Source organism: Actinomycetota bacterium (genome assembly GCA_018830725.1).
GTDB lineage: Bacteria > Actinomycetota > Humimicrobiia > JAHJRV01 > JAHJRV01 > JAHJRV01.
In genome coordinates this window covers 1-44,789 of record JAHJRV010000066.1, presented here as the reverse complement: position 1 = coordinate 44,789, position 44,789 = coordinate 1, and the positions used below count along the sequence as shown (strand labels likewise).

General features: G+C 30.4%; 43 protein-coding genes, 2 pseudogenes and 2 riboswitches. Of the genes and pseudogenes, 20 read left to right on the top strand and 25 right to left on the bottom strand.

Going from position 1 to position 44,789, the window contains the following annotated elements; translation table 11 throughout:
• Nucleotides 1-389: 389 nt before the first annotated feature.
• Nucleotides 390-1,238, top strand: coding sequence for a mechanosensitive ion channel family protein (locus KKC53_03365; protein MBU2598203.1), 849 nt, complete (start codon nucleotides 390-392; stop codon nucleotides 1,236-1,238).
• An 18-nt stretch (nucleotides 1,239-1,256) separates the two neighbouring features.
• Here the strand turns inward: KKC53_03365 and glgC are convergent, their stop codons facing one another.
• The 5 genes from glgC to panB form a co-directional block, all read right to left on the bottom strand.
• Entirely contained in the window at nucleotides 1,257-2,465 is a 1,209-nt protein-coding gene (gene glgC, locus KKC53_03360) for a glucose-1-phosphate adenylyltransferase (GenBank protein MBU2598202.1), read from the bottom strand.
• A 16-nt stretch (nucleotides 2,466-2,481) separates the two neighbouring features.
• Nucleotides 2,482-4,197, bottom strand: a complete 1,716-nt coding sequence (gene polX, locus KKC53_03355) for a DNA polymerase/3'-5' exonuclease PolX (protein ID MBU2598201.1) — start codon at nucleotides 4,195-4,197, stop codon at nucleotides 2,482-2,484.
• Between the two features lie 40 nt (nucleotides 4,198-4,237).
• Nucleotides 4,238-6,394 carry a tetratricopeptide repeat protein gene (locus tag KKC53_03350; protein MBU2598200.1) on the bottom strand — a complete coding sequence of 719 codons (2,157 nt, stop codon included), beginning with the start codon at nucleotides 6,392-6,394 and terminating at the stop codon, nucleotides 4,238-4,240.
• Nucleotides 6,395-6,613: 219 nt separating this feature from the next.
• Nucleotides 6,614-7,546 (bottom strand): hypothetical protein, encoded by a 933-nt coding sequence (locus KKC53_03345; GenBank protein MBU2598199.1) that lies wholly within the window; start codon nucleotides 7,544-7,546, stop codon nucleotides 6,614-6,616.
• A 43-nt stretch (nucleotides 7,547-7,589) separates the two neighbouring features.
• Nucleotides 7,590-8,453 carry a 3-methyl-2-oxobutanoate hydroxymethyltransferase gene (panB, locus tag KKC53_03340; GenBank protein ID MBU2598198.1) on the bottom strand — a complete coding sequence of 288 codons (864 nt, stop codon included), beginning with the start codon at nucleotides 8,451-8,453 and terminating at the stop codon, nucleotides 7,590-7,592.
• A 430-nt stretch (nucleotides 8,454-8,883) separates the two neighbouring features.
• Between panB and amrS the strand changes: the two genes are divergently transcribed.
• Both amrS and KKC53_03330 read left to right on the top strand, forming a co-directional pair.
• The gene (gene amrS, locus KKC53_03335; GenBank protein MBU2598197.1) at nucleotides 8,884-9,897 is read left to right on the top strand and encodes an AmmeMemoRadiSam system radical SAM enzyme; all 1,014 of its coding nucleotides are present in this window, start codon (nucleotides 8,884-8,886) and stop codon (nucleotides 9,895-9,897) included.
• The gene (locus KKC53_03330; GenBank protein ID MBU2598196.1) at nucleotides 9,894-11,231 is read left to right on the top strand and encodes an MFS transporter; all 1,338 of its coding nucleotides are present in this window, start codon (nucleotides 9,894-9,896) and stop codon (nucleotides 11,229-11,231) included. The genes amrS and KKC53_03330 overlap by 4 nt, the downstream gene beginning before the upstream one ends.
• Before the next feature lie 6 nt (nucleotides 11,232-11,237).
• Here the strand turns inward: KKC53_03330 and nth are convergent, their stop codons facing one another.
• From nth to KKC53_03315, 3 genes are all read right to left on the bottom strand, one after another.
• Nucleotides 11,238-11,882 (bottom strand): endonuclease III, encoded by a 645-nt coding sequence (gene nth / locus KKC53_03325; GenBank protein ID MBU2598195.1) that lies wholly within the window; start codon nucleotides 11,880-11,882, stop codon nucleotides 11,238-11,240.
• A 90-nt stretch (nucleotides 11,883-11,972) separates the two neighbouring features.
• Nucleotides 11,973-12,656: a nucleotidyltransferase domain-containing protein gene (locus KKC53_03320; protein ID MBU2598194.1), complete on the bottom strand. Its 684-nt coding sequence runs from the start codon at nucleotides 12,654-12,656 to the stop codon at nucleotides 11,973-11,975.
• Nucleotides 12,628-12,954 (bottom strand): hypothetical protein, encoded by a 327-nt coding sequence (locus tag KKC53_03315; GenBank protein MBU2598193.1) that lies wholly within the window; start codon nucleotides 12,952-12,954, stop codon nucleotides 12,628-12,630. The genes KKC53_03320 and KKC53_03315 overlap by 29 nt, the downstream gene beginning before the upstream one ends.
• 272 nt (nucleotides 12,955-13,226) lie before the next feature.
• Here KKC53_03315 and KKC53_03310 point away from each other — a divergent pair, with 272 nt between their 5' ends.
• Together KKC53_03310 and KKC53_03305 are read left to right on the top strand one after the other, a co-directional pair.
• Nucleotides 13,227-14,411 (top strand): MFS transporter, encoded by a 1,185-nt coding sequence (locus KKC53_03310; GenBank protein ID MBU2598192.1) that lies wholly within the window; start codon nucleotides 13,227-13,229, stop codon nucleotides 14,409-14,411.
• Nucleotides 14,412-14,773: 362 nt separating this feature from the next.
• Complete coding sequence (locus tag KKC53_03305) at nucleotides 14,774-15,160, top strand: hypothetical protein (GenBank protein MBU2598191.1); 387 nt, start codon at nucleotides 14,774-14,776, stop codon at nucleotides 15,158-15,160.
• A gap of 193 nt (nucleotides 15,161-15,353) precedes the next feature.
• On the opposite strand, the gene KKC53_03300 is transcribed toward KKC53_03305, so the two are convergent.
• From KKC53_03300 to KKC53_03240, 13 genes and pseudogenes are all read right to left on the bottom strand, one after another.
• Nucleotides 15,354-16,736, bottom strand: coding sequence for a HAMP domain-containing histidine kinase (locus KKC53_03300; protein MBU2598190.1), 1,383 nt, complete (start codon nucleotides 16,734-16,736; stop codon nucleotides 15,354-15,356).
• Nucleotides 16,733-17,433, bottom strand: a pseudogene (locus KKC53_03295) (response regulator transcription factor). The gene KKC53_03300 and the pseudogene KKC53_03295 overlap by 4 nt, the downstream one beginning before the upstream one ends.
• 260 nt (nucleotides 17,434-17,693) lie before the next feature.
• The gene (locus KKC53_03290; protein MBU2598189.1) at nucleotides 17,694-18,467 is read right to left on the bottom strand and encodes a YIP1 family protein; all 774 of its coding nucleotides are present in this window, start codon (nucleotides 18,465-18,467) and stop codon (nucleotides 17,694-17,696) included.
• Between the two features lie 182 nt (nucleotides 18,468-18,649).
• Nucleotides 18,650-19,954, bottom strand: coding sequence for an ABC transporter permease (locus KKC53_03285; GenBank protein MBU2598188.1), 1,305 nt, complete (start codon nucleotides 19,952-19,954; stop codon nucleotides 18,650-18,652).
• A 72-nt stretch (nucleotides 19,955-20,026) separates the two neighbouring features.
• On the bottom strand, nucleotides 20,027-20,710 hold the full coding sequence (locus tag KKC53_03280; GenBank protein ID MBU2598187.1) for an ABC transporter ATP-binding protein: 684 nt from the start codon (nucleotides 20,708-20,710) through the stop codon (nucleotides 20,027-20,029).
• A gap of 90 nt (nucleotides 20,711-20,800) precedes the next feature.
• Nucleotides 20,801-22,066: an efflux RND transporter periplasmic adaptor subunit gene (locus tag KKC53_03275; GenBank protein ID MBU2598186.1), complete on the bottom strand. Its 1,266-nt coding sequence runs from the start codon at nucleotides 22,064-22,066 to the stop codon at nucleotides 20,801-20,803.
• A gap of 425 nt (nucleotides 22,067-22,491) precedes the next feature.
• The gene (gene phoU, locus KKC53_03270; GenBank protein MBU2598185.1) at nucleotides 22,492-23,157 is read right to left on the bottom strand and encodes a phosphate signaling complex protein PhoU; all 666 of its coding nucleotides are present in this window, start codon (nucleotides 23,155-23,157) and stop codon (nucleotides 22,492-22,494) included.
• Between the two features lie 18 nt (nucleotides 23,158-23,175).
• Entirely contained in the window at nucleotides 23,176-23,928 is a 753-nt protein-coding gene (gene pstB / locus KKC53_03265; GenBank protein ID MBU2598184.1) for a phosphate ABC transporter ATP-binding protein, read from the bottom strand.
• Between the two features lie 237 nt (nucleotides 23,929-24,165).
• A complete protein-coding gene (pstA, locus tag KKC53_03260; GenBank protein ID MBU2598183.1) occupies nucleotides 24,166-25,020 on the bottom strand; it encodes a phosphate ABC transporter permease PstA in 855 nt (284 codons plus the stop codon).
• Nucleotides 25,017-25,901, bottom strand: coding sequence for a phosphate ABC transporter permease subunit PstC (pstC, locus tag KKC53_03255; protein ID MBU2598182.1), 885 nt, complete (start codon nucleotides 25,899-25,901; stop codon nucleotides 25,017-25,019). The genes pstA and pstC overlap by 4 nt, the downstream gene beginning before the upstream one ends.
• A gap of 205 nt (nucleotides 25,902-26,106) precedes the next feature.
• Complete coding sequence (locus KKC53_03250; GenBank protein ID MBU2598181.1) at nucleotides 26,107-26,964, bottom strand: phosphate ABC transporter substrate-binding protein; 858 nt, start codon at nucleotides 26,962-26,964, stop codon at nucleotides 26,107-26,109.
• 289 nt (nucleotides 26,965-27,253) lie between these two features.
• Nucleotides 27,254-27,871 (bottom strand): transposase, encoded by a 618-nt coding sequence (locus KKC53_03245; GenBank protein MBU2598180.1) that lies wholly within the window; start codon nucleotides 27,869-27,871, stop codon nucleotides 27,254-27,256.
• Nucleotides 27,858-28,514, bottom strand: coding sequence for a transposase (locus KKC53_03240; protein ID MBU2598179.1), 657 nt, complete (start codon nucleotides 28,512-28,514; stop codon nucleotides 27,858-27,860). The genes KKC53_03245 and KKC53_03240 overlap by 14 nt, the downstream gene beginning before the upstream one ends.
• Before the next feature lie 300 nt (nucleotides 28,515-28,814).
• A riboswitch (cyclic di-GMP riboswitch) is annotated at nucleotides 28,815-28,899 on the top strand.
• 426 nt (nucleotides 28,900-29,325) lie between these two features.
• Nucleotides 29,326-29,408, top strand: a riboswitch (cyclic di-GMP riboswitch).
• 178 nt (nucleotides 29,409-29,586) lie between these two features.
• Here KKC53_03240 and KKC53_03235 point away from each other — a divergent pair.
• The 10 genes from KKC53_03235 to KKC53_03190 all read left to right on the top strand — a co-directional run bounded on the left by KKC53_03235 (nucleotide 29,587) and on the right by KKC53_03190 (nucleotide 39,933).
• Nucleotides 29,587-29,766, top strand: coding sequence for a Flp family type IVb pilin (locus KKC53_03235; protein ID MBU2598178.1), 180 nt, complete (start codon nucleotides 29,587-29,589; stop codon nucleotides 29,764-29,766).
• 75 nt (nucleotides 29,767-29,841) lie between these two features.
• On the top strand, nucleotides 29,842-30,027 hold the full coding sequence (locus KKC53_03230) for a Flp family type IVb pilin (protein ID MBU2598177.1): 186 nt from the start codon (nucleotides 29,842-29,844) through the stop codon (nucleotides 30,025-30,027).
• Between the two features lie 505 nt (nucleotides 30,028-30,532).
• On the top strand, nucleotides 30,533-31,522 hold the full coding sequence (locus KKC53_03225; GenBank protein MBU2598176.1) for an IS110 family transposase: 990 nt from the start codon (nucleotides 30,533-30,535) through the stop codon (nucleotides 31,520-31,522).
• Nucleotides 31,523-31,766: 244 nt separating this feature from the next.
• Nucleotides 31,767-32,168, top strand: coding sequence for a pilus assembly protein (locus KKC53_03220; GenBank protein ID MBU2598175.1), 402 nt, complete (start codon nucleotides 31,767-31,769; stop codon nucleotides 32,166-32,168).
• 85 nt (nucleotides 32,169-32,253) lie between these two features.
• Nucleotides 32,254-33,258 (top strand): Tad domain-containing protein, encoded by a 1,005-nt coding sequence (locus KKC53_03215; GenBank protein MBU2598174.1) that lies wholly within the window; start codon nucleotides 32,254-32,256, stop codon nucleotides 33,256-33,258.
• Between the two features lie 149 nt (nucleotides 33,259-33,407).
• Complete coding sequence (cpaB, locus tag KKC53_03210; GenBank protein MBU2598173.1) at nucleotides 33,408-34,220, top strand: Flp pilus assembly protein CpaB; 813 nt, start codon at nucleotides 33,408-33,410, stop codon at nucleotides 34,218-34,220.
• A 70-nt stretch (nucleotides 34,221-34,290) separates the two neighbouring features.
• Entirely contained in the window at nucleotides 34,291-35,463 is a 1,173-nt protein-coding gene (locus tag KKC53_03205) for a P-loop NTPase (GenBank protein ID MBU2598172.1), read from the top strand.
• 59 nt (nucleotides 35,464-35,522) lie between these two features.
• Nucleotides 35,523-36,878, top strand: coding sequence for a CpaF family protein (locus KKC53_03200; protein MBU2598171.1), 1,356 nt, complete (start codon nucleotides 35,523-35,525; stop codon nucleotides 36,876-36,878).
• Between the two features lie 87 nt (nucleotides 36,879-36,965).
• Entirely contained in the window at nucleotides 36,966-38,921 is a 1,956-nt protein-coding gene (locus KKC53_03195; GenBank protein ID MBU2598170.1) for a type II secretion system F family protein, read from the top strand.
• 67 nt (nucleotides 38,922-38,988) lie between these two features.
• The gene (locus KKC53_03190; protein MBU2598169.1) at nucleotides 38,989-39,933 is read left to right on the top strand and encodes a type II secretion system F family protein; all 945 of its coding nucleotides are present in this window, start codon (nucleotides 38,989-38,991) and stop codon (nucleotides 39,931-39,933) included.
• Nucleotides 39,934-39,947: 14 nt separating this feature from the next.
• Here KKC53_03190 and KKC53_03185 read toward each other — a convergent pair whose 3' ends face one another.
• Nucleotides 39,948-40,097, bottom strand: a complete 150-nt coding sequence (locus tag KKC53_03185) for a hypothetical protein (protein MBU2598168.1) — start codon at nucleotides 40,095-40,097, stop codon at nucleotides 39,948-39,950.
• 189 nt (nucleotides 40,098-40,286) lie between these two features.
• Here KKC53_03185 and KKC53_03180 point away from each other — a divergent pair, with 189 nt between their 5' ends.
• Entirely contained in the window at nucleotides 40,287-40,544 is a 258-nt protein-coding gene (locus KKC53_03180; GenBank protein MBU2598167.1) for an AbrB/MazE/SpoVT family DNA-binding domain-containing protein, read from the top strand.
• The gene (locus tag KKC53_03175; GenBank protein ID MBU2598166.1) at nucleotides 40,545-40,982 is read left to right on the top strand and encodes a putative toxin-antitoxin system toxin component, PIN family; all 438 of its coding nucleotides are present in this window, start codon (nucleotides 40,545-40,547) and stop codon (nucleotides 40,980-40,982) included. It abuts the gene before it with no gap.
• Nucleotides 40,983-40,990: 8 nt separating this feature from the next.
• Here the strand turns inward: KKC53_03175 and KKC53_03170 are convergent, their stop codons facing one another.
• A complete protein-coding gene (locus tag KKC53_03170) occupies nucleotides 40,991-41,857 on the bottom strand; it encodes a nucleotidyl transferase AbiEii/AbiGii toxin family protein (GenBank protein MBU2598165.1) in 867 nt (288 codons plus the stop codon).
• A complete protein-coding gene (locus KKC53_03165; protein MBU2598164.1) occupies nucleotides 41,820-42,857 on the bottom strand; it encodes a hypothetical protein in 1,038 nt (345 codons plus the stop codon). Before KKC53_03165 ends, KKC53_03170 begins: the two co-directional genes overlap by 38 nt.
• A 256-nt stretch (nucleotides 42,858-43,113) precedes the next feature.
• Here KKC53_03165 and KKC53_03160 point away from each other — a divergent pair.
• Nucleotides 43,114-43,248, top strand: a pseudogene (locus KKC53_03160) (addiction module toxin RelE).
• A 334-nt stretch (nucleotides 43,249-43,582) separates the two neighbouring features.
• A complete protein-coding gene (locus KKC53_03155; GenBank protein MBU2598163.1) occupies nucleotides 43,583-43,846 on the top strand; it encodes a type IV toxin-antitoxin system AbiEi family antitoxin domain-containing protein in 264 nt (87 codons plus the stop codon).
• A 17-nt stretch (nucleotides 43,847-43,863) separates the two neighbouring features.
• On the opposite strand, the gene KKC53_03150 is transcribed toward KKC53_03155, so the two are convergent.
• Nucleotides 43,864-44,007, bottom strand: coding sequence for a hypothetical protein (locus KKC53_03150; protein MBU2598162.1), 144 nt, complete (start codon nucleotides 44,005-44,007; stop codon nucleotides 43,864-43,866).
• A 230-nt stretch (nucleotides 44,008-44,237) separates the two neighbouring features.
• Here KKC53_03150 and KKC53_03145 point away from each other — a divergent pair.
• On the top strand, nucleotides 44,238-44,789 hold a 552-nt coding region (locus tag KKC53_03145), incomplete at its 3' end, for a hypothetical protein (protein MBU2598161.1).

Here is a 44,789-nt window from a genome sequence, read left to right as displayed (position 1 = left end):
TTCCCTTACATTCTCAAGAGGAATAAATATTTATTATTATTGAATAATAGCATAATTATACAAATGTGCTATTATTATATATCATTTTAATTATTTTGTCGAGATTATTTTAATTATTTTGTCAAGATCTTTTTAAAATATATACTTAAGTATTTTTTTTATACTAAATCCTTAAAATTTTTTATAAATTCATATAGTTCAAAATACGATATAATTCTTTATACATTTCATATAATTGTGAATTTATATTTTTAACTCTATAGCCGAGAAGTCCCCTTGCGATAGCTGGGGGTAGTTCACAATAATATCTCAAATTAGAAAGGTAATTTAAAATCATAGACCTTAAATAATTAAAAAGGTTAAAAAATATGAAAAGGGGGAATGTAAAATTGAATGACATATTACAAAGACTAAGTCCAATTTCCAGTGAAAAGGCAATAAAGATCTTAATAATAATTATTGGAGCTATTTTATTTACTTTATTGGTTAGACTTATTATCAATCAGTTCACCAGGTCAAGGTTTTATAAGGATTTATTTATAAAAACTGCACCTAAAAGAAGGCTAAAAACATTTATAATGATCACAAAAAATTCTTTGACAGCTTTAGTAGTATTAGCTTCAATTTTTTTGATTTTTGATATTCTTTTAGAGCCTAAAGAACTTACAACTATATTGGCAAGTGCTGGAATAATAGGAGTGATTCTTGGTTTTGGAGCTCAAAGTTTAATTAAGGATGTTATTAATGGAATTTTTATATTGTTAGAAAATCAATATGTTATTGGTGATTCTGTAAAAATTGGTGATATTGCGGGAACAATTGAAGATATAACCCTTAGAGTTACATCAATTAGAGACATAGAAGGACACCTTCACTTTATCCCAAATAGTGAAGTTAAAACAGTTAGCAATCGTAGCAGACAGTGGTCCCGTGTAATTCTTGATGTTGGAGTACCTTATAATGAAGATCTTAAGAAAGCTTTTGACCTCCTAAATGAAATTGGTAAAGAAATCTCAGAGGATGAAAATTATAAAAATTACATAATTACACCTATTAGAGTGTTAGGGATTACAGAATTTGGAGAATCATCTGTAATTATAAGAGTCTGGGGAAAGGTAAAACCTGGAAAAAATTTCCCAATTAATAGAGAGTTTAGAAAAAGACTTATTGAAAAAGCAGGTCAATTAAATTTGAAAATACCTTATCCAAAACAGGCCATAATTTTAAAACAAGAATGATATACGATTTGATATTTATTATTTAAAATATTCTTTGGGAACCACGACTACTCCACCTTCACTAACAGTGAATTTCTTTTTATCATCCTCTAAGTTGTATCCTATACTTGTATCAGGAGGTATTTTGTTATTTTTATCTATTATTGCTTTTCTAATCTTACATCCTTCTCCTATATTAACACCTTCATAAATAATGGAATGTGAAATATCAGAATAATCATTCACTATAACATCATTAGATATTATAGAATTGAAAACTTTTCCACCTTTAATTAAACATCCATCAGCAAGTAGTGATGAAATTGCCAAACCTTTTTCTTTATTCTCGATCCCGATTATTTTTGTTGGAGGGCATTGAGTTTGCAATGTAAAAATAGGCCACTCTTTTTCATAGAGATTTATTTTTGGATTAATTCCAACTAAATCCATATTAGCTTCGAAGTAAGTATCAATTGTACCTACATCTCTCCAATACCTCGGTTCACCAGTTTCCCTATCTTGAAAGACAAAAGCATAAACATTTGTATTTTTTATCATACTTGGAATTATGTCTTTTCCAAAATCATGAGTTGAATCTACCTTTTTTGCATCTTCTATTAACTTCTTCTTTAAAAAATCAGTATTAAAAATATATACTCCCATGGATATAAGACTGGACTCAGGTTTCCCTGGAATTGGTTTGAGCTCTTTTTGTTTTTCCTGAAATCCTACAACCTTTCCATTTTCATCAATCTCTATTACTCCAAACTGTGATGTCTCCTCCCTCTCCATTTCTAAAGTTGCTATTGTTAGATCAGCTCTTTTTATCTTATGAAATATGACCATATCCTGGTAATCCATTTTATATATATGATCTCCTGAAAGGACGATCACCCTCTCGGGTTTTTCCTTATCTATGAAGTAGATATTTTGATATATGGCATCTGCAGTGCCAAGGTACCACTCATCCCTACCTATCTTTTGAGCAGGAATAACATTTATATATTCACCAAGTTCACTTTTGAAGAAATTCCAACCCAGTTTTATATGCATATATAGTGAAAAAGATTTATATTGAGTTAGAACATTTATTTTTCTCAAATTGGAATTTAAACAGTTGCTGAGTGTGAAATCAATAATTCTATACTTACCACCAAAAGGGACTGATGGTTTTGCTCTATCTTTGGTAAGAGGGTAAAGCCTTTCTCCCTTACCACCTGCCATTATAAACGCTAAAGTTTTTTTCATTAATATTCACCTCAAATTAACTTTTTAAAAATTTGATAATTTGTTCTATGGGTTTGGTGTTAATTATATTTTCAGGTTCTAACCAACCCCTTCTTGCTACTGATACACCTAAAGCCATATAATCCAATTGATTAGTTATATGACTATCAGTATTTATAGATATCATTACCCCATATTCTTTTGCTTTCCTACAATTTATATCATTTAAGTCTAATCTTTCGGGGAAAGCATTAATTTCTAATGCAATTTTATTTATTTTAGCAACTTTTAATATTTCATCAAGATCAACCTCATATGCATCTCTTACTCCTAACAATCTTCCTGTAGGATGCGCTAATATATTTACATGTGGATTCTGGATAGCTTTTATTATCCTTTTAGTCATCTCATATCTTGACCTTCTAAATCGAGTATGTATTGCTGCTACTACTATATCTAATTTTTTCAGTAACTCATCTGGATAATCTAATGAACCATCAGCTTTTATATCAACTTCACTACCTGCTAAAATAGTAAAATTCTTATATTTCTTATTTAGTTCTTTTATCTTTTCTATTTGCTCTACTAATTTTTCCTCTGATAGACCACCAGCAATCTTCAAACTCTGCGAATGATCACATATGGCAAGGTATTTATACCCTCTTTTTTGTGTATCTTTTATCATCTCCTCAATACTATTTCCACCATCACTCCAAACTGTGTGTACATGAAGATCACCATTTATCTCAGATAGTTTAACTAAATCTGGTAAGTTATTATTTTTCGCAACTTCTATTTCTCCCCTATCCTCTCGAAGCTCTGGAACTATAAATGGTAAGTCAAGAATTTGATATATTTCCTCCTCATTCTCACCTGCTATTTTTTTATTATTCTTTTCATCAAAAACTCCATACTCATTTATCTTAAGACCATTTTTCATAGCTATCTCTCTAATACGAATATTGTGTGCTTTAGAACCTGTAAAATATGCCAAAGCAGCTCCATAGCTTTCAGGTTTAACAACTCTTAAATCAACATGTATCCCGTCAAAAGTTACAATAGAGCTTTTAGTTTCACCGCTAACTAAGACCCTCTCAACTTGTGGCAAATTTATAAAAGTATTCATTACCTTTTTTGAATTAGATGATGTTGTTAAAATATCTATATCACCAATAGTTTCTTTTCTTCGTCTAATACTTCCAGCTGTACTTATTCTTTTAACTTCAGGAAGTTTACTTAATTGATTTACAATTTCATTTGCAATTGGTAAAGCTATACCCAAATTCATCCTCTCTAACCCCTTCTTCAGCATTTCAATTCCTTTTAGAATATTTTGCTCAGTTTTTTCTTTTATTCCTGGTAATCCAGCTAAATGATGTTCTTTAGCCATCTTTTCTAATTGCTCTATGTCCCTAATATTTAATTCATCATAGAACTTCTTAGCCAATTTAGGGCCAATACCAGGTACAGAAAGTAACTTTACCAAACTTGGTGGAATCTCACTCTTTAAATCTTCATAAAATTGAAGACGACCAGTGTCCAAAATCTCATATATTTTCTCTTTCATTCCTTCTCCAATACCGGGAATCTGGTCTAATCTACCCTCATCAGCAAATTTTTCAAACTCATCTGTTAAGGTCCTTATATTACGAGCAACTTTTCTATATGCTCTTATTCTAAAAGGGTTATCTCCCTTTATCTCAAGCATATCTGCTAAATCTTCAAAAATCTTTGCTATTTTGTTACTTATCATATTATCCCTGTAAAATTTTTAGGGTGAAAGAAAGCAGAAATTAATCTCCTGTTGTGAAGTTATTTACTAATGAATATATACTTAAATCATCTTTTCCATATATCTGATGATAAACAACATAATCTCTTAAAACTTTTTTAACATATTCTCTTGTCTGCTCATATGGAATATTTTCAATAAAGAAATCTGCTTCTTTTTCATCATACTTATTAACCCATTTTCCAACTGCTCCCTGTCCAGCATTATAACCTGCTGTAGCTAACATCTCTACTCCATCGAAATAATCAAGTAGAAATCTTAAATACCATGACCCCATTCTAATATTAGTTTCTGTATCCCACATTTTTTCAACATCAAAATTTCGAGAATTGATTTTTTCAGCAATCCATTTACCAGTTGGAGGAATTATCTGCATTAAACCTCGGGCATTAGATATTGATAGAGCAAAAGGATTATAATGACTTTCTTCTCTTATTACTGAATAAATCAAAAATGGATTGACATTTTCAATATTTGCCCACTTCTCAACAGTATCATGATATCCTCTTGGATAAAAAGATTTCCAGATATCCTTTGCCTCTCCCTTTGGTTCATCACTCAAAAACTCATTCAAATAATTAACTGCAACTCTTATTGCTCTGAAATAATCACCAGCTTTAAAAAATAACTTACCAACCTCAACCATTAATTCCTTATCCTTATTCTCCTTATTTTTCACTATTTCCAATTCATTTATAGCATCATAATTAAAACCTAACATAAAAAGTTCTTTAGCTTTTTTATAATGTTCAGATTTAATTTCTCCTGATGATATTATTTCTATCTTATTATAATCAGAATTCTCTTCCAAATTTTCAATATAGTTTGGATCAATTTTCTCTAATTTTGCAATTGCCATTATCTTATAAAAATCATAAGAATTATTATCTAAAAGATCTTTGTAAGCTTGTATTGCTGAATAATTCTCACCTAATTTCTCCAGGACTTTAGATTTCCAGTATAATGATTTTGAGTAAAGAGATGAGTTGCGACCAATTTTTACTAATCTGTCAAATTTTTCAAGTGCTTCAGAAAATTCCCCTTTCTTGTAAAAAATCCATCCAGTATTCCATAATGTCCTCTTTGCAAATACTGAGTATGGATATTCTGTGATAATTCTTTCATAAGTATTCATTGCTTCTTTGGTCTGATTTTTGTTTTCCCATATCTTTGCAATATTTTCTAAACTTTCAGGCGCAAGATCACTATATGGATATTTTTCAACTAATAATGAATAGTACTCTATGGCATATTGAGTATTTCCTAAATAGGTATTGCTTTTAGCTAACCAAAACAATACATTTTTTTTCAAAGCAGATGAAATATCGCTATTAAGTAATTCAGATAAAATAAAGGCAGCTTCTTCATATTTCCTTAGTCTATAATTACAGATAGCAATATCCAATTTCACCTTTGATACAAATTCAGCTTCCTGTTCAAGATTAGCTCTTTCTTTCAACTTCAAAAGGTCTGATAAAGCAGAATCAAAAAGATATGCTTTCATTAACTTCTTGGCTCTTTGATGTAATGATGCTAATTTAGCAGGTTTTATTTCAATATCATGAGTTTCAGATATTTGCATAAATCTTACTTTAGCTTTACCTGCTTGTTCTGATAGTGGCCAATCCAGCCAGATTTGGTAATAGTTTTTTACTGCATCTTCCCATTTTTCTTGTTCCTCTAAACAACTCGAAAGTTGAAACATAACCTCAGGAATTAACTCAGATTCAGAATAATTCTTTAAAAAATCTCTCAGGGTCTCTTCTACTTTGTAAAGCTCACCTAATTGATAAAGGCAGTTCACCTTTTCAAGTTCAACTTTTTCATTCCAATATCCCTCAGGGTATTTATCCCTATATTGTTCATAATATTTAATTGCTAATGAATAATCCCCCATTTTCTGATTACTTTGAGCAAGATAGTATAACGCGTAATCAGATAAGATATAAGCGCTTTCAGAAATACGAAAAAAGCATTTCTCTGCTCTTAAATAATTTCCTGATTGAAAATGATTTTGACCTGAAATGTAAAGTTTTTTATAAATTAAATTTTTATCAACATCAATTGGAGAAAGTAATAAATTATTATAAGGATTAGATTTTAAATAGTTTTGTTGAGAGGATTTCCTTTTTGAATTATCTGCATAAGCTTTATTCATAAAAAGTATATTTTTAAAGAAAATACTATTGTATTTTGAAAAACTATTATTGTTGTTTAAAAAAATATTGTTGTCAGATATAAAATATGGAAAAAATGTAGAATTTAAAAGGAAAATGCAGATAAATGAAATAAATAAAAATCTGATTGACTTTGATATTTTTTTATAAAAATTTTTAATAAGTAATAACATCATGTGAAATTCTATTAAATTAATTAATTAGATTTTTGGGATGGCTAAATCTTCAGGACCTATCTCTGAGAGCTTTAATTTTGGTTGATTCTCATCTATCATTTCTTTTATTATCTGAGCATATTTGACCTTTTCACGAACTATATTCGCTAATAAATCTTCAGATACCCACGGTTTATATAAACTACCAACTGAAGCACCTGGTTCTATCTTAAAATAACAAGGAGAAACTACCCTTGCTAACTCTGGTGTCTCCCACATTCTATTAAAACCTCCCATAGAATCAAATAAAAGCACATGAATATCCATTGGAATATCTACTACTTTTCTTATTGAAGCAAGCATGGGAAGTGTTAAGTCACCAACTGGATTAAATGTATCTGCTCCTAAATTCTCCAAAACCTTTGCTCCTGCTGCATTAGCATGACCAGCAAATATAGAGACTTTAAATACAACATCAGATGGAATATCTCCATTTTCTCTCATCTTACTAAGAAGATATAGAACCCCTTCATCCCAGACTAAAAAACCTCTAAATCCTATGTCAATACATCTCATAATATCCGAAACAAGCAAAGCTAAGTTGTCTGATCCCCTTACTCGTAAACCTGAAAGTGCTCCTTCTGGTGTAGCTATCTGCTTTCCTAAATCCCAGAATCCTCGTGGTCCTGGAGTAATAATAACTTCCATTCTGGCATCAGAAGCCATTTTTGCAAATTCTTTTAGTTCCTTTCTATCCAATAGAGTTGAGCCCATTACTGTTGAAATAAGACGATGAACAGGTATTTTTCTTTTATTAACCTCATCAATTAATGCCTTTAGAGTAGATGGTCTTTCAACACCAGATATTTCCATTCTATAATGTGCCCCATCAGGAAAAACTTTATTAGAATCGGGAATCTCATATACATCTCTTCCAGGAATACCCACTTTTTCTATTGCTTTTTTTACTCTTTCCATTAATCCTCCTCCTTTTATTACTTTTAATAGTTCTTTCTCATACTCAATTATTTTCTCTTTTACTTAATAGGTCTAAAAATATCTTCTTTTCTTCTTCAGAAATTTTAAATGAATGCTCAGCTGTCGGAAATTTGACTTCTTTTACATCTTTTATATAGTTTTTAAAAGCATTTTCTATTTCTCCTGATAGATTTGCATACTTTTTAACATGCTTTGGTGTAAAAGCTTCAAATAGACCAACAAGGTCATGAAATATCAATAATTGGCCATCACAGTCTGGTCCACTTCCTATACTCACAGTAGGAATTGTTAATCTTTCAGATACAACCTTACTAATTTCTGCTGGAACAAGTTCTAAAAGGATAAAAAATGCTCCCGCGTTTTCCAATGCAATTGCATCATCTAAAATGTCTACTGCTGCCTGAGCAGTTTTACCTTGAACTTTAAATCCACCAAGCATTGCCATACTTTGTGGGGTAAGACCTATGTGTCCCATAACAGGAATCCCAACTTTAACTAAAGCTTCTACTGTTTTTGCCATATGCTTACCACCCTCTAATTTAATTGCATCAGTTCCTGCTTCACTCATAAATCTTCCTGCATTTCTCATCGCATCTTCAATTGAAACCTGATAAGTCATATAAGGCATATCGCCAACAACTAAAGGTCTTTTACATCCTCTTGTCACTGCTTTTGAAAATATTATCATCTCATTCATTGTAACTGGAAGAGTACTCTCATATCCAAGCATTGTCATACCCAAACTATCACCTATCAAAACAACATCCATACCAGCTCTATCAGCTAAAACAGCAGTATGATAATCATATGCAGTCACCATTGAAATTTTTTCACCTTTTCTTTTCATCTCCAAGAGATTATTTATAGTTACTTTTTTTTCTCTCATACAAAACCTCCTATAAATTTAACAAGAAAATTTTAAGTTAATTATATTACAAACATTACCTTTTAATAAAAAAAATTAAACTATACTGTGTCATTACTAGGAACGAGATTCCAGTTGTCATTACAATAAATTTTTAATATGTCATTGCGAGGAGCTTTAGCGACGAAGCAATCTCTATCATAACAGGCTGAGCAATCTCATTTTAATTAGATTTAACAACATATCTTATTTGAGATTGCCACGCCACCTTCAGTGGCTCGCAATGACAATCAGTAAAACATTATCAATGATAACCAGGAATATGCTCGTAATAACAATTAATAATATTCGTTTTTTAAATAGGTGTTATATAATTTTGATATAAAATAGATATTGAAAATAAAAAATTGAAATTCCTAAATGTTAAGACTTTATTTTAAGGTGGATTCTTATGAAAGAAGCTATGCTTTATGAAAAAGTTGGTAATAAAAAAGTACAGTGTAATTTATGTGCGCATCGATGCAAAATAAATGAAGGGAAAAAAGGAATATGTCTCGTTAGGGAAAATAGAGATGGAATTTTATATACACTTGTATATGGTAGAACAATATCTCAAGCTATTGACCCAATTGAAAAGAAACCGTTATTTAACTTTTATCCAGGTACTACTGCTTATTCTATTGCAACTGTTGGTTGTAATTTTAAATGCCAATTTTGCCAAAACTGGGAAATATCTCAGATGGTGAGAGATAAACATCTAATAATGGGCAATGAGGCTTCCCCAGAATCAATTGTTGAGAATGCAAAAAGATATGGAAGTAAAAGTATTGCATATACATATACTGAACCTACTATATTCTTTGAATATGCATACGATACAGCTAAATTAGCTCATGAAGCAGATATTAAAAATGTGTTTGTTACAAATGGTTATATGACTGAGGAAGCATTAAAAGAGATTAATCCTTACTTAGATGCAGCTAATGTGGATTTAAAATCATTTAGCGATGATTTTTACAGAAAGTTATGTGGTGCCCGATTACAACCAGTTTTAGATACTCTAAAATTAATGAAAAAATTGGGAATTTGGGTTGAAGTAACAACACTTATAATCCCCTCACTCAATGATTCACCTGATGAGTTAAGAAAAATAGCAAAATTTATAGTTAATGAATTAGGTGACGATACTCCCTGGCATATAAGCAGATTTTATCCTTCATATAATTTAAAAGACAAACCACCAACACCCATTGATACCATTCACAAGGCAAGAGAGATTGGTTTAAATGAAGGTCTTAAATATGTATATGAGGGAAATGTTCCAGATAGCAAAGGAGAAAGCACATACTGTCCAAACTGTAAGAATTTAGTAATTAAAAGATGGGGATATCAGATAACAAAAAAGGATATTAAAGATGGGATATGCCAGCACTGTGGTTTCAAAATTGATGGTGTAGGCTTATGAAGAGAACAAAAAAGATTGCTTATAGTTTTTGCTCATTTGCTTCTCAATTTGTTTCTAATACATTTGGAACTTATGTAAATTATTTTTATATAGATTTAATGAAACTGAGCCCACAACTCTTCCGTAATGGATGGATTTTATATAGTATATGGAATGCAATTAACGACCCGCTATTTGGACATTTTTCTGATAAAACAAGAACTAAATGGGGCAGAAGAATTCCTTATATTGCATTTAGCATAATTCCATTAGCAATCTGTTTTGCACTTATTTGGTCCCCACCTTTTAGAGTAGAGCGTGGTCAGACAACTCAACTTTTTATTTATTATTTAATTTTTGTTTTTCTCTTCGACACATTTTATACACTAATATTTTTAAACACATCAGCACTTTTTCCAGAAATGTTTACTAATTTAAAAGAAAGAACTGAGGTTGCTGGATACAGGAATTTTCTACTATTTATTGGATTAATAACAGGATCAGCCCTCTCCCCTCTTGTTTATACAAGAATTGGTTGGAGTGGCATGGGAATTTTATATGGATCAATTTTTATCATTATTATGAGTATATCTTTATGGGGAAGCAAAGAGAAAAAAGAATTCAGTATAGAAAAAGCACTTCCTTTCACTCAAGCATTAAAATGCTCCCTTAAAAATCGTTCTTTTATAACCTATGTTTTAGCTAGTTTTTTAGTTCAACTTAGTTTTACAATGCTCATAGCTTGCTTACCCTTCTACACAAAATATGTCTTAAAAGGTACCGATCAAGACAATACAAAAATGTTATTACCTATATTCTTAGTTGCTTTTGCCACAATACTTATATGGAAAAAAATAACTGATAAATTCGGAGCTAAAAAAGCATTTAGGATAGCAATAATAACTTTTTCTATAGCAATAATTCCTCTATTTTTTATAGACAATATAACGACTGGAATGATTGTTTCTGCATTTCTTGGTATAGGTTTAGCTGGTTTAAATTTTCTTTTTGATATCTTACTTTCAGACGTTATTGATGAGGATGAACTTAAAACTGGTGTTAGAAGAGAAGGGATGTATTTCGGAATGCAAGGATTTATAGTAAGAATATCACTTTCAATTCAAGCAATAATGATTTCATTTGTTCTCACTTCAACTGGATATAATGCAGAACTTAAAGTGCAACCATCATCAGTAGCATTAGGACTCCGTTCTCTAATATCTATCGTTCCTATTATTTCTCTGGCTTTAGCTTTCATCTCAATATCATTCTATCCACTATACGGAAAGAAGCTTACAGAAATTAAAGCCAGTTTAGAGAAGCTTCATAAAATAAAAATGGAAAAAATTGAGTAGTTATTTCTAAATATAAAGGTTTTTAGAAGGGCAAAGCTTGTTGAAATCACAATTTAAACAATCAGGCTTTTTTGATTTACATATGTAACGACCATGTAGAATTAAGGAATTTGAAAAGAATATCCACTCGTCCTTTGGAATTACTTTCATTAAATCCAGTTCAATTTTTTCTGCTTTTTCTTCTGAAGTAAGTCCTAAACGTCTTGAAACTCTATTTACATGTGTATCAACAGCAATAGATGGAATATTAAAATGGTTTCCCAAAACAACACTTGCAGTCTTTCTACCCACCCCAGGAAGAGAGACTAAATCTACCATATTATCAGGTACCTTTCCTTCGAAATCTTCTATTAATTTTTTACAACATGCAATAATGTTTTTTGCTTTATTTTTATAAAAACCTGTAGGTTTTATGTCCTGCTCCAACTCAATCGGATTTGCATAAGTATATTCATAAGGTGAAGGATATTTTTTAACAAGATTTTTCATTACCTTATTTACCTGCTTATCCGTGCATTGAGCAGAAAGTATTGTAGCAATCAAAAGCTCAAATGCATTACTACATTTTAGAGCTGTCTTAGCTTCTGGAAAATTTTTATGCAATATTCTTAAAATTTCACTTATTCTTTTCTTACTTTTTTTAAATACCATATCTCTTAAATATTACTTATTTCCTCACCTATTTCTAATATTTCTATTTTCTTAATATGTGATTTTTTTACCCCTCAAAACAGTTATAAACTACTTTCTTAATATTAAAATATTAAGAATATTTATTTCTTCTAATTCTTCAAGTATATTTACTACTTTCTGTTTCCACTTTTTAGGCATAGAATTAAATAATTTTCTTATTATCTCTTCCTCTCCATTTTCTATTAAAGCATTTAATACATGAATAGCTTCTTGCTTTTCTTTAATTTTTTTCCATTCTCTAAATCTTCTGGAAGATACTAAAAGACCATGAAGTGCAAAAGCTGCAGGATGAGGAAGATTTATAGTTAAATTATAGACATTTAACTTTATTATATTATCTACTATAAAACTCATATAGCGTAAAGCTTCTGCTTTTATGCCTAATTGTGGTAAATGAATAGGTTTGTCTGTTCCTCTTCCCTTCTCTGGAACTAAAAACTCTATAATAAGCTCAGGATGTAAAAGCCTAATATAACCTTCTCTATGAAAATCCACAATGAACCCAAGGTCTTTTAATAATTCAGGAATATTTATAGTTTTTTTAGATCTAAATGGAAGTGGGACAAGTATATCAATATCCCTTGTTCTAATCGAAGAGGTGTAATTTTTATTTTGAAAATATTCTTTATAGAAATATATACACCAACTTCCCACTATTATTATTTTATCTAAGATTCCTACTTGTTGAAATCTTTTTAAAATTTCAAGACAAAGATCGTATTTCTTTTCCACGTAAAGCCTTTCTTAAAAAAGCTATCTGCTTATTACTCTGAGATAGATGTTTTCTATATTTTGCACGTAATTTCTTAGCTTCAATATATTTATTTCTCTCACTCTCAGAAATTTTTCCTTTATACATAAACCTTACTTTATTAATTTCTCTACTAGCTAAATAATAGTAATTATGCCCCTTAATCTGTTTTTTGACCAAACATCCCTTAGGAAGTTTGTTTAAAGCCTTTTCATATTGTTTTTTCATTCGAAGAGAATTCTGAAGCTCTTCCTCTAAAATCCCTTTAATTACTTTCATCTCTCCCTCTTTAGTTACCAAACATATCTAAAAAAATAATATACTGTTTGGTAACATTTGTCAAGTAAAAGTTACCAAACAATATTATCAATTATAATAGTTGTTTGGTAAATTATATCATTAATTCCAATAAGAATAAGTAATTAATTAAGTATAAAAATATGATAAAGTACAAATTACTATTATTTAGAATTAATCTTTTTATTAAAAAATAATCATTATTGATAAAATAATTATTATTAAAAATTATAATTAAAAGAAAAATATTATTAATGAATAAAAAATATAAAAAAAGGAAACTAAGAATGGATGAAAGAGAATCAAAAAGAGTGATAAAGATATTTGGCTTGGCTTCATTTTTAAATGATATGGGTTCAGATATGATATATCCAATCTGGCCATTGTTTGTAACAAATGTTCTAAAAGCAAATATGTCAACCTTAGGGTTTATTGATGGTTTGGGTGAAGCTATTGTTTCATTATCCCAGGTAGTCTCTGGTTACATTTCTGACAGGATAAGAAAAAGAAAGATTTTTATCTGGCCAGGATACTTAATGAGTTCTATCTCCAGAGTCGGATATGCCATTTCATCAATATGGCAACATCTTATACCATTTAAAATTTTAGATAGAGCAGGTAAGATAAGAGGCGCACCTAGAGATGCTGAAATAGCTGACCTTTCTACTGATGAGAATCGTGGAAAAAATTTTGGTTTTTTAAGAACAATGGATAATTTAGGAGCAGTGTGTGGAATACTATTATGCCTTCTTCTTTTTAATAAACTTGGATATAGAAACCTGTTCCTAATTGCTGCCATACCCTCTTTTATTGGAGCAATTATCATCTTAATGTTTATAAAAGAAAGACGAGCAGGCATAACAAAGGTATTTAGATCATTAACTCTAAAAGATTTTAATAAGAACCTTATATTATTTCTAATTCTTAGTACAATTTTTGCTTTAGGTGCTTTTAGCTATTCATTTTTATTAATATTTGCAAAAGAACTTGGATTCCAAATTAAATTTATTCCTGTACTTTATTTAATATTTTCAGTTGTAGCAACTTTAACTGCTCTTCCATTTGGCAAGTTATCTGACAAATTAGGAAGGAAACCAATTCTTGTTCTCTCCTACATTTTTTGGATTTTATTATGTATTTGTTTTGCTTTTATTAAAAGCTATTGGGTAATATTTGTAGTCTTTGTTTTATATGGTCTACATAAAGGTTCTTTAGAGCCAGTACAAAGGACTTTAGTTTCTGAACTCTCTCCTACAAAATACAGGGCAAGTATTTTAGGAACTTATCAAATGGTAATTGGACTTTCTGCTTTACCAGCATCTTTTATTGCTGGAATCCTGTGGGATAAAATTAGTATGTCTACCCCATTTATCTTTTCATTAATCTTAACTATCTTAGCTATAATAATGCTATTTTTCGTAAAAGAAAAAAGTAGATAGTTTTTTCATATTTTATGACATGAATGTTACATTACTTGGTAACTATTATGTTATAAATTATAATTTTTTTTTAATTTTATTTTACAATTCCAATAAAATCGAGCAAAATAGAAATTTATTTGTAAAAATTGGAGAGTGTCAAATTATTTTTATAAAAAATCTATTAAATGAATTTTAAGCTACCCCTACTCCTCCCATATAGAAGGGTATAAAGCAGAAATAACCCCAACTCTTCACTTGCCTTTTAATCTAAATAATATCTTAATTATTTCTTCACAATTTCTAAACATTTTTTTGTTATTCTAAAGTTAGTTAATTTGATTAACATTTCTTAATAAAAATGAAGAAAAAAGGAGGCATTTATGTCTACAAAACGAAAAATTCTTATAGGATTACTTATTATATTTGCTGTTGTTGTTATGGTTGGTGGTGGATATGCTCTTTACTATGCTGGATATCGAGTAGGATCTTTAAGTGTAGCTAATTTTGGAGAACGTAGTCATGGTATCTTTCCCTTCCATCGTGGTTTCCCTGCTTCAAATATACTAAAAAGACCTTATGGTCATTTTGGAAGAGGTAATATGCATGGACTTGTTGGTTTCTTTCCTTTCAAGATTATACTGGGAATTGTAGCTATTATAGGAATTACTACTTTTATTTTTGCTGCTGTTATTTATCATAAAAAGATGTTGAAATTGTTTCATATGAAATTGGGAGAACATCCTGTAGATAAAACACCACAACAATAGACTCTAAAGATAATGGTCTATAACTAAGTTGATTATGATATAGCATCAGATTATTTGATAAAAAAGGTGGGGCTTCTAAAAATGTTAGTAGTTTCCACCTCTTTTTGCATATTGATAGCAAAATAAAATATTCACAAAAGTACTGCAAATTTGTATTGTTTTACTTGAAAGAAGAAGTGAAATAATAAATATTTTAAAGTGGAAGTGAAATTTTAAAAGTAGTACCTTTACCGAGTGTACTTTTAACTGATATTGTTCCACCATGTGCTTCTACAATTGATTTTGCAATTGCAAGTCCCAAGCCTGTTTCACCTTCTTTTTGTTTACGAGATTTATCACCTCTGTAGAAGCGCTCAAAAATGTGTGGCAAATCCTTTGGATCAATACCAGCTCCATTATCGTGGATTTTTAGGTGAATTGTATTATTTTTTCCTTTAACTGATACAGGATAATATTTAGCTAATAATATTATCTGTCCTCCCTTTTGTGTATAACGCAATGCATTACTTACCAAATTTCCTAATACCTGTGTCATCCTATCTGGATCTATTTCTATCTTTGGCAAATCCTCTGATGCTTTTACTTCTAAAATAATATCTTGCTTTTTGGTTTGTGTCATATATGCTGATGCAGTTCGTTTTAACAACTTATATGGTGAAACATATCTACGATTCAATGACAATTCTCCAGCATCTGCAAGAGACAATGTTCGCAAATCATCAATTAAGTAACCAAGATGTTGAGCCTCTCTATGTATAACATCATATACTTCTGATTTGCCTTCTAACTTGCCAACACTCAATGCTTCAGTATAACCTAAGATTACACTCAATGGTGTTCGCAAATCATGGGCAATGTTAGTTGTCATCTGGTGACGCAATTTGTTTGATTGTTCCAAATCAGAACTCATTTTATTAAATGAAGAAGCCAGTTCCCCTAACTCATCCTTTGTTCGAACTGGCACCTGGTGCCCTAACTCTCCTTTTGCAATGATTTTTGTTGCAGCAGTAAGTTCACGAATTGGACGAGAAATGTTACGTGCTAACAAAACACCTAATAATAATGCAGTTAATGCAGCAATCAAAGCACTAAAAACAATTACTCCATTTATGCGCTTTAAGAAATTCATCTCTGGTAATTCCAATATGGGGTGGCTACTATTTTCAATTAAATCAAATAATAACCAACCAACTGTTTTTCCACCTATCTCTATTGGTACCCCATTTTTAATATCACTTTGAGTCATCTGCTCTCCCACCTTGTAGTACTGACCACTATATACAACTACTCTACTTGCATCAATAAGTGTTACTGGTACCCAAATGCGTCCCCAATGTCTCCAATGTCCTGTTTTATCACGTACTAAAATTGCACTTATACCTTCCCAACTGTTACTTCCCTTATAGTATTCAGTTAATGTACTAATTAGATCAATTTTATAACGGTTTAAAACAAATTTACCAAATTCAGGTCGCATCCGTTGACCAATGAATAAAGCAACAATCATAACTACAGTTAGACTAATAATGAGAAAGGCTAGTATAAGTTTAATTGATAAAGAACGCATCTTAATCACCTAACTCCCTTAGTTATTTGAGTAGTAAAACGATAACCAACTCCATAAACAGTCTCTATATAACTTGGATCGCTGGGATTTGGCTCGATTTTAGCACGCAAATTCCGTATATGAACATCAATGTTGCGTTCATATCCTTCAAAAGCGCTACCCTGTAAATTGTTAAGCAACTCAAGACGTGAAAAAACCTGACCTGGTTTTGACATTAAGGTAGCTAACAGGTCAAATTCAGAAGGTGTTAAGTCAACATGTTTCTCTCCTATTGTTACAATACGACTTTTACGATTCATTATTATATCTGCTGCACGTAATATTTCTTGTTTAAATGGTTTTTTACCTGTACGACGCAATACAGCACGAATTCTTGCTGTAAGTTCATGCATACTAAATGGTTTTGTAATATAATCATCTGCACCCATTTCAAGTCCTAAAATTTTATCACTTTCTTCCAATTTAGCAGTTAAGATGATAATAGGAATATCTGATTCCTTACTGTAAACTCGAATAAATTCATATCCGCTCATTTCTGGCATCATTAGATCTAAAATTACAAGATCTGGTTTTTCATTGCGTGCTATAAATAGAGCTTCCGTCCACTTGTAGCTGTTAATATACGGAAGCCCTCTTTTGTTAAATAATCTTCTAACAATGTTCGTAATTCTTCTTTATCATCCACTACCAAAATTGTATTAATCATTGAAATCTCTTTTTTTATTACCTCTATGTAGTAACATATCAAATTTATAATATAGTATCAATATTTACACTGTCAACGACTGAGTTAAGCCTCATAAAAAACGAACCATTTCATATCTTTTTATCTTTTATTGCTTAAAGGAAATTTGTAAACTTAATACTTATCATTTTTGAGCTCATTCTGAACTTTAACAAGGAAATTTATAAATTATGAATCCAAGATACTTGCTAATTTTTATAATTATTAATTCATATATTTAGTTATTGGGGGAATATACCACCAAGAAACACCGTACTAATTGAAGATGTTGTTATCACAACAATGATACTTAATATATAAACTACTAAAACTATTGATATGGATTTCCAGACTTTCATTTTGCAGGCAATAGCAATACCTATAATTAAAAGAATTAGACCCCAGAGGATAAATATATCCACTCTTGAGAGAATCATATAAAGAAGATTTGAACTATCAGCAAAAACATTTCCAGATGCTACCAGACCGCTTAAACCGGTGTGCATTATTATTTTTCCTGTAAACAAAGTATAAAACAGATTTACAAGTGTAGAAATTAGTATAGGAACTGAGGATATTACAACTACTGTAAGAATCTTACTGTATTCTGTTTTGTTCCTAAATATATAAATAAGTCCCCAATATACAAGTGCTATAAAAAACCAGCTTATAATTTGTACTAAAGGAGATGCTAACATTGAAATAAATTGCATTACATTTCCAGAAGAACCGACATTGGTAAATTGTTTTAGATAACTTAGTATTTGTCCTTGTGAACCTCCCGTTTTTTTCATAGGACTACCTACCTTTTCTCTCCTTTCTTCAATTTGTGATTCTTTTAATTTCTCAGAAAATCTTATTGCTCTGGGTGTAGCTGTAAAAGAGTAAATTACTATAGTTAGCAAGATGAGCAGTGCAGTAAACCAGTATATTTTAAATCCCCATTTTTTCTCTATTATTCTAAACGCTTTAAAAGGATTAAAAAATGAAAATATAAAAACTTTTAGCGCTTCCAATTATTCCTCCCCTTTACATATCTTTTTATAATATATGGTTATTTATACACTCATTAAAATTTCTGTTATTTACTCTTGTTTCTTTTTAATTTAATTTTTATCTTTTTTCTAAATACAATAAAAACTTATTTTACTTTTACTGAATTATAAAGGATTAATTTTAATACTTTTTATTTCTATGATTATTCATGTCTTAATGCATCAATGGGATCAAGTCTTGCAGCTCTTCTTGCTGGATAAACCCCTGCAATAACTCCAAGCAAAATAGCAAATATAATGGCTCCAAAAAACAGCCAAAATGGAACTTCAAAAAGATTTAAGTTAGAGAGAGAAGCAAGTCCATCTTCTGTATATGTTTGAATAAAATAAGAAGCTATGATATTAAGTCCTTTCCCAAAAATATATCCCGCAATTACACCAAACACTCCACCCATAAAACCAATGGCTCTTGCTTCATAAAGAAATATTTTATTAATATCACTATTTGATGCTCCAACGGCTTTCATTATCCCTATTTCTCTAAATCTTTCATAAATGGACATAACCAATGTATTAACTATTCCAATTGCAGCAACAAAAAGTGCAATTGCTCCTAAGGCTCCCAGTACTCCTGTTAATATAGTAAATATTGTAGATATAGTTCCTAAAATCTGTTCCATGGACATGGCATTAAATCCCATTTCATTTATCTTTTCAACTATACTATCCACTTTTTCCACAGATTCTGAAAATACCTGTATTGCTGTATACTCTCCTTCCCTTAGAGCAAAGGATTCACCTCTTGATGCTTTTTGTAGACGCTCTGCAAATTCAATAGGAACAAATATAGATAAATCATAATCCGGATAAGATTGCTCAAGAATTCCAACCACTATAACTGGAAATTTAGTAATTGAAGTTCCTCCTTCTCTACTATATTGTTCAACTATAATCCTGCCTTTTTGTCCAAGAAGTTCTATTTCATCAACACTCTTTTCCGTATTTATATCATAGAAAGTTTTATTTATATCACTCCCTACTATTATGTATCTTAGATCTGTCTCTTTAAACTTTTCTCCAAACTCAATATCAAGCTGTTTTAACATATCGTCATTTGCACCAACTGTGCTTGCCTGTGAAATATAATTGCCAATCTGTAGTTTTGCATCTTTTAAAGTTATTAGTGGACATATACCTTCAACACCTTCAATTTCGCTTATTTCTTTGATAATCTTATCATCTAAGGGTACTTCTTCAGCTTCCGTAGGTTTTGTTCCATGGATTGGACCCATTACCCTAGCTAATTTTTGTGGATATACCTGTATGCTTTTTGCTAATCCCACACTCTCAAATTGACCTGTTATGCTTTTCTGAAAGCCTGTTCCAATACCAACCAAAGCAACTATTGCTGCAGTTCCAACAATTACACCTATAACTGTAAGAGCTGTTCTTATCTTCATTCTTTTTAGATTTTTTATTACTATTTTAATTAAGTCTGAAAATTTCATGTCTCTTTTAATTATTTATATTTTTATTTCTTTTAATGAAATTAAAAATTTTTATTTTAATTGCTTATCTGTTTAAACCTTTCCTTCTTCTATTTTTACTATTTTTCCATCACTTAGATAAACTCTTCTGTCTGAATAATATGATATATAAATATCATGTGTTACTACTATTAAGGTTCTTTTCATCTCCTCATTGATAGTTTTTAATACATCCATTATCCCTTTCCCTGTTTTTGAATCTAAGTTTCCAGTTGGCTCATCAGCTAAAATTATCTCAGGTTCATTTATAATTGCTCTTGCTATAGATACCCTTTGTTGCTCTCCGCCTGATAGCTCTGTTGGATTATGTTTTAATCTATCACCTAAACCTAATTTTTCAAGAACTTCTTCAGACCTTTTCAACCTTTCTATCCTTGAAATACCACTAAATATCATTGGGTATTCAACATTCTCAAGAGCTGTTAATGTAGGAATAAGATTAAATGATTGAAAGACAAATCCAACCATATTCTTCCTGTAATTAGCCATCTCATTATCAGAATAGGTTGAGATATCAATCTCATCTACTATAATCTTTCCAATTGTTGGTTTCAATAATCCACCAATTAGGTTTAATAATGTTGATTTTCCAGAACCAGATGTTCCAATTACCGATAGAAATTCACCTCTTTTTATCTTTAAATTTATATTATCTAAGGCTTTTATTACACTACTGCCCATCTTGAATTCTTCAGATACATTTTCAAGTTCAACAATGTAGTTACTTTCTTTTTTTAAGTTATTCTTAGAGATTACTTTATTAATGATCATATCTTTTCTCTTCATAAAGCCTTTAAACTTCTTTATTTATTCAGCTATTTGAATTAATACTTTATCACCTTCTTTTAGACCTGAGAGTATTTCTGTATTTACTTCATCAGAATATCCTGTTTCAATCTCTACTTCTCTCTTTTCTTCTTTAATTACTAATGTAACGAATTTTTTATTGTCTCTTTCTGTTATTGTATTATTTGGTAAAATTAAAACATTCTTTCTTCCCTCAATCTCTATATCTATTGTTGCGCTCATTAGTGCCCTGATTTTAAGTCCTTTGTTATCTTTAATATTAAATCTAACCTCATATGTTACAGCTCCTGTTGATTCATCACCTACCTGTGATATATAGTAAATATTTCCAGTTAGTTCTTCATCGGGATATGTATCAAGCACTACTGTTACTTCCTGCCCCTCTTTTAACTTCCCAATATCAATCTCGTCAACATCTGCCTCTATATGAATTTTTGATAAATCTGTAATTGTTACTTGAGTTGTTGTTTGAGCCTCTATTTCTTGTCCAACCTTTACTTCTAAATAGGTTATCGTTCCATCTATAGGAGATGTTAAGATTAAATCCTCTAACTCTCTTTTTGCTTCTGATACTGTTCTTTTTAGATTTTCTATCTCTACTTCTGAATTTATTTTTATAGTATTTAGATTATTGACTGAATTCCAGTATGTATCATGAGCCTTTTCCAGGCTAATCTTATCTGATTGCTTGTTTACAGAATCCTGGTATTTATCTGCAGTTCTTTCTTCACCAGTTGCACCTGCAGGTGGTTTCTGCTGATCATATAGCTGACTTTTCTTCTGATTTAATATCCAGATGTTATGACTTGCCTTATCAGCATTATCTACTGCATCTTGAGCTACCTTTATCTCTTGATTAGTTCTCTGTTTTGCATTATTTAAGTCCTTTTCATAATTTTCTAAGGCTATTTCTAAATCTTCATTTTTAAGAGTAGCTATAATATCTCCCTTTCTTACAACATCACCTTCTTTTACATTAACATCTTCAACTGTCCCAGTAGTTTTAAAACTAACATCCATTTCATTTTTAGGAACAACTTCTCCTATTATTGATATTGTTTCTCCTAAATCTCCCACTTCTACTATTGCAGTTTCCTCTTCACTGACTTTTGTTCCAAAAAGTGGCGCACAGCTTATATTTGTTACAATGCTCACAAAAAAGGCTATGATAAGTATTGTAAGCACTTTTAATTTAGTTTTCTTATTTAATTTATTATTTTTAATATTTAATCTACTCAATGTTCTGATATCCGTTTTTGTGATCATTTCTTCTCCTTATATATTTAATAATTTTAATATTTTACGTGTATTGTTAATGAGTTAGACTCTCTATGTAAAACAAGTAATCCTATAAGAATTTTTAGTTTTGTGGACATAAATGCCTCCTTTTTCACTGTTCTCTTTTTATCAGTCAAATTGGACTGATAAAAGGATACCAAAAGAATGTTTAGAAATTATGAAGAAATAATTAAGATATTATTTAGATTAAAAGGCAAGTGAGGAGTTGGGTTACTCTGCTCACCTTATCAGAAAGTCAATAGAAGATGCAACTAATTTGTTTAAAGAAAAGGCATATTGTAAAAAATCTTACAATTATTTATTAATAAAGGAATGTAATATTACAAAACTTGACATTCTAATATAACTCTTAAAATTGATTCAAAGAAATGTTATATTGCAAGACCTTATCCCTAATATCTTGAGACTTCTATTTCTTCCATAACACCTGTGACAAGATAAATTATGCGCTCACAAATATTAGTAACACGGTCAGCAATTCTTTCCAAATGACGAGAAACCCATATTAGATATGTAGAACCAGTGATTTTTTTTGGATCTTCAAGCATAAAGGTTATAAGTTCACGATAAACCTGTTCATGAAGATTATCAATTATATCATCTTCACTACATATCTCTCTTGCAGTATTTTCATCTCTTTTTATTAATGCTTCAAGACTTCTTTTAATCATACTATTAACTTTTTCAGCCATTCTCGGAATATCAATTAAAGGTTTTATCAATGGTTTATCACCATACATAATAACAACTCTTGCAATTCCTTCAGCATGATCACCCATACGTTCTAATTCCGTAATGATATTTAAAATTGTGATTAATGTCCTTAAGTCAGTAGCTACAGGTTGTTGAGTGGATATTAGATTGATGCACTTTTCTTCAATATCCCATCTTCTCTTATTTATGAGAAGATCATCGTTTATTATATTTTTAGCTTTGTCCAGATCACGAGACTTTAGTGCTTCAATAGAACGGTTTATAGCAGTAATTACCATCTCTCCCATTTCAATAATTTCCTTTTCAAGTTCTTTTAATTTTTCTTGAAAAACCTCTCTTACCATAGTTATTGCCTCCTTGTTTTATGCAAAACGACCACTAATATAATCATCTGTAAGTTTCTCTTTGGGTCTAGTAAATATTTGATTTGTATCTCCAAACTCAATAATTTTACCCATATATAGAAATCCAGTAAAATCTGAAACTCTTGATGCTTGTTGCATATTATGAGTAACTAATATAATAGTATATTGCTCTTTTAGTTCCTTCATTAATTCTTCTATCTTTAACATACTTGTGGGATCTAAAGCAGAACAGGGTTCATCCATTAAAATAACTTCCGGTTGAATAGCAAGAGTTCTGGCAATGCATAATCTCTGTTGTTGCCCTCCAGAAAGTTCCAAAGCAGAACTATTAAGTTGAAATTTAACCTCCCCCCAAAGACCACTGTCTCTCAGACTTTTTTCCACTATCTCAGTAATCTCTCTTTTGTTTTTGATACCATCAATTTTAAGTCCAAAAGCAACATTTTCAAATATTGATTTTGGGAAAGGATTTGGTTTCTGGAAAATCATCCCTATTTTTCTTCTAATCGCTACAACATCAGCATCATCTGCATTTATATCTTTTTCATTAAAAAGTATTTGTCCTTTGACTCTTGCATTTGGGATAAGATCGTTTAGTCTGTTTATAGATCTTAATAAACTGGTCTTTCCACAACCTGATGGACCAATGATTGCAGTAATCTTATTTTCTGGAATATACAGATTTATCTTATCAATGACCTTATTCTCACCATAGAATAAACTCAAGTCCTTCATCACAATCTTATCCATATAGTTTAAAACCTCCATAAAACTACAATTTTTTTATACTTTTATATACTTTTACTCTATGCAGTATTATCTTTTGCATATTCTTATTTATAAAACTCTAAATAAGTTATTTCTATATTTACCTCTGAGAGAGATTCTTCGTCGCTTCACTCCTCAGAATGACAAAATTCAGATTTTTCCTAAGTTTTATTTTAACTCAAAGCCTTAGTTTTAGAGTTATCCTATATTAAAATTAAGTTATATTTTATATTTTCTTCCAAGTCGATATCTTATGATAATGGCGGCTAAGTTTAACAAAAATACTATTGCTATTAATACTAAAGTTGTGCCATAAGCCAAGGGTCTAACCTGTTCAATAGCATGATGCTGTGTGGATAAAATATATATATGATAAGGAAGAGCCATAAACTGATCAAAAACTGAACTAGGTAACCAAGGCAGGAAGAAAGCAACACCAGTAAAAAGAATTGGAGCGGTCTCCCCTATTGCTCTTGAAAGTCCTAAGATACTGCCTGTCAATATCCCAGGAAATGCATATGGTAAAACATTTGAACGAATAGTCTGCCACTTTGTCGCACCTAAAGCTAAAGATCCTTCCCTATATGATTGTGGTACAATTTTAAGAGCCTCTTCAGAAGTAGCAATAATCCAAGGCAATGTTAATAATCCTAAAGTAAGTCCTGAGGATAATACTGATGTCCCAAAATTTAATCCTTGCACAAATATTACTACACCAAATAAACCGTAAACAATTGAAGGAATACCAGCTAAATTTCTAATTGCAGCACTAACAAGACGAGTAAGTCTTCCCTCTACTGCATATTCACTCAAATATATTGCTGCTGAAATACCAAGTGGAATTGAAAATAGTGTAGTTATAACTGTTACGAATATTGTTCCAATAATTGCTGGAAATATTCCTCCTTTAGTCATTCCTTCTTTAGGAAAATCAAACAAGAAGGTCAAACTAATAGCTCTAAATCCTTTTATGGCAATATCAAATACAATAATACTTAATATTAATACAACGACAAGAGCAGAGAGTCTGAGTAAACTAAATCCTATTATCCCTCTTAATCTCTTTAGTTTCATACTTTAGCACCTCGATATTTAGAAGTCACTATCTCTGCAATTAGATTAACTCCTAAACTTATTAGAAAAAGAGTTGCACCAACAGCAAATAATGCATAATAATGGGTTGTACCATAAGGAACCTCCCCCATTTCAATAGCTATTGTAGCTGTTATTGTTCTTACAGAATCAAAAAAACTATGTGGCATTGCTGAAGCATTTCCAGTAGCCATTAAAACTGTCATAGTTTCTCCAATTGCTCTACCAATTCCTAACATAATGGATACTATAATTCCTGAATAAGCAGCTGGAATCGTAACTTTAATTAAAGTCATCCATCTATTTGCTCCAAGTGCATAAGACGCCTCCTTATATTCCTTTGGAACTTCTCTTATTGCATCCTCTGAAACGCTAATAATAGTGGGTAAGGACATAACTGCTAAAAGAATAGAACCATTTAGAGCATTTAAACCGGATGACAATCCAAAAACCCTGGCTATAAAAGGTCCAACTAAAACAATTCCTATGAAACCAATAACAACTGATGGAATCCCTGCTAAAATTCCCATAATTGTCTTTAAAATGTCCCTTGTCCTTTGACTTGCAATTTCAGCAATATAAGCAGCAGCACCAATACCAAGTGGCACTGCAATTATCATAGCACCTAAAGTAACCATAAAAGTGCTCACAATCATGGAGAGAATTCCATAAGAAGATTCTCCGTAAGCAGAAGGGTTCCAGACAGTTCCAAAGAAAAAATCAGAAAATCTAACATCTCTGAATGTTTGTAATCCATTTAAAAGAAGCATTAAAAAGATACCTAAAAGAATAATAACCGCTAAAATTCCTGTTAGAAAAAAGAAATAATATATTGCTTTCTCTTTAATCCTTTTCAAGTTCATTGCTTTTATAATTTTATTTTTCATATTATACAAATAAATATAATTTCATGTATTAAATTAATTTCAATATTTTTATTTCGAAATTAAGTAGATAAATTGAATTTCATATTCAATATATACTATTAACAAACTAATTTTACAGTCCTGTTTGAAAAAAGAACATAAAAAATTTTTTAGTAAAAAATTATATTTTAAAATAATTAAGTTATTCGAAAATTCCTAAGCTTTCATTAATTTCCATATATTCAGATGTTACAGGATAGTAACCTTCCTTCATAACTAAATCCTGTCCCCTATCACTTAATTCAAAAAGTATGAGATTTAGTATGTTGCCCTTGGGTTTACCATCTGTATATTGATATAGGGGTCTTACAATAGGATAAAGTCCAGATTTCACATTCTCAGGATCTAAAGGAGAAACAAAAGGAGAATTTATATCTTTTGCTATTTCTAAAGATTTTATTCCAGATAATGTATTGCCTTTATCATCTATTATATAACCAATGCCCACATACCCAATTCCTGCCTTATCCTTTCTAACTGCTTCTACAATCTGTGCAGTTCCATTCATACTTCTAACCTTAGGAGAATAATCTCCCTTAATTACATTATCCCTTAAATAGATATATGTTCCTGAATTGCTTTGCCTACCATACATTGAAATTCCAAGATCAGGACCACCTACTTCCTTCCAATTAGTAACTTCTCCCCTATAAATCTGACTTATCTCATCAAGTGTTAAAGATTCTACAGGAAGACTTTCATGCACAATCAGAGCCAATCCATCTAAGGCAAAAACAATGGCTACTGGATCAACCCCATTATCTTTTGCCAACTTTATCTCTTCATCCTTCATAGCACGAGAGGAATTCGCTATATCTGTTTGCTTGTTAATTAGGGAAGCAATTCCTGTTCCAGACCCTCCTCCTGTAATTGCAATATAAATTTGATGATCCTTCATAAATTCTTCTGCCAACCTCTGAACAAGATTAACCTCTGTATCTGAGCCTTTAATCTGGATAAAGGCATCACTAGCTTCTCTTCTAGCACACCCTGCCAGCATTACTAAAAGCAAAAAAAGTGTTGTAATCTTTATTAAGGAAATAAACCTAATACTCATTGAAACTTGTTTTATTATTAATTTGCAAATTCAAATTCCACTACTTATGTTTTATTTATTTTATTTTATTTTACTTTTTAAAACCGCAAAGAAATTCAGCTGCTTAAATTTTAGCAAATCCAGGAAATTTATAAAATTAAAAAAGAAAAATTTATAAAACTTCATTAATTATGAATTATACAAATTATATAAATTTTTTTAAATTGAGTCAATCCCAATTTTTCTGTAAAATTCAAAGAGTCACCAACTCCTTCTCTTTTTTTATTTCATTTCTTATGTCATTTATCTCTCTCATGAAATATTCATCAACATCTAAATTTTCATCTTCTTTTAGCATTCTCATATATCTTCTATTAGTTTGCCATTCCTCATCTATTTCCATAAGTAGAGAGCAAGCATATCTAATACACGATTCTCTGTTTGGAAATATGCCAACAACTCTAGAACGTCTCTTTAACATAGAATTTAGAGTTCCTTCTATTATATTAGTAGTTCTAATCTTTCTGTGATGATTTTCTGGATAACTGTAAAATGTTAATGTTTCTTCTACATTTTCATCTAAAAGTTTTGATAGCTTAGGATAAATATTTCTGTATTTATCTGATATTAAATTTGCTATCTTTAATGCCATCTCTTTATTAGGGCAACTATATATTGCCTTTATGTATTTACTCAACAGCTTTCTTTCCTTTGCAGGTACATAAGATAATAAATTTCTCTCAAAATGAACCATACATCTTTGATGGGCAGTTCCTGCAAACTCTTCAGTAAGTACTTTAACTAGTCCCTTATTATTATCTGATGTAGTAAGATTTACTGTTTTTAGTCCTCTTTCTTTAAGACTTAATATATGTTCTCTTTAAGGACTCTTCACTCTCATCAATTTTCATATCTACTCCTAATATCTTCCTATAACCGGTCATATCTACTGCCACACTAATTAATAGAGGTCTTTTTACAACAGAACTGTTTTCTCTTACATAAAAGTAACAAGCATCTGGAATAATGTAAGCATAATTTTTACTTAATTTCTCATTACGCCAGGACTTTATCATAGGATCTAGCTCTTTCATTAGTCTTGAAACTGTTGATTTAGAAAAACTTAAATCAGATGATAGCTTGCCTATTATCTTTTTCACCTTATTTGTAGATACTCCATCTATCACCATCTGTTGAATTGTTAACATCAATGCCTTCTCACTTCTCTGATAATATTCAAACACATTTGTATTAAAGGGAAATTCCCTTATCTGGGGCTTTAATAACTCCATCTTACCTAATCTAGTATTAAAAGTTCTCTTTTTGTATCCATTTCTACTTCCTTTTCTTTGTTTTTCATCTCTTATGTACTCTTTAACACCAATCTGTTCATCTCTTTCCATTTCCATTACTTTCTGCAGTATGTAGTTTGAAAGTTTCTTCATAAAATCAGAATCTTTTTCTACTGCTTCTTGATAAATTTCTTTTAATTTAGTAATATTTACTTGGGTCATCTGGTTACCTCCTTTTTAAATGTTTTTTAAACATTATGAAGGATTTTGATGACCCATTCAAATTTTCAAAGATCAATTTTACAGAAAATATAACACAGTCCCTTTAAATCTGAAATTAAGATTTAATATTAATAATATATAATATTAAGGCTTTAGATATTAGAAATTTTTATAAAATAGATAAAATTTATAAAAAATTTAAAAAATTTTTATAAAAATACTTTACAATTAGAAAAAATATGTTATAATAACTCTAATTTTAAATTAAATTGTTCTTTTAAAAATTAATAGAAATAACTTATTAGAAATAGAGGCTATGAATCACATCCAGTAATTTGGGCACTTAGGGTGTGAAGAGCTAGTAGTGCAACCGGCTATTTTTAAATAATTGCCATTTAGCCTCTAAACTAAATGGCTTTTTTATTCTCTAATCAATTTTTATTGATAATACTGACTCTTTAGCCTCTATAAGAAAAAGTTCTTTGTTTTATAAATTCAAATTAAATAAAATAATCCAATTTGAGAATTTGATATTATTAAATTAATATTTTATACTTATAATCTAAAAAAATTTTCTCAAAAGTAGATGCTTGAGGAAGGTGGAGCTAATAGCGTACCCGACTAAAAAATCCAATTTAATAATATATATGGTTTATTGGAAAGTAACTGTATAGGAGGAAATGCAAATTAATATAACTGTCAAAAAATTTAGAAAAAAAATGATAATATTCTATTTTGGTTTGAAAATTTTTTAAAAAAATTCTTGCTTTTTTTATAAAAAGATGATATATATAAAAACTAAATATAAGAAAAAAATTAAGGAAGCTTTGAAGTGGGATTTAATCTGGGTACTTATATCTCATAGAGCTTATGGTACAACCGGCCTTAAAAACATCAAATAATTTTTAGCCGGTTTTTATTTTTTTAAGAAGAGATAATAAAGATTAAAAAATTAATTAATAAAATTTTTTAGTAATTTTAATAATTAACTAAAAGGAGATTAATGTCTGCATCTTTGATAAATCTAAATAAAAAATTGAAAAAATTAAAATTTAGAAAAAAGAGGCGATAAATGAGCTCTTTAATTAGATGGTTTATGACCTCTATAAAAAAAGAGAGAGGAGCAACTGCAATAGAATATGCTCTTATGGTTGCACTTATTGCTGTAGCTATAATTGTTACTGTTGGGCTTCTTGGTGGACAGATAAATACGGTATTCCAAAATATAATAGATTCTCTTGGTGGAACTTAATAAGGCTCTTATCAATTCCGGTGGTCAATGACAAAATGGAAAAATTAAATAAATTCATATCAAAGGAGGTGAAAAATGGGCTTTTTAATCAAGTGGCTTATGACCTATATAAGAAGGGAGGAAGGGGCAACTGCCATAGAATATGCTCTTATGGTCGCACTTATTGCTGTAGCTATAATTATTACTGTTACTGCTCTCGGTGGACAGCTAAATGCTGTATTCACTTATATAAAAGACGCTCTTGACACTGCTACTCCTTAATGTACTTATTATCAATTCTGGAGGTTAATGAGAAACCTGCTTGTAAAATTGCAATGCCATCACAGGCAGGTTTCTTAGCCAATCTTTAATTATAGCTGAAGGTTACATTACTATTTGAATTATCTCCTGGTGATTCTAATTAATAGAATTACCTGGTAACTATAAGATTTTAAATTAAGTTAAATATTTTATAATTTGTACTATTTAAACTTGGTGTTTACAGTTTACTATTTATAAAATATAAATATGAATTAATTTATATTTTTTGTCATCGTATGTTGATATTATGTGTTTATGTTAACATAATTGATAAAATTGTATCAAATAAATTGATGTGGAGAGAAGGCGGATAAGTTTGCATTGTCATTGGTTTTTAAAGACCGTTCAGAATGTTAAACCCGCCTTCTCTAATAAATCTGAACAGTACATTAGGTTAAAAAGCCTGTATAAATTACGATGATAGATTATAGCTCTCCACATCAGACTAAAAAGGGAGGAGAAAAATATGAAATTAGTAATTGGAGCTGATGTATCAAAGAAGAAACTGAATATTTCTGAATACGATGGCAAAAATCATAAACTTAAAGTTATCTTAAATAAAAATTCTGACATTGAAAGATTCTTAAAAAAGTATGATAAAGGTAAAAAGGATCTACTGTTTGTTATGGAAGCTACTGGAATCTATCATTTACAATTAGCCAATATATTGTATGAGAGAGGTTTTCTTGTATCTGTAGTTAATCCACTAATAATTAAAAGATATGCAGAGATGAAAATGCTTCGTGCAAAAACAGATAAAGTGGATGCAAAAGTAATTGCTCAATACGGTTATGAACAAGATGTTAAATTATTTCAACCAAGATCTAAAAAGAGACAAAGAATAATAAAGATACTCAAAGCAATAGAAGATCTTACAGTATCTAAAAATAACTATTTAAATCGTTTGGGGGCTTTAGATAAGGACCCATTAAAGGAAAGATCAGTAGAAGAATGTTTTAACAAATTAATCTCTGAGCTTAATATTTCAATTAAAAGACTGGAAGAAGAACTAAAAAATTTAATAAATAAGCATTATCTTAATGAGTACAGTAGATTGCTTTCAATTTCTGGAGTAGGTCCTAAAACAGCTATTATAATTATTGCATTTTTTGGTAGATTTGAAGATTTTAAAAATAGCAAGCAGGTAGTTAGCTATATAGGAACTAATCCCTCACCCAAAGAATCTGGTAGTTCTTTAAGAGGAAGAGGAAGAATCAGTCAAAAGGGTAATAGTTATCTAAGAAAGCAACTATTTATGACATCACTTAGTGCAATGCAGCATAATAATGCTTGCAGGAATATGTATGAAAGATTAAGTTTAAAAGGGAAAGAACATAAGGTATTAAGAGTAGCAGTATTAAATAAATTAGTCAGACAGATATTTGTAGTATTAAAGTATGATAGGAAATATGACCCAAATTATGAAGAGAAATTTACAAGTTTTGCTTATTGTTAATATATTTAATTTTCAAAAATTTTGATATCTTGACACAGTACATTCTGAACGAAACAATAGCGAAGTGAAGAATCTCCTTTTAAAAAGATAAATATAATGAGATTCTTACCCTTCGTTACACTCAGGGTCAGAATGACAAGGTTATATATTTTTCAATGTATAAGAACATGTGTTTGTAAACACATCTTTTAAATAGTTCATATAATTAGAATTATAAATAAATTTCTAATTAAATTAAGAGACAATGAAAATAAAAAGCATCAGAATAATAAAAAATGAAAAAGGCGCCAGTGCGGTAGAATTTGCTATTATTCTGCCCATATTGATAATGCTGGTATTTGGAATATTTCAATTTGGAATAGCATATAATAACTATATTACTATTACTCACGCAGCAAGAGAAGGTGCCAGGCGGGCTGCTGTAGATCTTAATAATCCTGACCTTAAAGACATTATAATTGAAAGAGCATACCCAATTCCTATTACTGAAGATGATATAATTATTACTACTCCTGAGGGAACAAATATTGGTGATCCTGTAGAAGTTGAGATTACTTATAATATTACTATAGAAATACCACTTGTGGGAAGTTGGAATATACCACTTACAAATAAAGCAGTTATGCGTCTTGAGAATTATGAATAATAAACTTTTTTATAAAATTATTAATAATATCTTTAATAATATCTATTAATAGTGTAAATTTTTAAATAATAAGAAGATGAGAATTATGAAGATTAAAAGATTTAAAAGTGAAAATGGTGCAGTTGTAGTCATAGTTGCTTTAAGCATTATAGCACTAATGATGGTAACAGCTTTAGCTATAGATGTGGGTTCTCTTTATGAAGAAAGAAGACATCTTCAAACTGTTGCTGATGCTGCAGCTTTAGCTGGGGTCCAAGAATTGCCAGAGGATGTGGACGGGGCTATAAACGTAGCTATTGAATATGGTTCAAAACATGGTTTAATTATTAATTCCAGTGATGTAATAATTAGTTCTACATTGGCTGAAGATGATACGATTACTGTGAATGCAATAAATCCTAATGCTCCTCTTTACTTTGCAAGAGTTATAGGATTAAGTCATACACAGGTTGTAGCTTCAGCAACAGCTATGATAGCTTCGCCAGAAGAACATGTAGGTGTAGTACCATGGGGAGTTCCACAGGATAGCTGGGATCCTGGTGAAGAAGTTGTATTAAAATATGGTTCTGGACCACCTGGCGGTGGTGTCTGTGGTAACTATCAACCTTTGACAATCGATAGTCCTGGAGGTAGTGAATATAAGGATAACATAATTGATGGTGCCAGTACACCTTTGTCTGTTGGTGATATGATAGAAACATTGACAGGAAATAAGGTAGGTAAAACATTACAAGGAGTAAACGAAAGAGTATATGGGCAGCATAATAATTTACTGGATGGATTTTTTGAACTTGTTGCTGAATATATAGATCCTGTATTTGGAACAGGTTATAAACTCACCGACCCTGATAGTCAATTTATTTATGTCCCAATAATCGATGGTTTGGGGGAAGTTCATGGACATGATGAAGTTGAAATAGTGGCGTTTGCACCTTTTATTATTACTGGCATTCATGATATGCACGATCCTGTATATGGTCATGGTATCTCAATTACAGGCACGTTTCTTAGCCAAGCTTTGGTTATAACTGAAGGTAGCATTATTCCTGTTCAATCTGGAGGACTTAGAGTCGTAAGACTAATAGACTAGTGAGACTTATAGGTTAGTAAAACTTATAGAATAGTAAGACTTATAAGGTAATAAGGATTATTAATTAATAAATATTGCTTTTTTTTATAAACAGTTATTATAAATAGTAAATATATAGATTATATAAATTTTAAAAGTTAGGGAAAAAAATGAGAATGCGAATTGTAATACTAATTATAGCAATTATTTTAGCTATAATTGCTGTTGTGGCAGTAATAGGGTACATAAGTAATATCAGGGCTTCAGTGGAAGAGGAAGTTGAAAAAATTGAGGTTCTTGTAGCAGCTCAAAATATCCCGGGGGAAACTCCGGTTGAAACTATAATTGCTAACGGTAGTGTTATTACTCAGGCAATCCCAAGAAAATATCTGGCAGAAGGGGTTCTTACTTCTCTTGAAGATTATAAAGGATATGTTGCTGCTGTGCCAATAAATAAGGGAGAACAAATTACTGCGACAAAGCTTATTAAACCAGAAGATATTGGATTAGCTTTTATTATTCCCGATGATATGGTAGCTATTTCCATTCCTGTTAATGAGGTAATAGGTGTATCTAATCTAATTAATGTTGGAGATAGAGTTAATGTTATTGCAACTTTCAAACCAACCGAGGAACAACCTATAACGGTTTATCCAGAAGCTGAAGAAGCTGAAGAAGCTCTTGAAGAAATCCAACAAGAAATTACAAAGACTTTACTATGGAATGTTGAGGTTTTATATATAGGTACCAGGATTGAAATAACTCAAACTACTGAACGAGCTGAAGGAATCCTGGGTGCTCAAACTGAAGAGAGGGCTAAAAAATCTGAAATAAAAACAATAACTTTGGCAGTAACTCCAGGGGATTCAGAGAAATTAGTTTTCACTGAAGAGATGGGCAGTGTATGGTTAGCTTTGCTCCCTACTAAGGAGATTGAAAGAGAAGAAACATTTGGGAGAACATTTGATAATATTTTTGAGTAATCAGTAAAAAATATTATAAATTCAAAATTATATTAATATAGAAAATAATATATACGAAGGCATGAGGTTTATGAATAGGAATTTTAATAATAAAATCTCACTTGTTATCCTTGAAAAGGAAGAACAAAACATTAAAAAAATTGTTACGTTATTAAGAAATATCCCCAAGTTAGAAATTGCTGAAGTTAGTGGAAATCTTGATCTTTTTGAATTAATACTTCAGGAAAAAAGTTCAAATATTGTTTTGTTAGGTCCATCATATAAGTTAGAGGATATAGAAAAAATTTTAATTGCAAATTTTGATGGTCTTCGTTTTGTTAAAGTAATTCTTTCAGTAGATAAATTTTCAACTGATATATTAAAAAAAGCAATTAAGCTCAATATCCATGATGTAATAGAATTTCCTTTTATATATGATGAATTAAGAGATTCCATTAAAAGAACAGAAAATATGTTTTTGAAATCAATGGAAAAGCCTTCAATACAAATTAAAGAAGAAGAACAGAGAAAAAAAATACATAAAAAGATATCAGTTTTTAGTACCAAGGGAGGTTCAGGGAAATCATTTATTGCAGTAAACCTCGCAGTTGATTTAGCTAAATTTGATAAAAAAAGAGTAGTACTTTTTGATCTTGACTATCAGTTTGGCGATGTAGCTTTAATGCTTAATTTATATCCCAAACATACCACATACGATATTATGTCTGTTATTAATCAATTAGATTCTGAAATGCTAAATAGTTTTTTAACCATTCACGAATCTGGGGTAAAAGTTCTACCTGCACCAATTGATCCCTCTCAGGAAGAATCGATTAGCATAGCAGCTACAATGAAAATATTAGATATTTTTTCAGATATAAGTGATTATGTAATAATTGATACACCTTCAGGCTTCTCAGATAATGTAATGTTACTTCTGGAAAAGACAGATTTTTTGTGTATTGTAGCCAGCAAGGATGTTCCTAATATTAAAAATTTAAAGATTTCATTGCAGATACTTAAACAATTAAAGTTTCCAGAGGAAAAAATATTTGTAATTCTTAATAGAGCTGATTCCAAAGTTGGTATCACTATAGATGAAATAGAAAAAACGATCAAGCAGCGAATAAATGTTACAATTCCCTCTGACAAACTTGTTCCTTTATGTATAAATAAAGGTATACCTGTAGTTGTAAGAGCACCAAGGTCTATGGTTAGTAAAAGTATTCGTAAATTAACCAGGCTTTTGTTGGAAGCTGGATAAAAAGTAAAAAAAATTTTTATATTAATTTTTTGTAATTGAAAGCGAAAGAGTGGTTTACAATGAGATTACAAGAGAGATTGAAAAAAATTCAAGAATTTGAGGATGATTTAAATGTAAAGATGAAAAAGTCCATTTCCATAAGAGCAAAACAAATTGATGATATCAAGCGAGATATTCACATTAAATTGATTGAAAAACTTTCAGATGTCCTTTTTAAAAAGAAAATAAGTGATGTGGAGTTAAAATTAAGAGTACAGAGAGAGATAAATGATATTCTGAATGATTATGATATTCCTCTTACTATTTTAGAAAAAAAGAAAATAACTAATGACCTTATTGATGATGTGGTTGGATATGGACCTATAGAAGAATTTTTAAAAGATCATGAAGTAACAGAGATTATGATTAATAATCCTTATAACATATATGTTGAAAAATTTGGAAAGATATTTCCAACTACTAAGACTTTCCTTGATGAAGCTCACTTGATGAGAATTATTGATAAAATTGTTAGTAAGGTAGGAAGAAGAGTTGACGAGTCAGTACCATATGTAGATGCAAGACTTCCTGATGGTTCTAGAGTAAATGTAATAATCCATCCTTTAGTTATTCAAGGTCCGATATTGACCATAAGAAAATTTTCTTTTGATCCATTTACCATGGAAGATTTTGTAGATATGGGAACATGTACCCAGAAAGTAGCAGATTTTTTAAAGCAATGTGTAATAGGAAGATTAAACATTATTTGCTCTGGTGGAACTGGAACTGGAAAAACTACTACCTTAAATGTTCTATCTCCTTTTATTCCATATGATGAAAGGATAATCACAATAGAGGACGCAGCTGAATTACAATTACACCAGAAGCATGTTATTCGATTAGAATCAAGACCACCTAATATAGAGGGTAAAGGAGAAGTTACTATTAGAGATCTTGTAAGGAATGCTCTTCGTATGAGACCGGATCGTATAATAGTTGGTGAGGTACGAGGAGGAGAATCTTTAGATATGCTACAGGCTATGAATACAGGCCATGACGGTAGCCTTAGTACCGTTCATGCAAACACTCCCAGAGATGTACTTTCCAGATTGGAGACTATGGTCCTGATGGCTGGACTCGAACTTCCGGTAAGAGCGATAAGACAACAGATTTCATCTGCAATAGATCTAATTGTCCATTTAAACAGACTTAAAGATGGTACTAGAAGATTTGTTAAAATAACTGAAGTCCAGGGTATGGAAGGAGACATAATTACATTACAGGATCTTTTTGTTTTTGATTTCTCCATGGGTATTGATAGTACTGGAAAATTTAAAGGAAGCATTAAATCAACTGGTCTACGACCGAGATTTTTATATAGACTTAATGATGTTGGAATAGATATTCCAAGTGAAGTGTTTGAAAAAGAAATTTAATATTTCAATAAATTAAATTATCTAAGGTAATTTTTTATTATTAATGACATTTTTAAATTATTTATTAAATTTATTAAGTTTATTCATATGATTAAAAAAAGCTACAGATATTTTTTAATAGTTTTTTCAGTAATTTTAACGCTATTAATTTTATGGCCAGTTTCACTTTTGGCTCAGGAAAGCCCGGATATAGTTATTAAAAAAACTGATATTACTGATTATCCTGAAGTAGATATTTTTCTTAATTTTAAAGAGGGCTCAACTCTTGGATCTTTGGATTTAAGTAAAGAAAATTTTTATGTTTTAGAGAATAATGATAAAGTGATAGACCTTTCTATTAAAAGGGTAGCAAGAATTAAAGAGCCTATAGGAGTAGTTATTGTCCTTGATACCAGTGGTAGCATGAAAGGTGAACCTATAGCGGATGCTATAGATGCAGCATTAGTTTTTATGAATGAGATGAGATCGATTGATGAGTTTGCAGTAGTTGGATTTGCTGATGATGTTACTACCTATTCTAATTTTACTTCTAATAGGCAAGAGTTAAAAGAATTCATTTATGAAATAACTGCTGAAGGTGAAACTTCCCTATATGATGGTATCTTTCTTGCATTAGATCAGTTTAATATTAGAAAGGATATAAAGTATAGATACGCCATAGTACTTTCAGATGGTACAGATACAGTCAGCAAGCTAACCACAAAAGATGTTATTAATAAGGCTAAAGATGAGCAGGTAACCATATTTTCAGTTGCTTTAATGTCCTATGATTTTAACCCAACTGATATTGGGAATATTTCTGAAAGCTCTGGTGGTGAATTGTTAATTGCAGCAAATTCAGGGGAGCTAAAAGAACTTTACCGACAAATTTCATGGAAAATAAGAAACCAGTATAAAATTTCATACACAAGTCTTTGGCCAAATACTGAAACAATAAAAATAAATATTATTGTGGAAGAGTCTGGATTAACTAGTTCAGTAAAGACTACTTATGAAAATCCTTTTTATGCTCCAACCCCAACAAAAATAATAAGAATTCCAAAAAGACCATTTTTTCTAACAATTTTTGACAGATGGTGGATGAAATTAATTATTTATGCTTCAATTTTTATAGGAGTAACACTTTTTTTATATGTGCTTATTTTGCTAATAATTCCACCAAGTCAGTTACTTAAGAAAAGAACTGAATTTTACGGATATAAACCTGTCAGAAAGAGTATAGAAGAAGAGGATGAGTATGAGAAAGGTGGTTTCAATCGTTTCGCATCTTTTATATCCAAAATTGCTGCAAAAAGAGGTTTTGTGGAATTATTTACGCTAAGATTGGAAAGAGCAGGTATGAAAATCCGGGGTTCTGAATTCATATCTATACATATTATAGTTCAAATAATATCAAGTTTGGTAATTTACACTTTTACTAATAACCTTCCTCTCACTGTTGTAGCTATACTGTTAGGTGCTATAAGCCCATTTATATTTATAAAATTTAAAGCATCACAAAGGATTAAAAAATTTCATGAACAGTTACCTGATACACTACAGTTAATTGGTGGGTCTTTAAAAGCCGGTTACAGCTTTAATCAAGCTTTAAGTATGGTTCAAGATGAAACTAAACCACCTATATCTGATGAATTTAAGAGGGTATTGAGTGAGATTAGGATGGGGTCACCCGAAAAAGATGCTCTGGATAATATGGCAAAGCGAATAAATAGTGAACACTTTGATTGGACAGTAATGGCAATAAATGTTCAAAGGGAAGTTGGTGGTAATTTAGCTGAAGTAATGGATATTATTGCTAGTACGATTAGAGAAAGAGATAGAGTAATGAATCAAATTAAAACTCTTACAGCAGAGGGAAGAATATCTGCTTATATTCTGATAGCCTTGCCAATAGTAGTGGGCATGATTCTTTCGATTCTTAACAGGGAGTATGTAAGTTTACTCGTAACTACAAAACTTGGTCTTATTATAATTGCTATTGCATTTACATTAATGGTGATTGGAACTGTATGGATTATTAAGATTGTACGTGTTGATTATTAGAAATAGAATTGTTTATAAATGAAATTTTAATTACAAAATATTAAAATAGAATATTGGTGAATAATAAATGTCAATAAATGTTCTTTTCTATGTAATTTTAGGTGCAGTTTTTGGTTCTGTTTTTTTATTAATACTAACCTTTGGGTTACCTGTTGTTTTGAAAAGAGGACCAAAAAGCAGTATGAGCAAATTGGAATATTATGGTCCAAAGGCTAATAGAAATGAAATTGTCATTCCTTCTTTTTATGAAAGATCAATTATACCCTTCTTTACAAAAATAGGTTATATTGTTAAAAGAATTAGTCCAAAAGGAATTGTAGATTCTAATGAACAAAGGTTAATGCTTGCTGGGTTACAAGAGATAATAAGTACAGATATTTATTTAGCTATAAAATTTCTTTTCCCTGTTGTATTTTTGCTTATATCTATATTAGTGGCTATCTTTTTTGTAATACCATTAATAATGAAGATTGTATTAATAGCATTTGTACCACTATCTTTCTTTTTACCAGATGTATTTTTGAGTAACAAAATAGCTAAAAGAAAGAGAGATATTAGAAGAACTTTACCTAATGCTCTTGACTTACTCACAATTAGTGTTGAAGCAGGTATGGGTTTTGATAATGCTGTAGCAAAGGTTACAAATAGTATTAAAGGAGCTTTAAGTGAAGAATTTGCCAGAATGTTACATGAAAAGCAGATTGGATTTTCCACTCGTGAAGCTTTAAATAATTTAAGAGACAGAACAGATGTATTAGATATGAATGCTTTTATAATGGCTGTGATACATGCTAATACTTTTGGTATTTCAATTGGAAAGGTTTTAAGAGTTCAGGCATCTGAAATGAGGATGAGGAGGCGTCAACGAGCTGAAGAGGCTGGAATAAAAGCTCCAGTTAAATTAGTTTTTCCTCTTATTTTTTGTTTGTTTCCAGCTTTGATAGCTGTAATCTTAGGTCCAGTTGTTATAAGATCAATTCCTATATTAATGGAAACTCTATTTAGTAGATAGAAGTTAAACACTAACTATATAAAATATAAAATTAGAAACTTTTTAAGCATTCCTTTTATCTTTTCCCTCACAGCTAAAAATATCAAAGCTATACCTAATAAAAAGAAAATAATTCCAGTTGTCAACAGAATTATTAGTTTTAATAATCTTTCAAATATTTTCATCTATTAAAATTCTTCTTTATTATTTCTTTTGTGCTTTTTATTATATTAAAATGTTTTTTAAAATCTCACAATAATAAAACTTAAAAAAATTGTTTTATAAATTACAATCTCAAAAAAGAACTAAATTATTTTAAATTATTGACATAATTACTAAATTTCTGTAAAATAGAAAATCAGAAAGGAGAAAAAATGATACAAAATAGACAGGAGGAGATTGTCAAAATTCAATCCAGGGGTTTGTTAACAATCCCTGCCAAATTTCGAAAAAAACCTTATTTTGAAGAAAATAGCTTAGTGCGTATAATAAAAGAAAAGGGACGATTGATAATTGAGCCAGTTAGAACCCTTCCCTATCCAGTTCGTAGTTATACAAAACAAGAATTAAAAGAATTTTTTGAGTTAGATAAAAAAGAAACTAATGAACTTAAAAACGAAGGGTTAATATAAGTGGGTAAAGAACAATCTGTACCAAATGTATTGTTTAATGCTTCTGTAGTTTTAGCTGGTTTAAAATCTCCTATGGGTGGATCTGGAAAACTGCTTCAATGGGCTAATCAAAAGAAAATTACAGGAATAATCAGTGAAGTTATTTTGGATGAAATAAGACGCAATATTAATAAGGCTGGACTTAATAAAAAATCCATCAATAAAATAGTCACTACTTTCCCAAAAGTATTGCCAGCACCAAAAAAATCAACTGTTATATCCTTTTATAAAGTAGTTATTGACTATGGTGATGCTCATGTTTTAGCTTCTGCTTTAGAAGCAGATGCTCAATTTTTAGTAACACTTGATAAAAAGCACTTGTTAAGTTTACAAAATAAGGTAAAAATGATAAAAATTGTATCTCCTAAACAGCTTATTAAAATTTTATCTGAGAAATAAGTTCCAATTCATTTTTCTGAAATTCCCTCTTTTAATTTTTCTACATAATTTAATATTTCATCAAATTGATCACTGTACATAAAAGTTACTGAAACAATATCTTCAACTAACCTGTAGCGTGATTGTTCTCCAGTTTCACCCTCTAATATTTCTTTGACAGCTTTTAAGGTCTGAGAATCAGATATTTTTGCTATATCCCTTCCAAGCAATCTAATACCAGCTAACCGAGTATCAAAATCTTCCTCTTCAAGCAAAGACAGTGCTTGACCATACAACCGTTCTTCGTTTCCAGCGACTTCATAATTTTTCATTATAAACAATAAATCCTCAGCATCAGTTTTGCGCTCAGGGTACTCTTCTTTCCAGGATATTATTTTCATAATTGCCAAGCCCGATAATGTAGGAAATTTAATATCAAGTTCGGGCTTTGAACCAAGTCTTAAAGTTATTGAATACTCATAGGCTTCCTCAAACCCCAGTATATTCATAAATATTTCATGTTCAGGTGGCCAGCTTATTTTTTTATCCTTACCTGCAATAGGACCAAATGGTACTATATCAATAAAAACATCCCTAAAGAGAAATCTTTGTTTCTCTGGAGCCTTAGAGAATTTACCTGTTGAAAGTAAAGTCTCTGATAATTTATTAAATTTATCCCAGTCAGCCACCTCAACCCCTAGATCTATATCCTCAGTCATTCGAGGTGATTTTATATTATAGCAATGCTCAAGAATGAAATCCCTGGCTGATGCCCCAACAACAAAGAAAGGGATTTTCAGAGAATCAGCTACCTTTTTAACCTCATAAAGGGCATTAACCTTATTGAGACCTATCTTCTCAATCTTCCCTGATATATCGAACAAGATATTTTTCATAAATTATCCTTGCGGTTTCAATATTTCTTTTGTTACCTGTTGCCATAAGATCTGCATAAATTAGTATCGGATGTACCATATCCTCATATTGCCACATTTCTAAGGGGGTCCAGAATCTATTAAGGATTTCAATATCACCCTCCAGATCTTTTTTAAGTCTGTTTTCAATCAACAAAGGATTAAGTTGCTGTGGTGTTGTATAGATAGTAATAACTTGAGGTTTCAGATATTTTGTAAGTTTAGCAGCAGCAACCTCTCCACCCCACTGTGCGTACATAGGATCTAAAATTTTCTTCTGCCACCAGTCGTGAGGACCCCTAAAATGCCCTAATACTAACTTTGGTCTTAACTTTTCTGGATAGTTTATCACCCAACGATTTAACAGATCTTCCTTCTTGATTAATTTATAACCCCGCTTTCCCATGTCCAGCAAATAACCCATCTCCTTCAAATCTCTTATTATCCAGCCAATAGTTCCAAGTGCCACGTCTGCCACTTCAGCAATGTTGCGATACGTTTTATTTTCTAAACCTGGGTTGCACAAAAAAGCATATATCACTCTTAGCCCTGTAGGTTTAAAGGCTCGTTTGAGAGGAGCTTTCCTGAAAATATCAGGGGGTTTATTCCCTTTTACAAAAATATACAAGGGAGGTTGATTAATGTATGTATTCCCAGCTGTGTCGATAAATTGTATATCGTCTTGTTTTAACTGTTCTGCCATCTGCGCTGTAACATACCTGGTTACCAGTAACATTTGATATGGAAATTTAGCTTTTTGAAGCAAAATCAATCCAATTCCAGCTTTTGTAATATTAGTTTTTACTTCAGCATAAAAATGTAATTCAGTTCCCTGAACCGTCATTCTCAATAGCCTATCTGCTTTTAAATTCTGCACAGTTACCTCTACTTCCTTCTCAATATTAACTGGCAGTACGACATTTTTCTTAAATGCTTCCAGAGCATATTGAAGGATTTCATTTTCTATATTTTTCCTAACCATATACTCATCCCCCCTATCTGTTCAATTTTTAATTATGTTCATCAATTATGAACATACCAAAATTATGAACAAAAGTCAAATTATTTCTTAATTCAAAACCAAATTACAATATAGAGAAGCTCAACTAATTTGTTCTTATTTATGACATGTTCATAATAAGTGAACGTTAACTATTCTTCTCTTTAATTCTTTCATCAAAAGAGTATATTTTGAACTTTCTAAATAAGATAGAAAGTAATTTGAAAAAAATCCAGTTAAAGGAGAGCTACTTAAAGGCAAATTTCAAGAACTTTACCGGTATAGAATTGGTGTTTATCAAGTAATTTATGTAAAAACAGTTGATGGGATATTAGTCCTTAGAATAAGTCATAGAAAAGATGTATATAAATAATTTTAGACAAATTTTTTTATTATCAAAATAAATCACTATTTATTTTGATAATAGATAAAGTTATATAAATTGCCTTTGATAAGACTTCGAGTCAATCCCGGTTTTTCTGCTAATGAAATATTTTTTTACTTTTAAACTCAAACTCGTTTCTCATAGTATACAAAAATTGTATACTTTCAGAAATAACTTTTCAATTATTTTTAATACAAATCTTTTTACTGATGTATAACATGACATTTCTATTTTGGTGGTATATACACAGGATTAAGAACTTGACTTCTAAAAACATTTATATATAATAAAATTAATATAAATCTGTAAAATATTTGAGAATATGAAAGAAAATACAGAAAACTATAGAAAGGGATTGAGCAAGCAGGAATCTTTTCTACTCTCAGAACTTGCCAGAGAGAACAAATCAATTTTCACAGTTAAGCAGGCAAGAAAGATACTTAAGGAAGAGCCTTATTTAATTCTACATTCCCTGAAGAAGAAAAAGTGGATACTAACTCTGAAGAGTGGGCTGTATGCCATAGTACCACTGGATATAGGAGTTAAGGGTTCCGAAAGTTATATTGTTTCAATTACTTTATTTTAATTTCAATTTATTAATAGTTACTTCTTTTTTTTCTTAATAAATAGTACTATTCTACCTATTACACTTACTATAAATGCAATTAGACAAACAATTAATGCTAATATAAAGAAGAAAGGTTCATCCCCTATACCAATTCTTTCCCAGAAATTTTCTCCACACAATTTTATAAAGAGACCATATATTACATTATGTAAAAAGATGCTAACTAAAGAACCTGCAGCAAAAGCTCCTGTTAAAATTAAAAACTTTACAAATTACCAAAAAAGTATTATATTATACTATTAAATAGTAATAAATAGATAAAAAATGGAAGTAAAGGTATGTAAGAGTACCACTCTGTCGTAATTTTATACTATTAACTAGTAAAAATTTGTAAAAAAGGGGTAGTAAAATGGCACTTCCAAGATTTTACAGAGAACTTTATTCCAAAAAAATATTTACATTCTTGGAATTTAAAGAAAAATTCGGGAGAGAATACAGTGAAAATTATCTCCGTAAGAGATTAAATGATTTACTTAACTCTGGCTATTTTGGAAAGGTAAAGCCAGGGTTATACTATATAATACCTCAGGGAACAAGCAAAGAGGAGTATGTTATAGACAATTTTCTTGTAGCAAATAAACTTTCTAAGAACTCCCTAATAGGATATCATTCAGCATTAGAACTTCATGGAGCAGCTTATTCTCCATCAAAGATAGTGTATATAATAACTAATAGAGGTTTTCGACCATTCAAATTTCAGGGGGTGGAGTATCGCTCTGTGAAGGGAAAAACAAGTTTTGGCAAAACTTTTTTGCTTCGTGAAGGACAAAAACTATCCGTAAGCGATCGGGAAAGAACGCTTATAGATGGAATATCTCGCTTGAAATATTCTGGAGGAGTTGAAGAGTATTTCAAAAGTATAGAGATGTTTCCTTATGTAGATTTTAAAAAGATATTAAAG

Bases quoted from the DNA above. Each gene is read 5' to 3' on its own strand.
- KKC53_03345 (MBU2598199.1), bottom strand. From the start codon at position 7,546: ATGGAAAGAGTAAAAAAAGCAATAGAAAAAGTGGGTATTCCTGGAAGA.
- KKC53_03195 (MBU2598170.1), top strand. From the start codon at position 36,966: ATGATTAAAAAAAGCTACAGATATTTTTTAATAGTTTTTTCAGTAATT.
- panB (MBU2598198.1), bottom strand. From the start codon at position 8,453: ATGAGAGAAAAAAAAGTAACTATAAATAATCTCTTGGAGATGAAAAGA.
- glgC (MBU2598202.1), bottom strand. From the start codon at position 2,465: ATGAAAAAAACTTTAGCGTTTATAATGGCAGGTGGTAAGGGAGAAAGG.
- KKC53_03235 (MBU2598178.1), top strand. From the start codon at position 29,587: ATGAGCTCTTTAATTAGATGGTTTATGACCTCTATAAAAAAAGAGAGA.
- KKC53_03315 (MBU2598193.1), bottom strand. From the start codon at position 12,954: ATGAAAGTAATTAAAGGGATTTTAGAGGAAGAGCTTCAGAATTCTCTT.
- KKC53_03205 (MBU2598172.1), top strand. From the start codon at position 34,291: ATGAATAGGAATTTTAATAATAAAATCTCACTTGTTATCCTTGAAAAG.
- cpaB (MBU2598173.1), top strand. From the start codon at position 33,408: ATGAGAATGCGAATTGTAATACTAATTATAGCAATTATTTTAGCTATA.
- pstB (MBU2598184.1), bottom strand. From the start codon at position 23,928: ATGGATAAGATTGTGATGAAGGACTTGAGTTTATTCTATGGTGAGAAT.
- KKC53_03165 (MBU2598164.1), bottom strand. From the start codon at position 42,857: ATGGTTAGGAAAAATATAGAAAATGAAATCCTTCAATATGCTCTGGAA.
- KKC53_03330 (MBU2598196.1), top strand. From the start codon at position 9,894: ATGAAGAGAACAAAAAAGATTGCTTATAGTTTTTGCTCATTTGCTTCT.
- KKC53_03310 (MBU2598192.1), top strand. From the start codon at position 13,227: ATGAATAAAAAATATAAAAAAAGGAAACTAAGAATGGATGAAAGAGAA.
- KKC53_03240 (MBU2598179.1), bottom strand. From the start codon at position 28,514: ATGACCCAAGTAAATATTACTAAATTAAAAGAAATTTATCAAGAAGCA.
- KKC53_03200 (MBU2598171.1), top strand. From the start codon at position 35,523: ATGAGATTACAAGAGAGATTGAAAAAAATTCAAGAATTTGAGGATGAT.
- KKC53_03305 (MBU2598191.1), top strand. From the start codon at position 14,774: ATGTCTACAAAACGAAAAATTCTTATAGGATTACTTATTATATTTGCT.
- KKC53_03180 (MBU2598167.1), top strand. From the start codon at position 40,287: ATGATACAAAATAGACAGGAGGAGATTGTCAAAATTCAATCCAGGGGT.
- pstC (MBU2598182.1), bottom strand. From the start codon at position 25,901: ATGAACTTGAAAAGGATTAAAGAGAAAGCAATATATTATTTCTTTTTT.
- polX (MBU2598201.1), bottom strand. From the start codon at position 4,197: ATGATAAGTAACAAAATAGCAAAGATTTTTGAAGATTTAGCAGATATG.
- KKC53_03215 (MBU2598174.1), top strand. From the start codon at position 32,254: ATGAAGATTAAAAGATTTAAAAGTGAAAATGGTGCAGTTGTAGTCATA.
- KKC53_03285 (MBU2598188.1), bottom strand. From the start codon at position 19,954: ATGAAATTTTCAGACTTAATTAAAATAGTAATAAAAAATCTAAAAAGA.
- KKC53_03190 (MBU2598169.1), top strand. From the start codon at position 38,989: ATGTCAATAAATGTTCTTTTCTATGTAATTTTAGGTGCAGTTTTTGGT.
- KKC53_03250 (MBU2598181.1), bottom strand. From the start codon at position 26,964: ATGCTGGCAGGGTGTGCTAGAAGAGAAGCTAGTGATGCCTTTATCCAG.
- KKC53_03220 (MBU2598175.1), top strand. From the start codon at position 31,767: ATGAAAATAAAAAGCATCAGAATAATAAAAAATGAAAAAGGCGCCAGT.
- KKC53_03185 (MBU2598168.1), bottom strand. From the start codon at position 40,097: ATGAAAATATTTGAAAGATTATTAAAACTAATAATTCTGTTGACAACT.
- KKC53_03230 (MBU2598177.1), top strand. From the start codon at position 29,842: ATGGGCTTTTTAATCAAGTGGCTTATGACCTATATAAGAAGGGAGGAA.
- amrS (MBU2598197.1), top strand. From the start codon at position 8,884: ATGAAAGAAGCTATGCTTTATGAAAAAGTTGGTAATAAAAAAGTACAG.
- KKC53_03350 (MBU2598200.1), bottom strand. From the start codon at position 6,394: ATGAATAAAGCTTATGCAGATAATTCAAAAAGGAAATCCTCTCAACAA.
- KKC53_03170 (MBU2598165.1), bottom strand. From the start codon at position 41,857: ATGAAAAATATCTTGTTCGATATATCAGGGAAGATTGAGAAGATAGGT.
- KKC53_03155 (MBU2598163.1), top strand. From the start codon at position 43,583: ATGAAAGAAAATACAGAAAACTATAGAAAGGGATTGAGCAAGCAGGAA.
- nth (MBU2598195.1), bottom strand. From the start codon at position 11,882: ATGGTATTTAAAAAAAGTAAGAAAAGAATAAGTGAAATTTTAAGAATA.
- KKC53_03225 (MBU2598176.1), top strand. From the start codon at position 30,533: ATGAAATTAGTAATTGGAGCTGATGTATCAAAGAAGAAACTGAATATT.
- pstA (MBU2598183.1), bottom strand. From the start codon at position 25,020: ATGAAACTAAAGAGATTAAGAGGGATAATAGGATTTAGTTTACTCAGA.
- phoU (MBU2598185.1), bottom strand. From the start codon at position 23,157: ATGGTAAGAGAGGTTTTTCAAGAAAAATTAAAAGAACTTGAAAAGGAA.
- KKC53_03275 (MBU2598186.1), bottom strand. From the start codon at position 22,066: ATGATCACAAAAACGGATATCAGAACATTGAGTAGATTAAATATTAAA.